Annotated in this window: 47 protein-coding genes and 2 pseudogenes; 33 read left to right on the forward strand and 16 right to left on the reverse strand. The window is 60.6% G+C overall.

Features of this window, described 5'->3' with window-relative positions:
* Positions 1–342 precede the first annotated feature (342 nt).
* The 5 genes from RCH11_RS16230 to RCH11_RS16250 all read left to right on the forward strand — a co-directional run bounded on the left by RCH11_RS16230 (position 343) and on the right by RCH11_RS16250 (position 5,510).
* Positions 343–918, forward strand: a complete 576-nt coding sequence (locus RCH11_RS16230) for a phosphoglycerate transporter (protein ID WP_327058067.1) — start codon at positions 343–345, stop codon at positions 916–918.
* A 467-nt stretch (positions 919–1,385) separates the two neighbouring features.
* On the forward strand, positions 1,386–2,798 hold the full coding sequence (locus tag RCH11_RS16235) for a branched-chain amino acid ABC transporter permease (RefSeq protein WP_327058068.1): 1,413 nt from the start codon (positions 1,386–1,388) through the stop codon (positions 2,796–2,798).
* Positions 2,799–2,808: 10 nt separating this feature from the next.
* The gene (locus RCH11_RS16240; protein ID WP_327058069.1) at positions 2,809–3,783 is read left to right on the forward strand and encodes a branched-chain amino acid ABC transporter permease; all 975 of its coding nucleotides are present in this window, start codon (positions 2,809–2,811) and stop codon (positions 3,781–3,783) included.
* 19 nt (positions 3,784–3,802) lie between these two features.
* Positions 3,803–4,753, forward strand: a complete 951-nt coding sequence (locus RCH11_RS16245; RefSeq protein ID WP_327058070.1) for an ABC transporter ATP-binding protein — start codon at positions 3,803–3,805, stop codon at positions 4,751–4,753.
* Positions 4,743–5,510, forward strand: a complete 768-nt coding sequence (locus RCH11_RS16250; protein WP_327058071.1) for an ABC transporter ATP-binding protein — start codon at positions 4,743–4,745, stop codon at positions 5,508–5,510. The genes RCH11_RS16245 and RCH11_RS16250 overlap by 11 nt, the downstream gene beginning before the upstream one ends.
* 120 nt (positions 5,511–5,630) lie before the next feature.
* Here RCH11_RS16250 and RCH11_RS16255 read toward each other — a convergent pair whose 3' ends face one another.
* Entirely contained in the window at positions 5,631–6,911 is a 1,281-nt protein-coding gene (locus RCH11_RS16255) for an ABC transporter substrate-binding protein (RefSeq protein WP_327058072.1), read from the reverse strand.
* A 549-nt stretch (positions 6,912–7,460) separates the two neighbouring features.
* On the opposite strand from RCH11_RS16255, the gene RCH11_RS16260 reads away from it, so the two are divergent.
* The 11 genes from RCH11_RS16260 (at position 7,461) to RCH11_RS16310 (ending at position 18,654) form a co-directional block, all read left to right on the forward strand.
* Complete coding sequence (locus RCH11_RS16260) at positions 7,461–8,552, forward strand: IS630 family transposase (RefSeq protein ID WP_327058073.1); 1,092 nt, start codon at positions 7,461–7,463, stop codon at positions 8,550–8,552.
* A 382-nt stretch (positions 8,553–8,934) separates the two neighbouring features.
* On the forward strand, positions 8,935–9,765 hold the full coding sequence (locus RCH11_RS16265; protein ID WP_327058074.1) for an amidohydrolase family protein: 831 nt from the start codon (positions 8,935–8,937) through the stop codon (positions 9,763–9,765).
* Positions 9,766–9,826: 61 nt separating this feature from the next.
* Positions 9,827–10,351 (forward strand): MSMEG_0572/Sll0783 family nitrogen starvation response protein, encoded by a 525-nt coding sequence (locus tag RCH11_RS16270; RefSeq protein ID WP_327058075.1) that lies wholly within the window; start codon positions 9,827–9,829, stop codon positions 10,349–10,351.
* A gap of 11 nt (positions 10,352–10,362) precedes the next feature.
* Positions 10,363–11,424: an MSMEG_0568 family radical SAM protein gene (locus RCH11_RS16275; protein ID WP_327058076.1), complete on the forward strand. Its 1,062-nt coding sequence runs from the start codon at positions 10,363–10,365 to the stop codon at positions 11,422–11,424.
* Positions 11,424–12,839 carry an MSMEG_0567/sll0787 family protein gene (locus tag RCH11_RS16280; protein WP_327058077.1) on the forward strand — a complete coding sequence of 472 codons (1,416 nt, stop codon included), beginning with the start codon at positions 11,424–11,426 and terminating at the stop codon, positions 12,837–12,839. The genes RCH11_RS16275 and RCH11_RS16280 overlap by 1 nt, the downstream gene beginning before the upstream one ends.
* A gap of 1 nt (position 12,840) precedes the next feature.
* The gene (locus tag RCH11_RS16285) at positions 12,841–13,707 is read left to right on the forward strand and encodes a carbon-nitrogen hydrolase family protein (protein ID WP_327058078.1); all 867 of its coding nucleotides are present in this window, start codon (positions 12,841–12,843) and stop codon (positions 13,705–13,707) included.
* A complete protein-coding gene (locus tag RCH11_RS16290; RefSeq protein WP_327058079.1) occupies positions 13,700–14,002 on the forward strand; it encodes an MSMEG_0570 family nitrogen starvation response protein in 303 nt (100 codons plus the stop codon). The genes RCH11_RS16285 and RCH11_RS16290 overlap by 8 nt, the downstream gene beginning before the upstream one ends.
* Positions 13,999–15,261 carry an MSMEG_0569 family flavin-dependent oxidoreductase gene (locus RCH11_RS16295; RefSeq protein WP_327058080.1) on the forward strand — a complete coding sequence of 421 codons (1,263 nt, stop codon included), beginning with the start codon at positions 13,999–14,001 and terminating at the stop codon, positions 15,259–15,261. Before RCH11_RS16290 ends, RCH11_RS16295 begins: the two co-directional genes overlap by 4 nt.
* Before the next feature lie 29 nt (positions 15,262–15,290).
* Positions 15,291–16,130: a carbon-nitrogen hydrolase family protein gene (locus RCH11_RS16300; RefSeq protein ID WP_327058081.1), complete on the forward strand. Its 840-nt coding sequence runs from the start codon at positions 15,291–15,293 to the stop codon at positions 16,128–16,130.
* The gene (locus RCH11_RS16305) at positions 16,130–17,209 is read left to right on the forward strand and encodes an MSMEG_0565 family glycosyltransferase (protein ID WP_327058082.1); all 1,080 of its coding nucleotides are present in this window, start codon (positions 16,130–16,132) and stop codon (positions 17,207–17,209) included. The genes RCH11_RS16300 and RCH11_RS16305 overlap by 1 nt, the downstream gene beginning before the upstream one ends.
* A gap of 5 nt (positions 17,210–17,214) precedes the next feature.
* Complete coding sequence (locus RCH11_RS16310; RefSeq protein WP_327058083.1) at positions 17,215–18,654, forward strand: AMP-binding protein; 1,440 nt, start codon at positions 17,215–17,217, stop codon at positions 18,652–18,654.
* Positions 18,655–18,832: 178 nt separating this feature from the next.
* Here the strand turns inward: RCH11_RS16310 and RCH11_RS16315 are convergent.
* Positions 18,833–20,008: pseudogene (locus tag RCH11_RS16315) on the reverse strand (IS30 family transposase).
* A 337-nt stretch (positions 20,009–20,345) separates the two neighbouring features.
* Between RCH11_RS16315 and RCH11_RS16320 the strand changes: the two are divergent.
* The 4 genes from RCH11_RS16320 (at position 20,346) to RCH11_RS16335 (ending at position 22,887) form a co-directional block, all read left to right on the forward strand.
* Positions 20,346–21,071 carry an alpha/beta hydrolase gene (locus tag RCH11_RS16320; protein WP_327058084.1) on the forward strand — a complete coding sequence of 242 codons (726 nt, stop codon included), beginning with the start codon at positions 20,346–20,348 and terminating at the stop codon, positions 21,069–21,071.
* 13 nt (positions 21,072–21,084) lie between these two features.
* A complete protein-coding gene (locus RCH11_RS16325; protein WP_327058085.1) occupies positions 21,085–21,774 on the forward strand; it encodes a class I SAM-dependent DNA methyltransferase in 690 nt (229 codons plus the stop codon).
* Positions 21,775–21,915: 141 nt separating this feature from the next.
* Complete coding sequence (locus RCH11_RS16330) at positions 21,916–22,179, forward strand: DUF1272 domain-containing protein (protein ID WP_327058086.1); 264 nt, start codon at positions 21,916–21,918, stop codon at positions 22,177–22,179.
* A 228-nt stretch (positions 22,180–22,407) separates the two neighbouring features.
* On the forward strand, positions 22,408–22,887 hold the full coding sequence (locus tag RCH11_RS16335) for a GNAT family N-acetyltransferase (RefSeq protein ID WP_327058112.1): 480 nt from the start codon (positions 22,408–22,410) through the stop codon (positions 22,885–22,887).
* Between the two features lie 419 nt (positions 22,888–23,306).
* Here the strand turns inward: RCH11_RS16335 and RCH11_RS16340 are convergent, their stop codons facing one another.
* Positions 23,307–23,657 (reverse strand): hypothetical protein, encoded by a 351-nt coding sequence (locus RCH11_RS16340; RefSeq protein ID WP_327058087.1) that lies wholly within the window; start codon positions 23,655–23,657, stop codon positions 23,307–23,309.
* 85 nt (positions 23,658–23,742) lie between these two features.
* On the opposite strand from RCH11_RS16340, the gene RCH11_RS16345 reads away from it, so the two are divergent.
* The 3 genes from RCH11_RS16345 to RCH11_RS16355 all read left to right on the forward strand — a co-directional run bounded on the left by RCH11_RS16345 (position 23,743) and on the right by RCH11_RS16355 (position 26,050).
* On the forward strand, positions 23,743–24,354 hold the full coding sequence (locus RCH11_RS16345; RefSeq protein ID WP_327058088.1) for a DUF3887 domain-containing protein: 612 nt from the start codon (positions 23,743–23,745) through the stop codon (positions 24,352–24,354).
* Positions 24,351–25,397 carry a CPBP family intramembrane glutamic endopeptidase gene (locus RCH11_RS16350; RefSeq protein WP_327058089.1) on the forward strand — a complete coding sequence of 349 codons (1,047 nt, stop codon included), beginning with the start codon at positions 24,351–24,353 and terminating at the stop codon, positions 25,395–25,397. Before RCH11_RS16345 ends, RCH11_RS16350 begins: the two co-directional genes overlap by 4 nt.
* A 320-nt stretch (positions 25,398–25,717) precedes the next feature.
* Positions 25,718–26,050 (forward strand): SdpI family protein, encoded by a 333-nt coding sequence (locus RCH11_RS16355; protein ID WP_327058090.1) that lies wholly within the window; start codon positions 25,718–25,720, stop codon positions 26,048–26,050.
* A gap of 67 nt (positions 26,051–26,117) precedes the next feature.
* Here RCH11_RS16355 and RCH11_RS16360 read toward each other — a convergent pair whose 3' ends face one another.
* Entirely contained in the window at positions 26,118–26,918 is an 801-nt protein-coding gene (locus tag RCH11_RS16360) for a MerR family transcriptional regulator (protein ID WP_327058091.1), read from the reverse strand.
* A 54-nt stretch (positions 26,919–26,972) separates the two neighbouring features.
* Here RCH11_RS16360 and RCH11_RS16365 point away from each other — a divergent pair, with 54 nt between their 5' ends.
* The 4 genes from RCH11_RS16365 (at position 26,973) to RCH11_RS16380 (ending at position 30,819) form a co-directional block, all read left to right on the forward strand.
* A complete protein-coding gene (locus tag RCH11_RS16365; RefSeq protein ID WP_327058092.1) occupies positions 26,973–28,283 on the forward strand; it encodes an amidohydrolase family protein in 1,311 nt (436 codons plus the stop codon).
* 7 nt (positions 28,284–28,290) lie between these two features.
* Complete coding sequence (locus RCH11_RS16370) at positions 28,291–28,650, forward strand: hypothetical protein (RefSeq protein WP_327058093.1); 360 nt, start codon at positions 28,291–28,293, stop codon at positions 28,648–28,650.
* 138 nt (positions 28,651–28,788) lie between these two features.
* Positions 28,789–29,298 (forward strand): GNAT family N-acetyltransferase, encoded by a 510-nt coding sequence (locus RCH11_RS16375; RefSeq protein WP_327058094.1) that lies wholly within the window; start codon positions 28,789–28,791, stop codon positions 29,296–29,298.
* Positions 29,299–29,568: 270 nt separating this feature from the next.
* Entirely contained in the window at positions 29,569–30,819 is a 1,251-nt protein-coding gene (locus RCH11_RS16380; protein WP_327058095.1) for an MFS transporter, read from the forward strand.
* A gap of 217 nt (positions 30,820–31,036) precedes the next feature.
* Here the strand turns inward: RCH11_RS16380 and srmL are convergent, their stop codons facing one another.
* The gene (srmL, locus tag RCH11_RS16385) at positions 31,037–32,152 is read right to left on the reverse strand and encodes a PheS-related mystery ligase SrmL (protein ID WP_327058096.1); all 1,116 of its coding nucleotides are present in this window, start codon (positions 32,150–32,152) and stop codon (positions 31,037–31,039) included.
* Positions 32,153–32,371: 219 nt separating this feature from the next.
* Between srmL and RCH11_RS16390 the strand changes: the two genes are divergently transcribed.
* Positions 32,372–32,893, forward strand: a complete 522-nt coding sequence (locus tag RCH11_RS16390; protein ID WP_327058097.1) for a GNAT family N-acetyltransferase — start codon at positions 32,372–32,374, stop codon at positions 32,891–32,893.
* A gap of 8 nt (positions 32,894–32,901) precedes the next feature.
* On the opposite strand, the gene RCH11_RS16395 is transcribed toward RCH11_RS16390, so the two are convergent.
* The 9 genes and pseudogenes from RCH11_RS16395 to RCH11_RS16435 form a co-directional block, all read right to left on the reverse strand.
* A complete protein-coding gene (locus RCH11_RS16395) occupies positions 32,902–33,423 on the reverse strand; it encodes a tetratricopeptide repeat protein (RefSeq protein ID WP_327058098.1) in 522 nt (173 codons plus the stop codon).
* A gap of 106 nt (positions 33,424–33,529) precedes the next feature.
* Positions 33,530–34,033, reverse strand: a complete 504-nt coding sequence (locus RCH11_RS16400) for a GNAT family N-acetyltransferase (RefSeq protein ID WP_327058099.1) — start codon at positions 34,031–34,033, stop codon at positions 33,530–33,532.
* A 323-nt stretch (positions 34,034–34,356) separates the two neighbouring features.
* Positions 34,357–35,457 carry a hypothetical protein gene (locus RCH11_RS16405; protein WP_327058100.1) on the reverse strand — a complete coding sequence of 367 codons (1,101 nt, stop codon included), beginning with the start codon at positions 35,455–35,457 and terminating at the stop codon, positions 34,357–34,359.
* Between the two features lie 162 nt (positions 35,458–35,619).
* Positions 35,620–36,393, reverse strand: a complete 774-nt coding sequence (gene istB, locus RCH11_RS16410) for an IS21-like element helper ATPase IstB (RefSeq protein WP_327058101.1) — start codon at positions 36,391–36,393, stop codon at positions 35,620–35,622.
* On the reverse strand, positions 36,390–37,664 hold the full coding sequence (locus RCH11_RS16415) for a Mu transposase domain-containing protein (protein WP_327058102.1): 1,275 nt from the start codon (positions 37,662–37,664) through the stop codon (positions 36,390–36,392). The genes istB and RCH11_RS16415 overlap by 4 nt, the downstream gene beginning before the upstream one ends.
* A 623-nt stretch (positions 37,665–38,287) precedes the next feature.
* A complete protein-coding gene (locus tag RCH11_RS16420) occupies positions 38,288–38,548 on the reverse strand; it encodes a hypothetical protein (RefSeq protein WP_327058103.1) in 261 nt (86 codons plus the stop codon).
* A gap of 187 nt (positions 38,549–38,735) precedes the next feature.
* Positions 38,736–39,068 (reverse strand): hypothetical protein, encoded by a 333-nt coding sequence (locus tag RCH11_RS16425; protein ID WP_327058104.1) that lies wholly within the window; start codon positions 39,066–39,068, stop codon positions 38,736–38,738.
* 706 nt (positions 39,069–39,774) lie between these two features.
* Positions 39,775–39,987, reverse strand: coding sequence for a hypothetical protein (locus RCH11_RS16430; RefSeq protein WP_327058105.1), 213 nt, complete (start codon positions 39,985–39,987; stop codon positions 39,775–39,777).
* Positions 39,988–40,066: 79 nt separating this feature from the next.
* A pseudogene (locus RCH11_RS16435) lies at positions 40,067–40,315 on the reverse strand (transposase); the annotation flags it as partial.
* A gap of 123 nt (positions 40,316–40,438) precedes the next feature.
* On the opposite strand from RCH11_RS16435, the gene RCH11_RS16440 reads away from it, so the two are divergent.
* From RCH11_RS16440 to RCH11_RS16455, 4 genes are all read left to right on the forward strand, one after another.
* On the forward strand, positions 40,439–41,416 hold the full coding sequence (locus RCH11_RS16440; RefSeq protein WP_327058113.1) for an aldo/keto reductase: 978 nt from the start codon (positions 40,439–40,441) through the stop codon (positions 41,414–41,416).
* A 458-nt stretch (positions 41,417–41,874) separates the two neighbouring features.
* Positions 41,875–42,846, forward strand: coding sequence for an NAD-dependent epimerase/dehydratase family protein (locus RCH11_RS16445; protein ID WP_327058106.1), 972 nt, complete (start codon positions 41,875–41,877; stop codon positions 42,844–42,846).
* 86 nt (positions 42,847–42,932) lie between these two features.
* Positions 42,933–43,598, forward strand: coding sequence for an SDR family oxidoreductase (locus RCH11_RS16450; RefSeq protein ID WP_327058107.1), 666 nt, complete (start codon positions 42,933–42,935; stop codon positions 43,596–43,598).
* Between the two features lie 202 nt (positions 43,599–43,800).
* The gene (locus RCH11_RS16455) at positions 43,801–44,259 is read left to right on the forward strand and encodes a hypothetical protein (RefSeq protein WP_327058108.1); all 459 of its coding nucleotides are present in this window, start codon (positions 43,801–43,803) and stop codon (positions 44,257–44,259) included.
* A gap of 170 nt (positions 44,260–44,429) precedes the next feature.
* Here RCH11_RS16455 and RCH11_RS16460 read toward each other — a convergent pair whose 3' ends face one another.
* Together RCH11_RS16460 and RCH11_RS16465 are read right to left on the reverse strand one after the other, a co-directional pair.
* Positions 44,430–44,606 (reverse strand): hypothetical protein, encoded by a 177-nt coding sequence (locus tag RCH11_RS16460; RefSeq protein ID WP_327058109.1) that lies wholly within the window; start codon positions 44,604–44,606, stop codon positions 44,430–44,432.
* A gap of 188 nt (positions 44,607–44,794) precedes the next feature.
* A complete protein-coding gene (locus RCH11_RS16465; protein ID WP_327058110.1) occupies positions 44,795–45,703 on the reverse strand; it encodes a DUF3800 domain-containing protein in 909 nt (302 codons plus the stop codon).
* A 469-nt stretch (positions 45,704–46,172) separates the two neighbouring features.
* On the opposite strand from RCH11_RS16465, the gene RCH11_RS16470 reads away from it, so the two are divergent.
* Complete coding sequence (locus tag RCH11_RS16470; RefSeq protein WP_327058111.1) at positions 46,173–46,604, forward strand: ankyrin repeat domain-containing protein; 432 nt, start codon at positions 46,173–46,175, stop codon at positions 46,602–46,604.
* Positions 46,605–47,686 lie beyond the last annotated feature (1,082 nt).

Genomic DNA, 47,686 nt, shown 5'->3' on the forward strand with positions numbered 1-47,686 from the left:
CCACACTCGCACCTCGACGGCCTGCGAGGGTGGACGGGCCGCTATACCCTGGAAGCCGTTGCCCCCACTCGTAGAGACGCCGGCCGGATTTGCTTCGGCCTAGGGTTGCGAGAGGGTGCCGCCGATGTTCCCTGTGGCGGCTCGTAAGGCCTGAGCCTTCCGGGGTCATGTCCCGCTGAGGAATGCGCGTGACCGGTAGAGGTTCCCATGTGACACAGCATCGGCATGTTCGACGGTTGGGTCGTGTGGCCCCAGATCTGTCGCGCTCACCGTCCGGCTTGCGGGTATGGGCTGACTCGCGTGCTTGTCTGTCCGTGCGATATGGCCTTGTACGATCGAGCGGTGGAGCTACCGGAACTAATTCAGCGGATCGAGACGCGACGTCACGAAGCCGCGCGACCGATTGTGGTTGGAGTATCCGGATACGGCGGTTCCGGAAAATCCACTCTCACTCGTCAACTCGTTGCGCGACTGCCGGGTGCGGTGAGAATACGTGGCGACGATTTTCTCGACCCCACGCGTTCGCATAAACGATCCTCTGATTGGGATGGTGTCGAGCGGCTACGCCTCGTCTCGGAAGTTCTGACGCCGGTGCGAGAAGGTCGTTCGAGCGTGTTCCGGCGCTACGACTGGGGCCGAGGAGAACTTGGTGTTGCCGAGCGACTTCCCTACGCAGAAGTCCTTATCGTGGATCTGATTGGTCTATTTCACCCTGATGCGCTTCCTTCGATCGATCTCTCCATCTGGTGTGACCTTGATCTGGAGACGTCGGCTCAACGCGGGATAGATCGGGACGCAGGGATGGGCCGGATCCATGATCGTCTCTGGCGCGATGTCTGGTTGCCGAATGAGCGCGACTTTGAGGATCAATTTTCTCCTCGAACGCGGGCGGACGTCGTTTACCCGATGTCCGACTGAGGGTCCCCCAGCGACAGAGCGTCGGGAGGCTCGGCAATGACGTCCCCGTGCCAGCTGAACTATCTTTGACTCGAACTCGGGCTAAGGCCTTCACGCTTGGACATGTGATCGAGGTGGAGGATTGCCAACAAGGGTGGTGGAGTTCCGTGACAGTTAGACCTGTGACCTGGATCTAGCGGGGGTCAGATCGACGAAAAACTGTAGTTCAGCGTTTCGATAGCGGATGTCAGGACCGCCCTCGATGCGGTAGTCACGAACATCGAAGAGTGGTTGGGCACCGAAGTCGAGTCACTGAGGATTACTTCTAGTGGTTGGATCGAGCCGCGGGTCTGTATCGGACAAACCGTCAACGAGATAGTTCCAACTGTCGCCTCTCTGAAACACAGGGGACACAATCGATCGGTAACGTCGAGGCGGACGGGTCGGCCTTCACCGTCTCCCCGAAGCTCACACCCCCGGAGGTCCACATGGTGACAGCGCTCAGAAGCAGGCCACGGGTCATCCGAGTCATGATCGTGCTGCTGGCATTGATCTTCGCCGCAACGGCCTTCGCTATCTTCACCACCGATTCAGCCTCCGCGCGGTCGATCGCTCCCGCAGCCGGCCCCACCCCGTCGCCGTCGAACAACACCCCGGCATCCGCGGCCCAGAGCATCGGAATCTGGATCCGGATCGCGATCGACAAGAGTAACGTCCCAAATGCGACAATCACCGTCACCGGCCCGAACGGGTTCAGCGCGACCGTCGTGAGCGGTGCAGACGGTCGTGCGACCGTCCCGGTGGCGAAGACCGGCACCTACAAGGTGCTCCTCGACAAAACGACGATCCCGGCCGGCCTCTCGGTGCTCGGTGACAACCCTCGCGACGTGCAGGTGGATACCGAGAACCAAGGCGTTCCCGCCTACTATCTGCTCGGTGACGGAGCACTAGGCGGAGCAACTCCCACCCCGGGCAAGACCTCATCGCCGAGCACATCGTCCGGCGGTGGGCCGACCTTCGCCGAGGTGGTACTTCCTAGGGTCGCTACCGGCCTCATCTACGGACTGCTGATCGCTCTCGCCTCCGTTGGTGTCTCGCTCATATACGGAACCACCGGCCTCAACAACTTCGCCCACGGCGAGCTGGTGACCTTTGGCGGCCTGGTCGGATACGTCGTCTCCGGGGTGATGCACATGCCGAGCTGGCTCGGCATCCTGAGCGCGCTGGTTCTCGGAGGTATCTTCGGCTATCTGCAGGATCTCGGCCTGTGGAAACCGCTTCGAAAGAGGGGCATCGGGCTGATCCCTCTGATGATCGTCAGCATCGGCCTCTCGCTCGCCCTCCGCTACATCTTCAACTTCATCTTCGGACCGGATCTGCTCGTCACCCCGAGCGACAGTTCGTCATTCCTGACGCTCGGGCCCGTGCACCTGAGATTCTGGGATGTTGTCAGTCCGATCATCTGCAGCGTAGTGCTGCTGCTCGTGGCATTCGCGATGCTCCGCACCCGCATCGGCAAGGCAACACGCGCGGTCGCCGACAACCGTTCGCTCGCCGCCGCGACCGGGATCAATGTCGAGCGGGTCATCCGCATCGTCTGGGTCGCCGGCGGGGCACTCGCCGGTCTCTCGGGTGCCTTGATCGGGTACTACCAGCCGGTCAGTTGGGAGACGGGAGCGAGCATCCTGCTGCTGATTTTCGCCGCGGTCACGCTTGGTGGATTCGGGTCGGCGTTCGGTGCGCTCGTCGGGTCCCTGATCATCGGCCTTCTCATCGACCTGTCGACGAGTTACGGGTTCGTCCCGTCGAATCTGAAACTTGTCGCCGCCCTCGCGGTGATGATCGTCATCCTTCTCTTCCGACCGCAGGGCATCCTCGGCCGCAAAGACCGGATCGGTTAGGGGAACGCTCGTGGACTGGAACTTCATCCCGTTGGCCTTCGGAGAGATCGTCTCACCGCTGACGATCGGCTATGCGCTCGCGGCTCTTGGCCTCGCCGTGCACTTCGGATTCACGGGCCTTCTCAACTTCGGCCAGGCCGGGTTCATGGCCGTCGGAGGCTACGCATTCGCGATTACGACGGTGAAATTCGGATGGCCGCTCGGCTGGGCACTCGTTGCGACGATCCTAGGAGCCGTGCTCTTCGCCCTGCTGCTGGGTATTCCCACATTGAGGCTGCGCGCGGATTATCTGAGCATCGTGACTATCGCTGCCGCTGAGATCGTCAGATATACGGTCAAGACCCCGAGTATCAGCCAGTACACCGGTGGATCCGACGGTATCAACGGCGCTTCCCGTGACTTCTACGCTCTGAACCCGCTGCCCGACATTCAGTACGGATTCGGTGTTCTCACCTACAACAACAACCAGGTCTGGTCGATCCTGGTCGGCTGGGCTGTCGTTATCATCGCAGCGGTGCTCGTCTGGCAGCTGATGCGCAGCCCCTGGGGCCGCGTGATCAAGGGCATCCGTGAAGATGAGGATGCCGTGCGCAGCCTCGGCAAGAACGTCACTTGGTACAAGATGCAGTCTCTGATCCTCGGCGGGGTGCTTGGGGGTCTCGGCACCGTGCTCATCATCATCCCGACATCGCTCCAACCGGACAATTACGGCACCCAGACGACGTTTTTCCTGTACACGATCGTGCTGCTCGGCGGCGCGACAACGGTGCTCGGGCCTATCATCGGGTCCATCATCTTTTGGGTGGTTCTGCAGCTGTCGGACGGCATCCTTACCCTGCTGGTCAACAATCATCTGCTGCCCCTCTCGTCGGTGCAGCAGGGCCCGATCCGGTTCATTATCGTCGGAATCGCGTTGATGCTACTGGTGATTTTCCGACCGCAGGGTATTTTCGGCAAGAAGACAGAGGCACAATTCAGTGGCTGATCCGATGAAAGCTGATTCGATGAAAGCGACGACGGTGCTGCAGGTCGGCGAGTCGGTTCCCGGCGTTCCGAAGGTGGATCCAATCCTGGTTGCGCATGGCGTGCGCCGCACATTCGGCGGCGTCAACGCGGTCGATGTTGACCACGTCGAGATCCCTCGCAACGCCATCACCGCCCTCATCGGACCGAACGGTGCCGGGAAGACGACCTTCTTCAACCTACTCACCGGGTTCGACAAGCCGGACTCCGGCACCTGGGCCCTCGACGGAAAGAGTCTCGCGAAAGTCCCGGCATATAAGGTCGCCCGCCTTGGCATGGTTCGCACCTTCCAGCTGACCAAGGCGCTCAGCCTGCTCAGTGTCATGGAGAACATGCGCCTCGGGGCCGGAGGTCAGAGCGGCGAGCGTTTCCTGACGTCGCTGATCACCCGCCTGTGGCGCAAACGGGAGGACGAGATCACCGCGCAGGCGATGGAGTTGCTCGCGCGTTTCAAGCTGGATACGAAAGCGGATGACTACGCAGCCAGTCTCAGCGGCGGCCAGCGCAAGCTGCTCGAGATGGCTCGCGCGCTGATGTCGAAGCCCGAGCTGGTCATGCTCGACGAGCCGATGGCCGGGGTGAATCCGGCTTTGACCCAGTCGCTGCTTGGTCACATCCTCAATTTGAAGAAGGAGGGTATGACCGTGCTCTTTGTCGAGCACGACATGCACATGGTGCAGACGATCGCCGACTGGGTGATTGTGATGGCGGAGGGCAAGATCGTCGCCGAAGGCTATCCGGATGTCGTCATGCGCGACCAGGCCGTCATCGATGCCTACCTCGGCGCCCACCACGACACTGACCTTGGATCGCTCACTGGGCAACTCGAGGTCGCGAAGGATCTCGGCGACACCTTTCTCATCGCTGAGATCTCGGACGAGATCAGGGATGAAAAATCCGAGAGCACGACGGAGGCCACCAATGGCAAGTGACGAGATCATTCTTGAGACGAAGGACCTCGTCGCCGGTTACATCCCGGGCGTCGACATCCTGAATAGCTGCAACGTCTATGTCGCGAAGGGCGAGCTGGTCGGGATCATCGGCCCGAACGGCGCCGGTAAGTCGACGCTGCTGAAGGCGATCTTCGGTCAGGTGAACATCCGCAGCGGATCGGTGATCCTCGGCGGTGAGCCGATCACGGGCCTCCAGGCCGACAAGCTGGTGTCGAAGGGCGTCGGTATGGTGCCTCAGAATAACAACGTGTTCCCGAGCCTCACGATCGGGGAGAACCTCGAGATGGGTGTTTATCAGCGTCCGAAGAGGTACCGCGAGCGCATCGACTTTGTGACCAGCCTTTTCCCCGAACTCGGTAAGCGTCTCAAGCAGCGGGCCGGCTCGCTGTCGGGTGGCGAACGCCAGATGGTCGCGATGTCTCGGGCCCTGATGATGGATCCGTCGGTGCTGCTGCTGGATGAGCCGAGCGCCGGCCTCTCCCCGGTGCGCCAAGACGAGACCTTTATCAACGTCGCGCAGATCAATCGCGCGGGGGTCTCGGTGTTGATCGTCGAGCAAAACGCCCGGCGCGCGTTGCAGATCTGTGACCGCGGCTACGTACTCGACCAAGGTCGGGATGCCTACACCGGCAGTGGACGTACCCTAATGGGCGATCCGAAGGTCATCGAGCTCTACCTCGGAACTCTCGCGACGGACCACTCGGCGACGAGCAGCGCGCCGGTCGTCGGAGGCTGAGCCCTCCCGCTCGCCAGCTACCCGAAGCTTCCCGCTCCGCCGTTTCTCGTCGCGACGTGTTCCGCCCAATGCAGAATGGCCCCGGTCTGGGGACTGGGGCCATTCGCGTGTGGGGGAAAACTACTTGTTTAGGTCGCCGAATTCCTTCGACACGTACGAGTTCGTGTTACCGGTCGCGTACTTGTAGATGGAGATGTAAGCCTGCGACGGGTCGCCGTTCTTGTCGAACGTGATCGGACCGGAGAGTCCGTCGTAGTTGACCTTCTTGCCGGCGTTGATCAGCTTCGCGCATTCGCCGAAGGTGGTGCACTTGGTGCCCTCCTCTGAGACTGAGCGGAGGTTATCGCGGATCGTCGTTCCGTCGGTCTTCTTGCCCTGCAGGGCGGCGAGAGCGAGTAACACGGTCGCGTCATACGCCTCGGGTGCGTAGCTGAACACCGTCAGCGGCTTGCCACCCTCGCTCTTGACCAGCGCTTGCAACTTGCTCTGGAAGTCGGACGACGCGTTCACTCCAGGGTTGGTGTACTGAGCCCCAGCGGTGTCGACATCCGTATACGCCGGTGTGATTACGCCGTAGTTCCCGTCGGTTCCATAGAACTTCTTGAAGTCGAAATTGTTCTTCTTGAGCTCGGGGGCGATGGCCTTGAGCTGGTCGAAGGAGATCACCACGAGGGCGTCGGGCTTCGTCGAGAGCACCTGGGTAACCTCGGAAGAGAACGTGGTGGCCGCCGGGTCGAATGCGACGTCCTGGCCGACGGTCGCGCCTCCGGCTTTCAGCGACTTCATCACGTTGGTGTTGAGGCCTTGTCCGTAGGAATCGTTCTGATAGAGGATCGAGACGTTGGTCGCGCCGTCTTTTAGGATCTTCTGGCCGAGCACGCGACCCTGCAGAACGTCAGACGGTGCGGTGCGCCAGTAGTAGCCGTCATCCGCGTAGGTCGAGAACGTCGGCGAGGTGTTCGCCGGCGAGATCTGAACGACCTTCGCCTTGGTGACCTGGTCAATGAAGGAGAGCGAGACGCTCGACGACGCCGCACCGACGACAGCACTCACGCCATCGGCGAGCTCAGCCGTTGCCGACTGGGTCGCGATGTTGGTCTTGGTGTCGCCGGAGTCCTTGTCTTCGACGGTGATCTTGATACCGGCATTCGCTGCATTAATGTCTTTCGCCGCGAGATGTACGCCCGCGAACTCGGGCGGGCCGAGGACTGCGAGAGAGCCGGTTTGCGGAAGGATCGTACCGATCTTCAGGTCGAGGGACTTGCTCGGCGTCGTCGCTGCTGGCGTCGATGAACAACCGCTGAGGACGAGGGCTGTGACCCCGACGACGGCAAAGCCGCCGATTACTCCCCTGATGGCCTTCGAGCGTGAGGCCGAAGCGGCCTGTGCATATATTCTCACTGTGCTCCTTATTTGTGGAATGTGTTCACAACACGGCAACCGCTCGGGGGCGGCACCATTGTCACAAGCTATTGCCCGAAGCGGACTGGCACGATACGAGCGTGTTACAGCCACGTAACGCGGCGCAATCGTTACCTCCCGAAGGACTTTGCCCGGCGAAACCCGCGGACACGACTGTCCCACCGCGGGAACAGTCTTCGGGTGAGTCTTACGGCAATATGCTCCGGGCAGGTGATGCGAGGTCAGTAGTCGTCGGGGCGTGCACACGAATCGCCTCAAGGTGATCTCACGTCCAAGTCTTTTAGGGTGGGCGTCGCCCGGCATGCAACTGTTGTGTTAGTCGTAATTCAATAGGCCCGGTGGCAAGTGCTAGGCGTTAGCTGGACCAAGTTGTTTCGCCGCGTTGCGGGCAGACCGCCGCGGTCGTTTGCTCACTTGGGGCCAACGGCCATCCAATTGCTGGCTTGGGCAAGTGCCACGATGTTGGCGAGTTCAATGGCTGCTAGTGTCCTGCGCCTGAAATTCTCTGGTTGAGTTACAGAATGGGGCATGCCGAGAACAGGACGCCCGAAGACCGAACTGACACTGAGCGAGGACGAACGAGAGCAGCTGCTGCGCTGGTCGAGGCGGGCGAAGTCCTCACAGGCGTTAGCGTTGCGATCCCGGATCATCCTCGCCTGCGGCGAGGGCCTGGATAACAAGTCGGTGGCGGAGCGGGCGGGCTGCTCGACGAACACCGTCAGCAAATGGCGTGCCCGTTTCGTGCAGGACCGCCTTGACGGTCTGGTCGACGAACCGCGTCCGGGGCGGCCGCCGACGATCACGGCCGAACGGGTCGAGGAGGTCGTCGTAGCGACGCTGGAGTCGACGCCGAAGAACGCAACCCACTGGTCGAGGGCGAAGATGGCCGACCGTTCTGGCCTGTCGAAGTCCACGATCGGGCGGATCTGGAAGGCATTCGAGCTGAAACCACATCGGGAGGACGGCTTCAAACTCTCCACCGATCCGCAGTTCGTGGAGAAGGGTTACGACGTCATCGGCCTCTACCTGAACCCACCCGAGGCGGCCGTTGTCTACTGTGTGGACGAGAAGTCCCAGGTGCAGGCGTTGGCCCGCTCCCAGCCGGCGTTTCCGATGATGCCCGGCATGCCCGAGAAACGCACCCACGACTATGTGCGCCACGGCACGACCAGCTTGTTTGCCGCGTTCAACACGGCCGACGGCACCGTCATCTCCCGCATCCACCGCAGGTATCGGGCCATCGAGTTCAAGAAGTTCCTGGCCAAGATCGACACCGAGGTCCCCGACGAGCTTGATGTTCACTTGGTCTGCGACAACTACGCCACCCACAAAAGCCCCACGGTGACGAAATGGTTGGACGCGCATCCCCGGTTCCACATGCACTTCACCCCGACATATTCGTCGTGGATCAACCAGGTTGAACGGTTCTTCGCCTACGTCACCGGCGATCTGCTGCAACGCTCAGACCACCGCAGCGTCCAAGCTCTCGAGTCCGACATTCGCAACTGGGTCAAGGGGTGGAACGAAGACCCGAAGCCATTCATCTGGACCAAGCCTGCGGAACAGATCCTCGACAGCCTCAAAAGACTTCTCCAACGAACCACCGGCGCACGACACTAGCGGAACGAAAGGTGCCATAGAAACAGGTCGAGCATGCGGCAGACGGCAATGCTCGTGCAGGCCGTTTGGTCGCGGCTCTGAGGGTAAGAAACTTTCCGGTGGTGCCGTGTCAGGAAGAGGCTCGCCAGGTCTGCTCGCGTCCTTGGAATGGGGAAATAGTGATCTCGAAGACTGAAGTACGGCCATGAGTCGGGCGGCATGGTTGATTCACCAGGCGTTCATCTCGGGTCTGAGGAGTGATATTCGGACTGCTGCCCCGAGGGCATTGTCGGTATGAATTCCGAACCATGCACAGTTTCGCGACGTCAGACTGTTACCGGGGGAAACATGCCCGTCTTCCTGTGGAAACCAACTCGAGACAGCCACCCCGTGTAATCGATACATGGAAGCAACGGTCACCTCGGATTCGCACCGCCACATAGGCGTTTTGCCGGCGTGGCCGTTTTACGGCGGTCCGCCGATCAGTGCGGACACGACAGCGAAATCGACAATAGCCGAACTGATCGCAGATCTCGACGCTGAGGGCACAGAGCGCGCCCTTGTGCTGCCCAATTACGGGGTTCCGATTGCAACGGCGGCGTTCGAGTTGAACAAGCTGGCGGTCGAGGCTGGGCAAAAACATGACCGTATTGCTTCCGGTCTTTGGGTGTCACCCAAACCCGCAGATGCACAACTGAATGAGCAGGCATTGTCGCTGGCTGGGGAGGCAGGCGTACGCGCTCTGAAGACAAGCTTCCTCTTGGGTGGTAACCCGACAGACCCGGAGTGCACCCCGCAGCTCGATGAAATTTTCGGCGCTGCCAAGGCCCACGACCTCGTAGTTCACGTTCACACAAGTCCTGGCGGAGCATCCGATATTGACAATGTCGGCCAATTGGTCGAAAAGTATGGTGATGAAGTAAAAATCCATCTCGTTCATCTGGGCGGCGGTATGAGCGGTCATATGAAGCTCATCGGTGGGCGCCTTTTCGATTGGATCGCCGCCGGTAAAAAGGTCTACACCGACACGAGCTGGACGATCGGCTTCGCACCGCGGTGGCTCGTGCAGGAGATTGAACGCCGCGGCTTCGGCGAAGACCGCATCCTGTTCGCGAGCGACGCTCCGTGGGGCGACCACGAGGGCGAACTGGCCCGCATGAACGCGGCGGTCAAAGACACCGAGCTCGGACGCCTCTTCCTCCGAGACAACTTCGCAGCCCTCTACCACGCTTGAGCACACTGTCCCACGACTGTTTCACCCTGTACCGACCAACCACGAATGCAAGGAGAACCTCATGCCCATGTTCGACGACGAGATCACCGCCAACATCGAGAAAACCCTCTCAGAGATCCCACATCCCTCGCTGCCCGCGGGGAGCAACATTTATGGATCAACCAAAGTCTTCCCCGACTACAAAGCCCAAGACGGCGAAACGTACTTCACGCTGGTTCACGGTATCCCGCATGAGTCTTCGGTCAGCTTTGTGGCCGTGCTCCAGGCCACTCGGGCGTTGCGCAAGGGGTTCGATTCGGCCCTGTACTTCTACGGGCCGGGAACGCTGGCCTGTATGGCGACGCGAGGGTTTCCGACAACCGGAGACGCCGGATTTCCGGGCGAGCTGAACATGAACAACTCAATCGAGACTTTCATCAAGGAAGGTGGAACGGTCTTCTGCTGCCGGTTCGGCCTCGCGCTCCACGGGCTCCGTGAAGAAGACCTGATCGAGGGTGTTATCCCCTGCCATCCCCTGGACGTTCAGGATGCGATCATCCACTACGCCCGTAAAGGCGCCATCATCAACTCCACCTACAACCTCTAGGTCCGGTCGCCGTGAGCAACGTTCTGTCTACTCGCGTTGATATCGCCCTGCTGGGCATACGCGTCGACGCCGAGGTGAAGCGGGTGGGAGGCGCTGGTCCGTCAGACGATGGTCATGTGCTCTTTCAGGGCCAGGGTGCGGCGATACCGCTGAATCCGGAGAGCCCCTACGTCGTCACGAACGGGCGCCTGTTGCTCGACGGCGCGGATCTGGGTCTCGAGGTCGAACCGGTGCGCCGGCCGAAATTTTATGATCTCGAGACCGCTGACGGCATCAATTACGAAAAGATCGCCAAGCTGCACGGATCGAACGTGCTCGCCACCACGGTCGTGCAGACGTGCGTTCGCTACGACGAGAGTGAACGATGCAGGTTCTGCTCAATCGAAGCGTCGCTCAACGCTGGTTTGACCATTGCGGTCAAGACCCCGGCGATGCTCGCCGAAGTTGCCGAGGCCGCCTACCGGCTCGACGACGTTACCCAGATGATCATGACGACCGGCACGTCGAATGGTCGCGACCGAGGGGCGACGCACCTGGCGCGGTGCGTCAGGGCGGTGAAAGCCGCTGTGCCAGAGCTTGAGATTCAGGTGCAGTGCGAGCCGCCGGCGAACCTTCGGACGATCACCGATCTCTATGATGCTGGTGCCCGATCGATCGGCATTCACGTGGAGTCGATGGACGACGCGGTGCGAAAAAAGTGGATGCCCGGTAAGTCGACCGTCTCACTGGACGAGTACCGCGCCGCCTGGCGCGAGGCGGTTCGCGTCTTCGGTCACAACCAGGTATCGACGTACCTGCTCGTCGGTCTGGGCGAAGATCCCGACGAGATGGTCGCAGGAGCGGAGGAGCTCATCGAGATGGGCGTATACCCCTTCATTGTGCCCTTTCGTCCGCTCAAGGGAACCCTGGCGACCGATGTCGACCATGCGCCTGCACCGCACCGGGATGCGTTGTACGACATCACCTCTCGTGTCGGGCTGAGTTTGCAACGAGCAGGTATGTACGGTGCCGACCAGAAGGCTGGCTGTGCCGCTTGCGGGGCATGCAGCATGCTCAAGACGGCAGGTGCCTGATGGAGGTTCCCATGCTCATGGGAGCGCCACCGGTCCCGCCATCCACCGGGTCGTGGACGATCATGGAGGCTGACCGGGTTCAACGGCGCGCCTACCGCAAGCTGCGTTGCGACGTCTTCGTCGATGAGCAACGGCTCTTCGACGGCTCGGATCGAGACGCCACAGACGACGACTACCGAGCCATCGTGCTCGTCGCCGTCGACTCGCTCGGGGGCGCCGTCATCGGGGGTGTGCGGCTCGCTCCCGCCGTTACGGGCCGAGACATCGGCTGGTGGACAGGGGGAAGACTGGTAGTGGCGAGGGCCGCCCGGAACAACAGTGGCATTGGACGGGCCCTTGTTCGTACTGCCTGCGCCCGAGCGCTCGAAGAAGGGGTTCTACGGTTCGAGGCGACTGTGCAACGAGCAAGTGTCTTGCTCTTCGAGCAACTCGGTTGGAACTCCCTGGGGGCCACCCTGATCAACGGCGTTGATCATGAACTGATGCGCTGGCCGATCGACCGGATCGCGTCGCTGGTCGAGTCCACGAAGTCCTTCCTCGCGACGCTCCTGGATCCCGACGACTCCTGGCGCGACAGTCCGGCGGAGTCGCTCGGCGGCACCGGCTTCGTCGGCGACGACGGTGCCCCCGTTCCGGGAACAGACGTCATCGTCGCGACCGACGCCATTCTTCCTCGGCTGATCGATCGCGACCCGGAATGGGCCGGCTGGTGTTCCGTTTTGGTGAACATCAACGATCTTGCGGCAATGGGAGCGAACCCGGTCGGGCTCATGAACTCGATCGGTGCTCGAGATATCTCGTTCGCACGCCGCATCATGAACGGGCTCCGAAGCGGTGCACAGGCGTGGGGCGTACCAGTGCTCGGTGGCCACACCCAAGTCGACGTGACGTCGTCGTTGTCGGTCACTGCGCTGGGACGGGCGGAACGCCCTGTTCCCGGCGGGGGCGGGCGGGCGGGACAGGCCCTCAGCATTACCGCCGACCTCAATGGCGGGTGGCGGCGCGGGTTCGACGGCACTCAATGGGATTCCTCATCAAGCCGATCTGCTGCGGAGCTGCAGGCGCTCACTCGAATGGTGCGCGACGCGCAGCCCGCGGCTGCCAAAGACATCAGCATGGCGGGCATTGTCGGAACCGTCGGCATGCTGGCCGAAGCAAGCGGCTGCGGTGCGATCGTCACCGTCGAGCGTATTCCTGCACCAGCCAGGGTCTCGGCAGGGGACTGGCTCACATGTTTTCCCGGATTCGGCATGGTGACAGCCGATGATGTGAGCCGAAGCCGAATGGATTCGCAACTCACGAGCACTGCCGAAGTGGGTGAACTCGTCGTGCAGCGCGGAGTGAGTCTGCGCTGGCCTGATGGTGTCATCACTGAAGCCGTACAAGACAGCGTCACTGGATTGGGAAGAGCCTGAAATGAACGTCACACTAGCTGCTGCCGCCGCCAATTTCGGCCGAGATCTCGAGGAGAACTACGCGACAATCGCGCGCCTGCTCGCCGATGCCCGAACGCAAGGGGCTGCCCTTCTGGCGTTGCCCGAAGCCACTCTTGGAGGCTATCTGTCGAGCCTCGGCGGCGTCGGTGATCCTCGAAAGCCGAAATCTTTGCCGCCCGCTCTTCGCCTGGACGGACCAGAGCTTGCGCGGGTGATCTCAATGGCCGGTGAGATGATCATCGTGCTCGGCATTTGCGAAGCTTACGGACCGGAAAACAAGCTCGTCCGCTACAACACAGCGGTCGCTCTCGACGGGACCGGCATCCTCGGCCTACACCGCAAGGTTCATCAGCCCCTCGGCGAGAACATGTCGTATGACCCCGGCACCGAGTTCGCGGCATTCGAGTCGCCGATCGGCCGGATGGGATTGCTCATCTGCCAAGACAAAGCATTCCCCGAAGCTGCGCGGTCATTGGCGCTCGATGATGCAGCGGTGATCGTCTGTATTTCTGCCTGGCCAGGATCGCGCACCGGATCTACAGCAGACCTGCAGGAAGACCGCTGGACCAAGAGGTTCACAATCTTCGATCAGGCCCGCGCCCTCGAGAACCAGGTCGTTTGGGTCGCGTCGAACCAGTCAGGAACCTTCGGCACGTTGCGCTATGTCGGCAACGCAAAAATCGTATCGCCTGGGGGCGAGATCCTCGCGACTACCGGTGTCGACGAAGGGCTGGCTGTGGCGTCGGTCGATGTCGCCGGATCACTCGCGACAGCCAGACGGGCCATGTTTTATCTTGGCGATCGCCGGCCGGAGCTTTATCGGGTGAAGTCGGTCGCTCATGCCTGAAATGACGTTCACCGTGCGGTGGCCAGACGGAACTGAGGCAGACCTGTATTCGCCCTCTCTCATCATGCACGACCACCTAACCGTCGGGGGCAAGTACCCCGTCGAAGAATTCGTATATAAAACATCGACAGCGCTGGACGAGGCGAGCGAGCGCGTCAAAGCCAGATACGGCTTCGAATGCACCTCGGCCCAAGCGCAGAAGTCGCAAATCGTCCTGACGTCGGAGCAGTACCGCGCCGACGAGCCCGTCACCGTATTAGATATGCAACCGCCTCTACCGAAAGATGTGCCATGACTTCGACTCCCGTTACTGTGCTGATTGTCGGAGCAGGCCAAGCCGGCCTTGCGCTGAGTTGGCACCTCACTAAGCGCGGCGTCGATCACGTGCTCATCGAACGCGACACAATCGGCCACGAATGGCGAGACGGCAGGTGGAACAACTTCACCCTCGTGACACCGAACTGGCAATGCCAGCTTCCCGGGTTCAGTTACGACGGTGGAGAGCCAAACGGCTTCATGAAACGCAACGAGGTGCTGGCCTTCCTGCGGAGGTACGCCGCAACCTTCGCCCCGCCCGTTCGTGAAGGGGTCGAAGTCATTTCGCTGATGCAACGCGACACCGGCGGCTACCTCGTTGCAACCACCGACGGGAACTATGAAGCATCAAGTGTCGTGATAGCGACAGGCGGCTACCATCACCCCGTAATACCAGCATTGGCTGCACAAATTCCGGAGAGCATCTTGCAATTGCATTCGTCTGAGTATCGAGAGGCTGCAGACTTGCCCGACGGCGCTGTACTGGTGGTTGGTTCGGGGCAGTCGGGAGCGCAGATTGCGGAAGATCTCTTTCTGGACGGCCGCGACGTGCATCTGGCTATTGGCGGAGCTCCGCGCGTTGCCCGTTTCTACCGCGGTCGAGACTGTGTCGCGTGGCTACACGACATGGGCACCTACGACGTTCCAGTCAGCCAGCAGGCAGGAGGGCAATCGAAGCGAGAGTCAACCAACCACTACGTCACCGGTCGAGATGGCGGACGTGACATCGATCTGCGGCAGTTCGCTGTTGACGGCATGCACCTCTATGGGCGACTGACGGGGATCGACGGCTGGAAGCTCTCGTTCGCGCCGACCCTCGAGGCGTCGCTGGATTCCGCGGATGCTGTCAATGAGTCGATCAAAAACGACATCGACGGCTATATCGAGCGCTCGGGAATCAATGCTCCTGCTGAACTACGCATCGGCCCGATCTGGCGGCCCGCAGCTGAACCCGAGGCGCTCGACTTGGCTGCGACCGTGGTTTCTACCGTGATTTGGTCGATCGGCTATAGAGCCGACTACCGTTGGGTGAAGGTCGGCGTCTTCGATGGTGCCGGGCACCCAACGCATCATCGCGGCGTGACCTCCGCTGACGGGCTCTACTTTCTGGGCTTGCCGTGGCTGCACACCTGGGGCTCGGGCAGGTTTGCCTCAATCGCCCGCGACTCGGAATACCTGGCTGATGTGATCGAGCAGGCTGTCCTGGTCGCCGATTCTCAGACGCAGGCGAATGTCTGAGGGAGCAACCAACTCCTAAACTGATGCGCATGTCAGAGATCACCATCGCAGCTGTCGCGGCGCACTTCGGCCGCGACATCCAGCGTGCCATGCCGAAAATCGCCGGTATCATCGGCGACGCTCGGGCGGCTGGCGCGTCGCTGCTGGTCTTTCCTGACGCGACACTCGGTGGGTACATCACCGACCTGCGCGACCCTGACTTGGCCGAGCTGCCTCCGGCGCTCACACTTGACAGCCCGGAGATCGAGGCCATCCGCGCTCTGGCCGACGATATGGTCGTGTGCATCGGGTTCACAGAGGCCCGAAACGGACTTCTGTACAACACGGCCGTGTGCCTGTCGACGTCAGGAATCTGGGGAGTTCACCGGAAGGTTCACCGACCACTCAACGAAGCGCGGGTTTACGCGCGCGGCGATTCGTTCGCTGCCTTCGACACTCCCATCGGCCGAGTCGGGATGCTCATCGACTATGACAAGACTTTTCCGGAGGGAGCACGGGCACTCGCGGACGGCGGAGCGCACATCATCATCTGTCTGGCCGCCTGGCCGGCGAGCACGACCGACCGGGTCGAGAACCTCGCACTCGACCGGCAGTCGAGACTGTTCGACCTGTATGACGGTGCCCGGGCTGCTGAGAACCAAGTCGTGCTCGTCTCCTCCAACCAGACCGGCGTTACCGGCGGTTTACGCTTTCTAGGCCAGGCGAAGATCGTCGGGCCTGGCGGTGATGTCCTGGCACGAACCGGAGCGAAGGGTGCTCTCGCCGTCGCCACCCTTGACACCGAGTATGAAGTGAGCCGCGCGCGGCGGGTGCTTTACCACCTCGAAGAGCGTGTTTTCGACGCCTACGTCACAAGGACGCCTGTCTGATGCGCGTCGCGCTGCTGACATACTCGACAAAGCCGCGGGGCGGGGTGGTGCACACGCTCGCTCTTGCGGAGGCGTTGGTCGTGGCGGGCGCCGAGGTCACTGTCGTGACCTTGGGGCGCGGCGGGGACACGGCTTTCTTCCGGTCGGTCGATCCAGCGGTGCATCTGCACATCGTGCCTTTCGCTTCACAAGACGGCGAGTCAGTGGGGGAGCGGATTCTCCGTTCCATAGGGACGCTTCGAGCGGGTTTTGACCCGTCGTCGTTCGACATCGTGCACGCCGAAGACTGCATTTCCGCTAACGCGGTCGACCGAGTCATTCGTACTGTGCATCACATCGACACCTTCACCACTCCAGAGCTCATCCGCTGCCACGACCGGGCCATCGTGGAACCGGTTGCCCTGGTCACAGTCTCTGGTTCTGTCGCCACAGAGGTGCTCAGCGGCTGGAACCGCACCGCGACGGTGATTCCGAATGGAGTCGACAGCGCCGCTTTCGAGAGCGCGGCAAGTCTTGGCGGCGAGCCAGGCCGATCTCGGTGGCGTGCCGAACTCGGCGAGTATGTGCTTGCCGTCGGCGGAATCGAACCCCGAAAAGGCACAATCGACCTCCTCGAGGCATTCGCTCTTCTCCGTGAGCACCACCCACAGCTCTCCCTTGTCATCGCCGGCGGTGAGACTCTTTTTGACTACAGCAGCTACCGAGAAGCATTCGACTCCAGGGCCTCCGAACTTGGTGTGGCCGTGCGAGTGCTCGGCACCGTCGAGCAGAACCGGATGCCGACGCTCCTGGCCGCGGCCTCCGCCTTCTCATTTGTGTCGACCAAAGAGGGCTTTGGCCTCGCCGCAATGGAAGCGCTCGCTGCCGGCACCCCTGTCGTCGCACGGGACCTGCCAGTGCTGCGAGAGGTCTTCGGCGATGCTGTGGTGTACGCGTCGGAGCCGGGTTCCATCGCCGTGCGGCTCGAGGAAGCGTTGACGCGCGATGCAACAGAACAAGGCCAGGAGCTCGCCCGGTCATTTACTTGGGCCGCCGCCGCCGCCGCCCATCTCGACCTGTACCGGTCGGTGTCAGCGTGACCAAAATGCCCATTGGCGAAGCCCTCCGCTGGCTGGCGGACCAAGACCCGCACGCGCCAGCTGTGCGCGACCGGCAGATGTCGCTCACCCGCGCCGAGTTCGTCGAGGCAATGGAACGATACGCAGAAGTGTTGCTTGCTGAAGGTGTGCGGGTCGACGACCTCGTAACCATCCGACTCCCGAACACCGTGGAATTTGTCATCGTGTGCGCCGCCATCTGGCTCGTGGGCGCGACTCCCCAGCCGCTTAATTCTCGGCTCCCGCCTACAGAGCAGCGCGACGTCGTCGAACGCGCTGATGCCCGAGTAGTCATCGGCGCCACGCAGGATGAGTTCCCCGGGCGGCGAGTGGTGGCCGCATCTGGAGTGGGCGGGGTGTCGCGGTATAGCGGGCCGGCACTCGTGGCTCGAAGCTGGAAAGCACCCACCTCTAGTGGTAGTACGGGCACGCCAAAGATCGTTCTGGCGGGATCATCCGCTCGATTCGATCCGACCGCCCGGGTCGCAGCGTTCATTCCGCGCGAGGCCACTCAACTTGTCGTAGCGCCCTTAGCCCATTCGGCGCCTTTCACCTACGCGATGCGGGGTCTTATGACGGGCCATTCCCTCGTCATCGAACCGCGCTTCGACCCGCGAGACACCCTGCGCGCAATTGTCCGAGAACACATCACATGGGTGATGCTCGTGCCGACGATGATGCACCGAATGCTTCGCCTGCCCGCGGAGGAGCGCGCCACCTTCGACCTCACGAGCCTCGATTCGATCCTGCACATCGGCGCCCCATGTGCACCTCACACGAAACGTGGCTGGATCGAATGGATCGGGGCCGAGAAGGTCACCGAGGTCTACGCGGGCAGCGAATCAGCCGGTCTCACAATGATCCGCGGCGACGAATGGCTCCAGCGCCCCGGATCTGTCGGGCGACCCATTGGTGGATCGCAGATGCGGGTGGTCTCCACCACAACGGGCGCCGAACTTACAGCGGGCGAAGTGGGGCTGGTGCAAATGCGGCGTAAAGGGCCCCGAACCTACCGATACGTCGGCACTGAGACGTCGGTGGTTGACGGTTGGCACACCCTCGGCGATCTCGGAAAGACCGACAGTGATGGGTTCCTCTGGATCCTCGACCGTGCCGATGACCTGATCGTGCGCGGCGGGGAGAAGATCGCTCCGATCACGATAGAACAGGCCCTTGAAGCGCACCCCGCAGTGCGATCGGCGGTCGCGTTCGGCCAGGCAGATGACGACCTCGGCCAACGTGTCGTCGCCATCGCCGACATCGCAAACGCCAGTGTTGGTGCGACCGAGCTGATGGCCTGGGCACGCGGCATACTGGGGCCGAACTTACCCGACGAGATACGCAGCAGTACCGAACCGCTCCGGGACGACGCGGGCAAAGTCAGGCGCCAGACGTTCACAACGGGGGGCCATACGCCTGCGATCTAGTCATGATTTACCGCCGCGTCGGGAGCAAGGCCTGGCTGCTCGACGATCCGGGGTCTGATTATTGAAGGAATAAAGACGTTCTCGAAGGGCTTTTTTAGTCCCGGATTTTTTGCCGCGTTCGTTCTGGTAAAAAAACAGAATTCAGGCCGAGAAAGCGCCCGGTGAGGGAACGGCGGATTCAAGCGGTCGTTGCAACGATGGGTTTTTCTGGGTTTGACAGTAGTCGTTGCATGGCTTGGGCGGGGGTGATCCCGCCGAGTGTTTTGCGGGGCCGATTGTTGAGTTCGGTTGCGACTTCGAGCAGCCGTTCGGGTGAATGGATGGAGAGGTCGGTGCCCTTCGGAAAGTATTGGCGCAGCAACCCGTTCGTATTCTCGTTGGTGCCTCGTTGCCAGGGCGAGTGTGGGTCGCAGAAATAGATCGCCATCTTGGTCGCCAGGGTGATCTGCCGGTGCTGGGCCAGCTCGGTTCCCTGATCCCAGGTCAGGGACTTGGCCAGCCGTTCGGGAAGGGTTTTGATGGTTGCCAGTAGGCCATCACGAACGGTGATCGCGTTGTGGTCGCCGGGAAGGTGGACCAGCATGGTGAACCGGGTCTGACGTTCCACCAAAGTTGCAATCGCGGACCGGCAGTTCGACCCCAGGATCAGATCCCCCTCCTAATGACCGGGAACAGCACGGTCGGCCACTTCCGCAGGCCGCTGGCTGATCATGATCATGTCCGGGATCTTGCCCGAGTTTTTTGCGGCAGGTCGTCTTGGACGTCTGATCGCGCGGCCGGTGCGCAAGTGTTGATGCAGGTCAGCCCGCAGGTGGCCACGGCCTTGAACATAGAGTGCTTGGTAGATCGTCTCGGGACTCACCCGCATCTCCTGCCGGTCCGGAAATACCACTGCCAGGTGATCACTGATCTGTTCCGGACTCCATTTCACACACAACTTCGCCTGCACCAAGGATGCCAGTTCCGGGTGGTCGAACTTACTCCCCTTGGGGCGGCGGCCCCGATGCTCGGCCTGTTTCTGCGCAGCATACGGGGCATACCGGGTTCGTGCTCGCGGGCTGGTCTTGGATCCACCTCGGGCCAGCTCCCGACTGATTGTGCCGGCCGAGCGGCCCACTTCGACAGCGATCATCCGCATACTGGTCCCCGTCAGGTGCAGGTCAGCGATCTGCACCCGCTCCTCCACAGACAGGTAACGCCCCGATAGCTTCGGCTTCGGCAACGGAACCCGACCTCCTGTCGGTTGCCGCCAACGCCGTCCAGTTCGTCGATTCACCCCCACAGCATCACATGCTGCAGACGACGTCGAACCTCCGGCAACTAACACCCAGAACTGTTCCCGCTTCTGAACCAACGCATCCTTCGACCACACAGACAACACCTCACTGACAAACGAGTGTTGCAACGACCGGCTGAACCCGCCGTTCGCCTTGCGGACAGCGAGCCGAATGGGCATTGGTGGCCACAATGTCTGTCCCGGCACCATCCGGTTACATATTGTTGCTGGTCCTAGGGTGGGACGTGTGATCGCGGACCGAGAGTTGGAACGATGGATTGGCGAGATTCGACGGGAACCCGATGCTCCTCTTTCCGTCGAAGGATTGCGCGCTCCCCGACTCCGGCCGAAAGGCCCCGAGGTTGCTGCGGTCACGGATCTCGTCGTCGGAACAGCCCTACAGTGCCCGGGCCGGTTGTATTCCATCGGGATAGTCGGCGCACCATTTGTCGTTTATGTTCACGGCGGTGGGTTCGTTTTTGGGGACCTCAAGTCGCATGATCGCGCGTGCAGACGTCTTGCCGTTGAGGGGGAGATCAATGTTTTCGCCGTTGATTACAGATGCGCCCCTGAGTCTCCGGCCCCCGCAGCCGTTGATGACGTCGAAGCGGCGCTCGACTGGTTGATTGAGCATCACGCGGGGGCACAAATAGGTCTCGCTGGGGACAGTGCCGGCGGCCTCATCGGTTTTCTCGCCGCGCGTCGAATGGTCGACAAGGGGCTCACGCTTGCTGGCCAACTGTTACTCAACCCGAATGCCGATCTGACCTTGAGCAGTCCGAGCGTTCAAAGTAAGGGGCGCGGCTGGGGATTGAGTGCCGTTGCTCTTCACTGGTTCGTGGCGCAATGGCTACCGGGGGCGACAGCTTCACAACTTGCGGAGTTCAGTCCGGTTGTCCATAGCGCTGTCGGTATGCCGCCGACCCTTCTGGTCACGAGTGAACACGATCCTTTGAGAGATGAGGGTTTCGAACTAGTTGAGGTTTTGCGTGTCGGAGGCGCTCTAGCTGAGCACAGGCATCTCGACGGTATGGTGCACGGCTTTGTGAATCTTGACCTCGTGTCACCGACGGCGAAGTTCGAAGGCGACCGAATATTCCGCGACTTCGGGGCGATTCTGCGAGTACAGAAAGGTTCGTAGGCCTCTCGTCCCAATGAACGGTCCGCGTGGGGGCGTGTTCGATATGGTCGTCTCCGTGAACGAAGAACTGCGCGAGCAAACTCGATCGGCATACGATGCGGTGGCTTCTGACTATGCGACGATAATTCCCGACACAGGCTTCGAGGCGCCGCTTGACCTAGCGATGGTCAATGAATTCGTAAGCGAGGTTGCCAAGCGTCCTGCTTCGAAGGTCTTGGACGCTGGATGCGGGGCCGGCCGGATGGTGACCTACCTCCAGTCGCAATCCCCGTCACTTGATGTAGTCGGCATCGATCTGTCAGCGGAGATGATCGCGCTCGCGCAGTCTGCGCACCCGACCGCCAAATTCCGCCAGACAGATCTTTCGGATACTCGATTTCCGGAAGGTGAGTTCGACGGCATTCTTGCCTGGTATTCGATCATTCACACCGAGCCGGATCAGCTCGCCGAGATCGTTGCTGAATTCGCTCGAATTCTCCGATCTGAGGGGCTAGTGCTGTTTGGCTACCAGGTCGGTGCCGGAGAACGCCAGTTGAACAGGCCGTACGGACACGACGTCGAGCTGCGGGCATTCCTGCACCGAACCGACGACGTCATCGCGACTCTCACCAACGGTGGTTTCGACCTCATCGCGAAGCTGGATCGTACGCCGCGCACGTCGGAGCGACATGCTCAGGGTTTTGTACTCGCGCGACGCCAGTAACTGTCGCAGTCACCGTTCCGCGAACAGGACAAGGATGCTACCTTCCCATTTGATCCGCGCCCACATTGGGGTACCGTGCGGGTCGAAGCGGACGCCGCAACACCGTCGCAGCTGGGCCATTGCGGCCTGTCATACTCGGTCATGCTTCAAATACGCCCTAGCTGCGAATGTTGTGATCGAGATCTCGCCGTCGACGCGGACGACGTATGGATCTGCACCTTTGAATGCACCTGGTGTGCCGATTGCGTGGATACGTTTCCTGGCCGGGCTTGCCCTAATTATGGTGGAAACCTTGAACGCCGACCCGTGCGTCCGGCACAAGCTCTCATTAGGAATCCTGCGTCGACGACCAAGGTCACAGCAACCCACTGCGTGGAACGTATGACAGCCCACGCCTCTGTGTGAGTCGCCTTCTCACCGCGAACGTACTAGATGGTGTGCGGGCCAGCCGTGTCCCATTCGAGGTTCCCCTTACGGGCGGCCGATCGGGTCGAAAAGTGGTCTCCGGCGGGCCGCAGTGATAGCGGAAAAAGTAGCCCGCTGATCGTCCGGCTTGCCGGCAGCATGTGCATTTCGGTCGGTGGGGTGTCGTTGCGACCGGCCTTGCTCCTGCCCGGTGGTTAGTCTGTGACCATGGTCGCTACTGTGAAAAGAGCCTCTCTGGATGATGTGGAAGACGTAGGTCGTGTCCACTACGAGGCTCACGTCGAGACCTACTCGGGCAAGTTTCCTGGCGGAGTGATCGAGAGCTTTCCCGCCAGTTCACGGGCCAAGATGTGGACCCGGTTTCTGAACGAGGACCTCGGCGAGTTGTGGGTGGCCGAGTGGGAAGGGCGCATCGTAGGTTTCGCCTCCACAAGTTCTCCGCGTGAAGAATCGCCGTGTAGGGATCTGGAGCTGGGCAGCATCTACTTGCTCGCCTCTCACCACGGTTCAGGGCTTGGCCAGGATCTCCTCGATGTTGCTCTCAGCGGCCGACAGGCGTCCCTGTGGGTATTGGACGACAATCCGAGGGCACACGCGTTTTATGCTCGGAATGGTTTTTCGCCCGACGGAATGAACAAAGTAGACGAGAACTTCGGCGGTGTTCCCGAAATCAGAATGATTCGGTGAGAGTCGACCAAAGGTACCCCTGCGGGCACCCCTCTTTGGTCGAAATCCGGTTTCGAGCCCACTCTCGCGATGGCGCAGAAACCCGCCCGCTGGTCGTTCCGCTTGCACGCGGGCCTGCGGGATTTCTGGCGGGGCTCTGGCCACGATTGTGTCCGCCCACGCGATCACGCCGCGAAAGCGGTGACGCCATCGCGCCATAGCCGCTGGAAGTGGGACGCGATCAGTGACGTCGTCCGATGAGCAGGTACGTCAGTGAGCCGGCAGTGTTCAGCGCGCTGGCGACACGCCACACGCGTTTGTTTCCTCGTACCTGCGTGACTGGCCGTTGGCGAAGGTCGCGCCAGGTTAAGGCAGTGATGATCACGTGGGTGCCGAGTGCCAAAGGCAGGAGGAGTGCGGAGCGCTTGGGCAGTGTCATCTCAACGGGACACCGCGAGACTGGCGGCGAGCGTTTCGGGGTTGTCGCAACCGACTACCAGCTCGTCGTAATCTGCGCCGTCCAGGCGGACCAAGACGCCGCGTGAATGGCCGTGGTGAACGACGACGAATGCTTTCTTGCTTTCATGCCGGATGGTCCCCACAACGAGAACTCCAGGAATTCCGGTGCCGGTGCGGATGCCGTGCACCACATCCAAGGCATCATCTACCACCTCAACACTCCGAACGGATGCGACCGGTACCCGGATATCGCGGGCATGAACGGCCTCGAGCTTCTCCATCTCATTGAGTGAGAGAACCAGCTCGTCGCCTTGCACCGTCAAATCAGCCACTTCAACATCCTCTTTCACTCCTATGGGGGACCCTTGTTATTGGTCTACTTGACATTAATATGATTTGTCAATTTATAATTTACGTATGTCTGATGCTTTCTCCGCGGCTGCGGCCCGTCTTCACCGCGAAATCGGCGCGATTCTTGCAGCACCCGTCTTGAGCAGTGAGGCGATGCCGTTGGGCCCACTGCGGGCTTCGATTGAGGTGCAAGCGCAGGCCGCCCTATTGGTTGCCGCAGCCGCGGAAAAGGCGCGCGACGCCGGTTGTACTTGGCAAGAGATCGGCGATGTTCTGGGTGTCTCACGCCAGGCAGCCTTTCAACGATTCGGCAAACCGATCGACCCTAGAACAGGAGAAACAATGGACACCACACCGTCACCTGAAGCCATCACATTGGCTGAGGCCGTCGTCGATGCTCTTTCCCGCGGGGCCTGGGAGGAGGTCACTGATCGGTTCGATGCGCAGATGCGTGACGGCCTGACCGGCGAGGGTCTGGCAGCGGCCTGGGCGCAAATTATCGGAATGGCCGGTGCCTTCCAAAGGCGAGGTGAGACTAAGGCCGCACGTGCGGCCGATATCACGATCACGAACACGCCGCTCGTGTTCGAAGCCGGCGAATTCACCGCGCGTATCTCTTTCCGCGACGACCACACGATCGCAGGGTTGTACATCCTGCCTCAAGGCGAATCCCGATGAGTCAATATGGACAGCCCAACCACACGCAAGGCCATCCGGTTGCGATCGAGGCCGATCCGCCAGCGCTGCCTACCCTTGCCGTCGTGCCATGGCGTGGCGTGATCATGTTCGTGATCCTCGCTTGTGCGCTGGCATGGCTGGTTGCGCTGCCGTTGTGGTTGGGTGGCACCGGACTACGCAGTCCGCTGACCGGGCTGCTGCTGCCGGTGATGATGTTTACACCTCTGGTATCTGTACTGATGGTCGTCTTCTTCGTGCAGAAGCCGCGACCGCGGCCACTTCCCGCCTACCTGGGCATCTGGCCGCTCCGGCCGCTCAAACGCACCATCTGGATGTGCGTCTTCGCCATCTTCGGGAGCGCACTGATAGTCATCGCGGGTGTGTTCCTGGCCGCCGCGTTCGGGCTTGTCCATCTGGATCTGGCCCACTTTTCCGGGTTTGCCGCCACCCTGCAGGCCGCGATAACACACGCAGGCGTTAAGGTCGGGCCTCTGCCGACCGGACTGATCGTGTTAGTTCAACTGTTGTTGATTCCGTTCGCCGCACTGATTAACGGGTTTGTGACCATCGGAGAAGAGCTCGGCTGGCGTGGCTACCTCCTGCCTAGCCTGCGACCATTGGGAACATGCCCGGCCCTGCTGATCTCTGGTGCTGTCTGGGGGTTCTGGCACAGCCCGATCATCCTGCTCGGCTACAACTTCAACCAACCCAACCTGTTCGGTGTCGCAATGATGATGGGAGGCTGCATCCTTTACGGGGTGCTGCTGGGCTGGCTGCGGCTACGCACCGCATCCGTGTGGCCGTCGGTCTTCGCACACGGGGCCTTCAACGCCACCGCAGGATTCCTCGCGCTGGTAATCGCCGCCAACACCAGCGCCAATCCGGTAGCCACCGGCCCGTTGGGTTGGGCTACGTGGATTGTGATGGCCGGCGTCATCATCGTGCTGCTGGCAAACAGACAATTCTCAGTGCAACCGCGCCTGCAACGCCGCCCACCACGGGCCGCCGTTCTTCGCCAGACCACCAGCAGTCAGCCTGGGTAACCGACAACCGGGCGCGGACGTTCACAGCGGTACACCAACACGGCAGTAACCCGCAGCCGGTGGACCTCGCTGAGCTATCCAGGAGCCTCCACACAGATGTATAAGACGTTCCGCTTACTGGCGGGCGATCCGGGTGAAAAGTGGGTTCGGGCGTGGTCTCGCGATGGTCGGAAATGCCGCCCGGTGGTCGTTCCGCTTGCAGGCCGGGACTTGTTTCCATATTGAGGGTGCGTTGCGTATCCGTCTGGCTGCCCTGCACGGTGACTACCTCTTGGTTATGCAACATTGGCTCAAGTTGTGCGGTGTCGATACCCTGAGGCATGACTTACCAAGCAAATTTTGCCGGCTACACGATTGCTGCCGCAATGCTCGTCGTCGTCGTCGTGACGCAGCTGGCCGCGTCGGGAAGGATCCGCCGAAATGGCTTCATTGGACTCAGGATTCCGCCAACGATGGCCAGTGACGCTGCGTGGGTTGCAGGTCATCGGGCCGCTTTGGTGCCGTCATGGATTGGCTTCGTTGTCGTAGCGATCGCTGCAGGGGCAGCCCAGTTCACCCCGGGAGCCATGACTGCTTGCATCGTGCTCTTGTTTCTTTTCCTGGGATGGTCTGTCGTGGCTGCGTGGCGAGGAGCGAGAGCAGCAACGCGCTGAAACAAGATGTGAGCAGGCCGCCAGATCTAGTGATCTGGCGAGATTCACTCGTGCGTAAGGGGTTCGTCTATCGGGACGAACCTTCGGAAGAAGCTTGTCTCTTGGTTGAGAGAGCCTTCTCAGCGAAATCTTTCATGGCAGCAGCTAGCCATTCCGGCAAGTTCGGATCGATGTCAGCCACAAGGTCGCGCTGAAACCCCGGCTCGAGGTACAGGTCCGCGAGGCCTGCGTAGGCCTCTTTTCCCGGAGTCCAGGTCTCGCTGATGAGGTCATAGTGGCTTTGGACCAGAGAGGCAGCTTCTGATGATTGAGGTGCATACCCTTGCCTCATCGTGTCAGTCAGCTCTTCGTACAGGGCTTTGCCTCTTTGGGCGGCTGCTTCGTAGTCTCGTTCATCCCATTCGGCGGTGATTGTCTCGTGGGAAGTAAACGCGGAGTCAATTTGTGGACCGAACCGTTCGAGGAGGTCCTTCCGAAGGGCTCCTCGCGTTGTCCGTAGGCCTTCAAAGAAGTTCTGTTCACCGATCTGGCTGCCGCCGGCCATCTCTTTCAGGGTGCGATCTAGAGTGGAAAGCAGATCCGTTAGGCGGTCGCGCTCTTCTGCGACAAGTGCCCGATGCGCGGTGAGAGCCTCATGTTCCTCTGCTGCATCGTTCCGCGACAGAATGTCTTTGATCGCTGGCAATGACAGCCCGTAATCCCTCAGCAAGAGGATGCGTTGGAGTCGGAAAAGTTGCTCGCGTTCGTACCAGCGATATCCGTTAACGCTGACCCTGCTCGGGTGCAGCAGGCCAAGTTTGTCGTAATGGCGCAGCATCCGTGCGCTAATCCCGGCGAGATTGGCAACCTGGCTGATGGAAAGTGACATGCCAACAGTTTATGGACTTGACCTTGACACAGTGTCAACTTCTATGGTGATCAGATGAACAGCTTTTCCGTAATGAACGCCAAGATCTTCGACGGACGCAGATCCATCCCGGCAAGGACGATCAGGGTCGAAAACGGGCACATCGCCGAGGTTGGATCCCTGGGAATGAGAGAGTCGGATCCTGGCGTCATCGATGCTCGGGGCGGCACGATTCTGCCCGGACTCATTGATGCGCACGTGCACTTGCTCCCCGGTTCGCTTCGTCAAGCGGCGACGTTCGGGGTCACGACGCTCATCGATCAGTTCAGCAAGCCTGACCTCACGGCATCGGAGGCAACCTTTCGTGCACAGCCGGGATACGCCGACTTTCGGACTTCCAGCATCGGAGCAACAGCGCCCGGGGGCCACCCCACTATGGCCTACTCTCCGTTCCCCTATCTCGAAGGACCGAGCGGCGCAGACCAGTTTGTAGCGGAACGGGTTTCTGAAGGTGCCACACACATCAAGGTGCTCTACGAAGATGGATCAACGAGCCCCCACGCGACGCCGGCTTTGAACTTGGACACGATTCGGTCTCTGGTTCGCGCGGCTCACGAGGCGAATCTCATCGTGGTGGCACATGCGACCACTTCGAAGGCAGCGATCGACGTTGTCCGCTGCGGCGTCGATGTCCTTGCTCATGCTCCCTTCGACGAGATTGCTCCAGTGCAGCTTTCCGAGATCGCCCGTAGCGGCGTGAAGGTGATCACAACAATGTCAATCGCTGACGGGTTCCCTGGCGCGAACCGGAAGTTGCCGATCCTGGGGCACCCCGAACTCGCACGGAGGCTCGGGGCAGCCTGGACGAAAGTTATCGAGCAGCAAAGTCAACGATGGCTCCCCGACCCATTGCCGGACTTCTCCATAATCGCGGTGAATGTTCGCAACCTCCGGGCCGTCGGCGTATCACTCCTTGCCGGAACCGACGCCCCGAATCCGGGAATCATCCACGGCGCCAGCATGCACCGAGAGCTACAGCATCTTGTCTCGGCCGGGCTCACACCCACCGCAGCACTCACCGCAGCAACGGGCTCGACAGCAGAGGCATTCAACCTTCACGACCGCGGCACGATCGCCGTGGGCCAACGTGCAGATCTTCTCCTTGTCACCGGTGACCCAACAGTACGAATCACCGACACACAAAACATCCGTCACGTGTGGGTTCGAGGACACCCAGTCGACCTACACGGCTATGTCTTAAGCGATGACGAAGCGTCAAGCATCGCCTCACTTCACGCAACAACCGCGAAAATTATGACGGCCATTATCCAACTCTGGCCAGAATTCCCTGCCAGCGGCACCCGTCACACTCCCTCGACCGAATGAGTGAACAATGATTCCTCCAACCTGGACCGCGGTCCACAGAGACGCCGACAACGAACTCCTCGGCTACCTCGCGCCCACAGCCGACGACGGAACTCATGTAGTCCCAACTACAGTCTTCGGCTATCACCTTGCCGACCCATGTCAGGTGTCGGAGGCGGTCGAAGTTCTCGAATCCACAGGTTTGAGCTATCTAGCGGACCGGTGGGAGCTGACCATCGACTCGCACCCCGAACCGATCGCCGTTCGAATTGTCGAGGCAAGTCCTGGCCACGTGACCGTTCAGAGCATCGACTACGGCTACGCAGGCGGATACGGAACTCGCTTCACGTTGGAGACACCGACCGATGACTGCCTCCAGCGACGCTAACGATTCGATTTCGGGTTGCTGATCGTGGTCCGCCGCAACCCCGTCCTGTAGGGGGTTCGGCTTGCGGCCATACCGGCTAACCATTCCGCATTTATCGGGCGTGCGGGCGCCTCAACCCCGCGAGATAGGCTCTCGGTGGTGAGCACACATGCGTTTTCGATCCGACGAACGGTTGAGTCCGACTGGCGTCAGATCCATGATCTGCGCGTAGAGATGATCCGCGATACCCCGACGGCTTACGCCGAAACACTCGAGGAAGCACTCGGCCATGACGAGGCCGAGTGGAGAATGCGCGGGAACCGCGGCACCGGCGAACACGGCATCGCGATCGTGGGGATAGCCGACTCTGGACTCTGGATTGGAACGATGGCTGGATTCGTGCCCGATCCCGACACGGGACCACTTCTCGTGGGCGTGTATGTAGCTCCGGAGTTTCGTGGCAGCCAGATGGGTCTGACCGATGCGCTATTGGCGACAGTAGAAGAATGGGCCCGCACCGAGAGCAGCCGGTTGACCCTTCATGTACACGAAGACAACGCTCGCGCATGGAAGGCCTACGAACACCGAGGCTTCGTGGCCACGGGCCAGACGGCCCCGTACAACCTCGACCCCAGCAAGAGCGAACTAGAAATGGTCAAGCAGCTCTAACATTTAACGCGCACGCCTTGGAGGTCGTTCGCGACGCTCGCCCGACTCATGTCGCGTTCGAGGTTCCCGTAGGACCTCCCGCCTGCGGGCTGCATCGATAGCTTGGGTGACCACCGCTGGTGGGGTGTGCAGTCGATTGCGGTTGTGCGCTGATCCAGGGCACGAAACAGGTGACTTCAGTTCTGACCGAGAGGCGACTGCGGTGGCCTGACTCGCGTCGGCGGGGGTATTTGTTCTGCATGATGACTCTGACCCCTTAGAGTCGAGGCAATGTCTGCTCTTACTCTGCTGCGTGAGCCACAGTTTCGGCGGATCTTTCTCGCGCAGTCGGTAAGCACCCTTGGTGACCAGATTGCGCCGATCGCTGTCGCGTTCGCTGTGCTGGCGACAACCCATTCCGCTACCGCGCTCGGGTTGGTGCTCGCCGGTCGAACTGTTCCGCTGGTCGTTTTTGTGTTGCTGGGTGGCGCGTGGGCTGACCGATTGCCGCGTAAGAGCCTCATGGTTACCAGCGATTTGGTGCGGTTATGCACTCAGGGTGCGTTTGCGCTGATCCTGACGCAGCATTCCCCGGCGCTGTGGGCGATGGTCCTGCTGCAGGCGGGAAATGGTGCGGCGAGTGCTTTCTTCCGGCCCGCATCCACGGGACTGGTGCAGGAGGCTGTTCCCGCCGCCGAGCGGCAAAGTGCGAACGGGTTACTGTCGGCGACGAGTAACATCTCCGCCATCGCAGGCCCGGTGATCGCCGCCATACTCATCGCCCTCGTCGGCAATGCTTGGGCAGTCGGGGCGGATGCGATCTCTTTCGGTATCAGCGCAATATTCCTGGCCCAAGTGGTCGTACCGCCACGTGTGCTCAAGGAACGTATCGGCATCGTGCGGGAGATCGCGGAAGGGTTCCGTGCGATCATCGCAACTCGGTGGATCGGACTGATGATCCTGGAATTTTCGATCTTCCAACTCTTTGTGCTCGGAACATACAGCGTGCTAGGCCCCGTCATCGCGCAAAGTCACTACCAAGGGGCGACAACGTGGGCTGTCATCGCCGCAGTAACCGGTGTTGGCGCGTTGGTGGGAGATGCGATCTCCCTGCGGATCAGGCCGAAACATCCGCTCCTCGTGGCCAATAGCTTCAGTCTGGGCTGCATGGCCCTGCTCGTGGCCCTCGCCCTCAACGCACCGCTGCCCGTCCTTATCGCGTGCGCTGTATTATTCGGCCTCGGATTCAGCATCCCGAACACGTTGTGGTTCACGGCACTGCAAGACAACGTTCCTGCCCATCTGATTGCCCGGGTCTCATCGTTCGACTGGATGGGTTCGACAGCGCTTCGACCAATTGGACTTGCGATAGTCGCCCCGATTGCTGCAGTGTTCGGGCCCGCGGTCGTGTTGCTGGTTGCTGCCGGTGTCACAGCCGCGACGCTCGTCGGCGTCACCGCACACCCCAGCGTGAGGGGGCTTCGCACGAGCATCCTGCCGAACGCAGATGAGTCGCAAGCAACAACCGCTGAGCTCAAGTAACCCCATCCAGCACCCTGCACCCTGCGCTCTGCGCCCTGTGACCTGCGCCTGTTACCCCACGGCGTTTGCGACGGCGGGATCCACCTTCCGCTTACGGGCAGCGAATCGATCGAAAAGTGCTCTCAGGAGTGCTTTCGCGAGTGCACGAAATCGCGTCCGTTGATCGTCCGGCTCGCGGGCTTGAAACCCCGGCGCTGTGCCTGCAAGCCGGACTTTGCTAGCTGATTAGTTCCAAAGTGGAACCTTCGTGCAGGGCGAGGTAGACGGTATTGCGTATCTCGTTTGCCTCGCTGTCGGTGAGTGTGGTCGACAAGGGACGAAGAGTAATTCTTACTAGCGCGTTGATCTGGTGTGGGCTGAGCGCGAGACGATCTCTCGCCTGCTCTGGCAAATCTACATACGAAGTCACGTTGAGGACTTCGACTGACTCGAGGTCGTCAACGCGGGCCCCCAAAGCTGTCCGGATGGTATCGCCGAGAGTTTCCTCGTCTGTGTTCTCATCAATGACGATGGAAAGATCCCGCCGGATTAGGGGCATCACGGACACAGGCATCCACGGCGTGAGGTCTAACATCTGCGAGGCGATTCTTGGATCCGTTGCCCGTAACAGCCGTATGTCGTCAAGGCCTTTGCGGAGCATCAGCGCACGGTCGAGGCCCATCCCTAACGCCAGTCCGCACCATTGGGCGGAGTCCAGGCCGGCTCTGTCGAATAGGTGTGGGGCGATCAGTCCGCATTCGGCGAGCTCGAGCCATTCGTCGTTGATCAGGACATCGATCTGCCGGCCCATTGTCGTGTAAGGGTGGGTGGCTGGAATTGTTCTCCAAATCGTTTCGGGCAGCACGGAATTGACTATTGTTGCGATCATTTTTTCGAGATCGTTTTCGTCAAGGCCGGGTTGTGAGCAGATTCGCCACAGATCTACCTGGTGGGGTGCTCCAACGTGGGTGCGGTCGATGGCATCCCGTCGATACACCAGCCCGGGCATCGCGACGAACTGATCAACATTCGCCTGTCCGGCGAGACTGGAAAGCAGCCATGGTACTGATGCAGAGGTATGGCTTCGGAGCATCACCGTTGGGCTTATATAGCGGGAGTATCGCTGGTCGCGAGTGACTGCGTTCGGATCGAAGCCGAGCCTGTCGTAGTTGTCTTCAACCGCGACTAAGGGGCTATGTCGCAGGGTTTCGTGCGGGATGCTCCAGGCGGAGGTGAGATCGGTGATGACGTTGGCCAAAATAATTTGCATGGCGTGAGCGCCTTGGTTCGGGTCGCTCAGGTCGCGAAGGGTGAGATTGTCGCCGAGCTCTGCAGGCGTGATGTATGAGGTCATGGGTAGGTCCTTTGTCGAAGTGGGGAGAGATGCGGAATCCCTCGACCCAATCCGACGCGTGGTACCTAGGCGCGTGCGACTAAGCCCTGGCGACCGGTATTCGGTCGAGGGCTGATAAATCGCAGCACAATGCGCATACCGGCAGCATAAGGCAGCAGCACCCGACGTCGTGGTTACCGTCCCCATTACGGCAATCTTCGTCACGCTACTCTCGGATTCATGGTGAAGGCTTTTATTCGACAAGCGACGGCCGACGATCTGGAGTTTCTTGAAGCGATCGAGAATGAAGCCGACGCGCTGTTCGCGACCGTGTTCTCGATAGTCGGCTGGCGGCCTGCTCCTTCTTATGCGGAGCCCTCACAGCAGAGTGGCTTCATCCTCGTAGCCAGCGACAGTCCGGGATCGGACCCGATCGGGTTTGCCCACGTCCTTGAAGTCTCTGGCAGCAGTCATCTCGAGCAGCTGTCGGTCAAGCCGTCGGCAGCGCATCGCGGACATGGGCGTGCTCTCGTCGAGGCAATCAAGAGCGAATCGAGAGAGCGCGGATGCAAACGGGTCACCCTGCGAACATTCGCGGACGTTCCATGGAACGTCCCCTTCTACTCGAGCTGTGGTTTTATCGAGCGTGATCCCGATTCTGATTTTCTTCGAGATCTACTGGCTGCAGAGCAACAGCGAGGACTTGGGTACGGCCGGCGTATTCAAATGAACTTCGACCTGACTGATGAGCTGCCCCAATAAAGGTTCGGCTATCGGGCGCTTTCGGAATTGGCCGAAGAGTCGAGCGATGTCAGGTACTCGACGTTGCCCCGCAGTGCGGGCTTGTACCGTTCAATCTCTTCCGAATGCACATTGTCGGCAAGCAGAGAGAGAAGGCTGCCGAGAGCGGTGTTGACCTGGCCGGCCGCATGCAGGCTCAAAGATTCGAATGCGCCGAGGGCGACCGAGTCCGGGAACTCCCTGCGCGCTTGCGCGAACACTGTCAGCGACTCGTCTAGGCGACCAAGGTTGCGGAGGGTGCTCCCGTATTGGAGGTAGCACCGGCGACGCACATCCCCTTCGAGCCCCTCGGTCATCGCTCGCTCGTAGAACCCCAGGGCGGTCGTCTCCTCGCCCGCGGTGTCGTACGCGCCGCCCACTTCGTAGAGAACTCGGGGGTCGAGCGGGTGCCGCTCATAGACATGGAGAAGGGCGGCAATCGTTGGGCCCATATTGTCTCGGTTGCGAGCCGCGAAGATGCGGTCCAACTCGATGTGCAGTTCGGTACTCATTGGTGAGTGACTCCTAGACTCGTGCCGGCCGCGCAGACGGGCGTGCTCAGGCTAACTGCCGGACTTGACTCATTTTGCTGTTGGTGGCTCGGACTTGAGCTTTGTGTCAGCGGATCTCCGGTACCGGGTATTTGAATCCGACGTGCGACGCTGTGAAGCCAAGTCGTTCATAGAACCGGTGTGCGTCGACGCGTGCGGCGTCGGAGGTGAGTTGAACGAGTTGGGCACCATAAGACGGGGCGTTGTCCACAGCCCAACGGATCATTGCTCCGCCAATGCCTCGGCTCCTGTGGTCGGCGCGAACTCGGACAGCCTCGATCTGTAATCGGGAGGACCCGACCCGGGCAAGTCCTGGAATGACCGTGAGTTGCATCGTGCCAATCACTTCGCCTTCGGTCGACGTCGCCACAAGCAGCTGTTGGGCTGGATCTTTATCGATTGCGGCGAAGGCGCGCTCGTACGCGGGACGGTCCTCCGCTCGATCGGCGTCGCCGCGGGACGCACTGATCGGATCATCGGCGAGAAGCCCCAGAATTGCCGGCAAGTCGTTTCGCGTAGCGCGCCGGAGTGCGGCCGAGCCAGTGAACAGGGTGAGAGTGACTTCGACCATCCATCGAGTATCCCAAACGCTCAGTTCCCCGACGGATCGTTCTCGCGGCGAACGTGTACCGCAGAGCGTTCCCATCTGAAAAAAATCTGGTGACGTCGGCCGGCTCTCGGAATCGCTCCAATTTCGTCCCGCTGGGCATCCGGTTTGCGGGCTACATGTCCGAAGACAATCGGCGCGATGCCTGGCCGGCTCGATTGGTTCAGTCGGCGCACAAGTCTTGAACCTGAGACGTCTGCAACGACGACAGTTTCATCTTGTGGGTGTCGGCGAATTGAATGAAGATCACTATCGAATCATCGCAGGGTGGGCAGATCTCAGCCTGATCAGGAGATATCAACGGTTGCGCCGGGCGGGAGGACTACAAATCGCGATTCAAGGGAGCCCGGTCGACCGGACTCTGACCGTGCCCCGTTGATTGCCCCAGGGGCGTTGCGCTCTATTCGCTCATGCACCCATCGTTGGGCTTCGTCGGGTTCATTGCCCCAGGGCATGTCCGCCGGGGCAATGTGCGCAACCAAATCGTTGCCATTCACAATCAGCTTCACGCGCGCGCCGAACTCATCTCCGGCGCTCCAAATCTGCCAGCGCACGAGTGGGCCGCATATTCGATCCACATACTCCTCAACCGCACTGACCCCCGTGTTGTCGATCCCAGCCAGGGCGCCAGGGAGGCCGGCACGAATTTGATCAGGACGTTCCAGACTCCTGTCAACGATGTCCATCCGCTTACCGCTGAAGCTCGTGGAGACCCATTGCCGAGCAACGAGGTCCGCGTTGGGAAATGAGTAGCCGACGACGGCCAACGTCGAAGCTGAAGCCAGATAAGTTGCTGCTCTTCGCCATTGCGCCTTCAGTGCGAGATTGGAGTAGTACGGCCCTTTCGTAAGAGTCGGAGGGATGATCAGTGGCACTACATCGTCGAACCGTGACATGTATCGGGGTGGAACAGGGTCCTCGGGATCCTTGCGACCGTGCCAGGTGAGTCGATCCGCGGTAAGCACGATTCGGTCACTCGGAGAGGAATCCAACCCGCTGAACGCCCAACTTGTCGACCCGTGAAGCTTAAACATTCGAAGCAGAGGCGCAAGAGGGGAGAAAACTGAGAACATGGCCCCACCGTCGCCAGGAGTGCTGCGCGAGGATAGTGAGGTTGCGTAGAGATCGCCCCATGTCCCCAGCCGACCAAGCTGCGTGACCGCCCTCTCGACAAGCGTGTCGTAGTTGAAACTGAACACATTCGTTTCACTGTCGCACCAGGTCCAAGCAAGACGCAGTAGCCAGTCCGGCATCGGTTCGAGAACGACTTTCCCCTCCGCATTCAGAATGCAAGAGTTGACCGCGCCGCTGACGTCAGCGAAGAGTGCCCGATTTGTGCGGTTCTGCGAAGGTGTGAGCCACGGCTGATCCACGGAAAGGTAGGACATCCATTGCTCAAGGTCGCCCTAAAATGGGTCAAGCCGATTAGGGTTCAGCGACAATTGGCTCAAAACTTCGCCGCTGAGCTCCACCATCGTCGGCATGTGTTAACGCCGACTGAAAACAGGGCCACTAATGCCATCTGAAAACAGGGCCACTGTTGTGTGGTTCTAGTGTGCCTCAGTCGAGGTGGGTCCGTGGTTTTTGAGTCGGTAGCTGGTGCCTTTGAGGTTGATGACGTCGGCGTGGTGGACGATGCGGTCGATCATCGCGGAGGCGATGGTGAGGTCTCCGAAGACGTCGCCCCAGCGGGCGAATGGCAGGTTGCTGGTCATGATCAGTGAGGCGTGTTCGTAGCGGGATGAGACGAGTTGGAAGAACAGATTGGCGGCGTCTTGGTCGAAGGGGATGTAGCCGACCTCGTCGACGATCAGCAGGCTGTAACGGCGTAACCGTGCCAGTTCGGCGGGGAGTTTCCCGCGGGAGTGGGCTTCCTGGAGTCGTGCCACCCAGCCGGTCGCGGTGTCGAATAGGACCCGGTGGCCGGCCTTCGCCGCCTTGATCCCGATGCCGACGGCGAGATGGGTTTTCCCGGTCCCGGGTGGGCCGAGGAGGACCACATTTTTGCCTTCGGTGAGGAACACGCTGGTGCCCAGGTGGGCGATCAAATTCCGGTCGGCAGAAGGTTGGTGGTCGAAGTTGAAGTCCTCGAGCGCCTTGTATCCGGGGAACCGGGCAGCTTTGATCCGCAGGTTGGCGCCGGAGGCTTCCCGTTCGGAGACCTCTTTCGACAAGACCGCGGCAAGGTATTCCTCATGCGACCAGCCAGCGTCGCGGGCCTGGTCACCGAGGCGACGGAACGCATCACTGATGCGGGGTGCGCGCAGGGCGCGGGCGTAGTACTCGATCTGCGATGCCGCTTCACCCGTCGTCGGCCCGGTCACGACGCGACCGCAAGCACCGTCGGCACCGCGACGAGCGATGGGAGGGCCGTGTCGCGGTCGAGTGCGGGATCGACGCCGAACAGCTCGTCGTAGTGCGCCAGCGATGCCAGCTCGACGACCGCGGTGACCGGCGGTCGTCGCCGGTGTTGGGCCTGGAACTGGGACCGCAGCGCAGCTGCCCGGGTCACATGGGTGTGGTCGGTGACCGTCAGCTGCCTCGCCCACCTTCTGCGGTGCTCGGCGATCAGCACCCCATCATGGTGGACGGTCACCGTGTCCAGGCTCGCGGTCACGTCGGCGAGACGACCGATCATGGTCGGATCGACGGAGTAGTCGTTGCTGAACGCGCGGACGTAGTAATCCCGCGGCAAACGGACGCTATTGCGGAACATCACCTCCGGGGCCACCGGCGGCAGGGACCGCATCATCGCCCGGTCTGCGGCCACCAGCTCGTTGGGCCGGCCGCGGCGGCTGCGTGATAGGCGGGCATTTGCGACCGGTAACCACGCCTGAAGCTGGTCGTTGAAATCATCCGGGGACGCGAAGGCGCGGCCGGGTATGAACCGGCTGCGGAAGAACCGGTTCATCCGCTCGACCCCGCCCTTCGATTCCGGATCGCGGGCTTTGAGCAGTTTGATCTCGGTGCCCAGCGTTCCGGCGAACGCGGCGGCAGGGTCGGTGAGACGTCCGCGACCGATGCCGGTCTCGTTGTCCCACGTCAATCGGGCTGGCACCGCCCCCGCTTCCTCGATCAGGGACCACATTCCGCCGAGGAGATCCGGTGTTGTCCGCGACGGCAACATCCGCGCCTGCAGAAACCCGGAACAGGTCGATGTCATCACCAGCACCGGCGGCGCAGCCCGCTGGTCATCGCCCAGCGGGAGGTCTTCGTGCGGGAACCAGAGGTCGCACTGGATTTGGAAACCGGGCGGATGCACAAGCCGGTCGGCGGGGTCTGGCACCGCATAATCGGGTCGGATGCCGGCGACTTTGGCCCGGAACAGCGACTCCGATCCGGACCAACCCACACGCTCGGCAATCGTCGCGGCGGGCATCGTCGGCGTTGCCGCCAACAGCACCCGCACACCAGCAGCATGCACGTCAAAGCTTGAGCCAGATGCTGCTCGTTGATAGCCGGGTTGCCGGTCTTCAGCCAGAGCCCGATCGACGGTTCCCCGGGAAACTCCCACAAGTTGCGCGATGGCGCGTTTGGAGTGTTTGCCGGTGGAAAACAGGTGGCGTATTTCTGCCCAATCATCCAATTTGATCACCTTCCATGGTGGTTGGTGGCCCTGTTTTCAGTTGGCGTTTTTGGCCCTATTTTGAGTTGGCGTTAACAGCATGTGGTTGCTGATCGCGCGCGAGAATCCGGAGCCCAAGATGACGCACCGCTCACCGACAGTTTCAGGGACTTCGATGGGGGCGACCACATGCTGAGGCTACTGGTCAGAGGTGCCAGCAGGTCATCCAACACCTCTTCCCTCATAAAACAGCGGCGTTCATTGAGAAAAGGCGACGAGGTCGACGGTGAGCTCGATCCGCCTGCATGCGTGGCAAGCTTTTACTCTTTGACGCCAGTACGGGAGGAAACCTGTTCGGGTCCCCATGTGACACGAAGCCGGTGACGTCGGCCGACACTCGGACTCGCTCCAATTCCGTCCCGCTGGACGTTCGGCTATGGACCGATTGCGGGTACGGGGGGTTTCGCGCGTTTCTTCTGTGACCAAAGCTCGGGGTGTCGCCGAAGCCTGAATGAGGAGTTGAAATACCCGAACGAAATGATGAGGAAGACCAGCACGTTCATGATGACCGCAGGCAGGTCAGGAGTGAGCCCCCGGTGCGGCCAGAAGTCTCGAATGGCGCCACACCCCGCAAGCAGGTTGAGGGAGCCCAGTCAGTATCCGGCCTGTGGTCTGCCCGTCCACCGCCACCACGGCCGGGGTGGTGCAGCCGGTTCGAGGTGGCCGCGGAAGGTGCGGACTGCGAGCAATGTGTAGCTGAGGTTGATGAGGACGCCGATCGCGGCGTAGGGCCAGGATCGCCCGTCCAGTAGCCATGTCCTCAGTGCGAGAAAGAACAGCGCTATCGTCGCAGACCCAAGAACGATGTACAGCACCTTGTGCCGGACTGTGGTGATTCGCCAGTTCAGCTGCATGTGGTGAGCATAGTGGTGGGCGATCCCTTGGCCTGCCGGGCTCAAACCGAGTCGACCCACGTGCAACCCTGAAGCGTTGTCCGTTCGACCTTGAGCTTGCGGGCATCCTCCTTTGATCATGGTCATGTTCGGTGGTGAACTCATCATCGTCTTGAGTATTGTGAGCGGCGGGGTTCGGTTGCCGAGGTTACTCCCCGATGCGGGCGGGGTTCTCTCCGGAGTGTGTCGAGCGAATCTGTCGCAGTCGTTCACGGAACATCGCTGGTGTCAGGGACGCAGCTCCTGCAGGGCGAAGCAAATATCCGGTCTTCCCATCGACAAGATCCAACGCTAACTGCACATCAAAGGGTGGTCGATTTGCTAAGGACGTGACATAGCCGCTCTGGAACTCCGCGCGCGCTTTCAGTGACGCCACACCCGCGAGCACCGCGCCGGCCGCTATCTGCAGCGCGGCGACTGCCCAGCCGCTAATCGATACCCCGGCGGAAGGAAAGTTTCCAAACCCACCGAGAGTGGCCATGCCCGTCATTATTGCAAGGCCCAAAAGTGTCGGGACTAAGGCCCGCAGCCTCCATGTCCGGGCTGTTTCTCCGGGGAGGATAAGTCGCCGGATGTCCGGCGACCACGCACGAATGGCAGTCGCACCGTCTTCGCCTGGCGGTCGTGGTTCAAGTCCTAGGCGCCATATATCGAATCCTGCGACAGAGTGCATCGCATCGCTGACCCCGATCGCTGTAACTCCGACGTACCCTCGCCGCAGAGTGAGGAACGCGTTCGTAGCTGCCACCGATCTAGTTGTTGCGGCGGTGACGAACATTGCTACACCTACGCACCCAGAGAGCATCGTGGCGATACCGATTGCGCCCAGAAGCCCTATCGAGGGATCCCTTGGCGCGTTGAGCACAAACTGCAACCACCCGACGCCGACGCCGACGAGAGTTCCCAGAAGAAACCCGATCCCTGCAGCCTGTTGCCGTCTGCGCGATCGGAGCTGCGTTGCCGCGAAATCGCCTACCCGTGAAGCCCACAAATCCGGGGTATTCGTCATAGGCCAATCCAACCGCATCACGAGCGGAGGCCAGCCGGTAGCCACACGCCGAAGCCGGACAAATCGAGGACGCAACTGGCACGCGACGCGCGCACCACACGGGGCCAAACGCCGCGGCAGGTGAGAATTGCGACCGCACCCGTCTGAAATCCCACTGAAGGTACCGCTTACGACGCCTTTAGGCTACTGGCGTCGTGGGGGTGTATTCGATGGCGGCAAGAATCGCGGTGGTGCCCAAAAGCGAACTCATCCAGTTCGTCTTCTGCGTCAGTGCGATGATTCGCGCATCCGAGTATGGGAGTAACGCTTGCCGAAGGCTTTCGCTGGCTCGACCAAGATCGTTCCCTCGGACGGTGACAGTAACAAGGGCTTGTGTGTGCGTTAGTGCCATGCGCTGAGAGTAGCGGTTGAGGTTCGGCTTGCGGGTGATCTACGGCGTTGGCCTGTCTCGTAACCAAAACGTGGCGAATTCAGGTGGTGGTCGCAACACCGGCTTGATTTGACTGGTTCGAGAGTATCTCGGTCAGGACTTCTGCGGGGGTGCGGTAGCCGTGACGTTTCCGGGGCCTTGCGTTGAGTTCTGCGGCGACATTGTCGAGGATCCCGGGTCCGTGGAGGGAGAGGTCGATGTTCTTCGGAAAATATTGCCGCAGCAGCCCATTTGTGTTCTCGTTGCTGCCGCGTTGCCAGGGCGAGTGTGGGTCGCAGAAGCCCACAGACCCAGTCGTGGATCTTTGTCTTCCGCTTTCGCCCGCAGCTGCCTCTTCCCGCCCATGGCTACTATCGGAAGGGTCGCCACCGACTTGATGATGGTGGCCCGATCCGGAGAGGACACCCACCAGATGAAGCACATCACCCTCGGCACCAACGGACTTGAGGTTTCGCGCATTGGCCTTGGCTGCATGGGCATGTCAGCTTTCTACAGCGGCGCAGGCCGAGACGACGCCGGCGCAATCGCCACAATCCATCGCGCAATCGACCTTGGCGTAACTTTTTTTGACACCGCAGAAATATACGGGCCTTACACGAACGAATCGTTGCTCGGGCAGGCCCTTGCCGGTCGGCGCGAGAAAGTAGTGATCGCCACCAAGTTCGGCACCATCCTGCACCGCGGCGACAGTACTCGCGGCCTAGATGGCAGTGCAGAAAACATTCGACTCTCAGTCGACGGCTCGCTGTCTCGACTCGACACTGACTACATCGATCTGTACTACCAACACCGCATGGATCCAGGCACACCGATCGAGGACACCGTCGGCACGCTGGCCGAACTCATTGCAGAAGGGAAAATCCGCGGCTACGGTCTGTCCGAAGCCGCCCCAACTACTCTTCGTCGCGCTCACGCTGTGCACCCGGTCACCGCACTGCAAACCGAGTACTCACTCTGGTCCCGGGATGTCGAGGCCGAAATTCTCCCGGTCGTCCGCGAACTCGGTATCGGCTTCGTACCCTACGCCCCACTCGGCCGCGGATTCCTCACCGGCACCATCCGCTCCCTCAATCAGCTGGAAGACTCCGACTTCCGTAAATCCAATCCACGATTCCTGGGCGATAACCTAGAGGCGAATATCCGTATCGTCGAGCAAGTGGATGCTGTAGCGGCGGACCTGGGAGCCAAGCCCGGGCAAGTCGCTCTCGCCTGGCTACTGGCCCAAGGAGACGACATCGCACCAATCCCCGGCACAAAACAAATCCACTACCTGGAGGAGAACGTCGCCTCCGATACCCTGATCCTGTCAACAGCGCAACTCGCAACCCTGGATAGCCTCGCAACCGCGTCAGGCGACCGTTACGCCGACATGAGCCCCCTCAACCTCTAAAGGAATCCGCCACGAAGGGCCATTGCAGAATAAACGGCCGGGGACTCAGGAAAAGGTACAGGAGATCGCGAGATCGCGAGATCGCTGTGATCCTCGGCGGCAAGTTGCCCTTCCATGCAGCTGACAGACAAAAGCTCGCCATCGCTCAATCCGTTCAGGTCTGTCAAACATGTAGCTGCACGCAACGCCCCAATCGAGTCACCCCGCTACACGGTTAATGGAGGTCCAGCGAGTCGCCGCGGGGTGAAGCGTGAATCGTCCCGGATTTTCTGCCGCGTTCTTCTTGGTGAAAAGACAGGACTCAGGCCGAGAAAGTGCCCGGTCGAGGTTCGGCTTGCGGGCAAGTCCCGTGTCGCAGAATTGCTGCCATCTCGCACCATGACAGTCGCGGACACCTTCTGCGCTCAGGGCGAACCGTTCGTTTTTTGATTCGCTATTGCGATTGACTGAGCGTCATCATGCGCACACTCATTCTTGGCGGGACGGCATGGCTCGGTCGCGAGATAGCCGAGCAGTTGGTTGCCAGAGGCGAAGACGTGACATGCCTTGCTCGCGGCGAGTCGGGAGCAGTTCCACCCGGCGTGACATCTGTGCGCACTGACAGGCGAGATCCTGGTGCCTACGACTCGGTCAAAGGAAGCGACTGGGACGAAATCATCGAACTCACTTATGAGGCCGACCTCGTCACCGGTGCGCTTGAGGCCTTGGCCGACAACACGCAACACTGGACGCTGGTTTCGTCCGTCTCCGTATACGCAAGCAACAGCGAACCGGGTGCTGATGAAGAAGCCGCCCTCGTCGAGCCGACCGACCTCGATAATTACGCGCACGCTAAAGTCGCCGCCGAACGGGCCACGACAGAGGCAATCGGCGCTCGCCTACTCATCGCGAGACCGGGTCTTATCGCTGGGCCGGGCGATACCAGCGACCGTTTCAGCTACTGGGTATCGCGCCTGGCACTCGCTCCGCACGAATCCGTTCTCGTGCCCGATGTGCATGATCGTGCCGTGCAGTTCATTGACGTTCGAGATCTCGCTGGGTGGCTCATCGATGTCGGCCGCCGAGGTCTCACCGGCGTTTACAACGCCGTCGGCAGCGAACGCGACCTTTCAACTGTCCTGCGTGCTGCCGCGCAGGTCGCGGGCCATGCCGGCGCACTCATCTCGGCCGACGATGACTGGCTGACTGCACAGAATGTCAACTATTGGGCTGGTCTACACTCCCTGCCGCTCTGGCTTCCCCGCAGCGACGCCGGCTTTGCCCGACGCAGCCGCAGCAGGTACCTCGCCGCTGGCGGCACCGAGCGAAGCCTGAAGCAGACGCTCGAGGACGTGCTCGCGGAAGAACGAACACGCGGACTCGACAGGCAACGACGATCAGGCCTCACCCGAGAAGAAGAAAACCTTCTCCTCGACAAAATCAGCGAGTAGGCAACGCAAGGAACCGAGCTGTCCCGCAGGAGGTTCGGCTTGCGGACTGCTGGCCTGTTTGTGTTGCAACTCGATAGTGTCGTTTCATGCCTCTCGCGTTAGTAACCGGCTCTGCACGGGAGAACAGCATTGCCGCAGGGGTTGTGCCACGTCTTCGTGCGGACGGATGGCATGTGGTGACCTGTGATCTGGAAAACGCTGACTATCTGTTCGATCTTTCGACCGCGGCCGGTCCTGCGGCTTTGATCGAGGCAGTAATGCGAGACGAAGGTCCGATCAGCGCACTCGTTCTTAGCCATGCTCACGATGTCGAGTCGGGGGTTCTCGACACGACCGCCGAGAGTTTTGACCACCACATCGCGGTCAACGCGCGAGCGAGCCTCCTGCTCATCGCAGCGTTTGCCCGCCAGATCCCTGAGGCAGGCGGAGCAGTTGTCGCACTCACCAGCGATGCCACCACCGGGAACCTCCCGTACGGGGCCTCGAAAGGCGCGTTAGACCGCATCGTCATATCGGCTGCGCGGGAGCTTGGGCCAATGAGAATCTCCGCCAATGTTCTCAACCCCGGTCCGATCGATACGGGGTGGATGGATGAAAGCACTCGACAGGAGCTCACGCCCCGGCACCCGTCGGGGCGCCTCGGCCAGCCCGCCGACATCGCAAGCGTCGTCGCTTTTCTGGTCTCTAGTGAGGGTCGTTGGATCTCGGGGCAGCTGCTCAACGCAGACGGCGGATTCTCTGCGCGGTTCTGAATCCGGATCGATGACCGTTTGAGGTTCCGCTTGCGGGCTGGGTTTCGATGGTAACGACCCGTCCTTTTTTTTCTGCATAGTCTGCGTCGTTTTATTCGCCGCAGCGCTTCCGCCGACTGTCGCTTGGGTTGCGGGTTTCGCGCGTGTATGTGATCGATCGGCTTGTACCGTCCACCGCATGCTACTGAGATATGTTCGCTCTATGGATGAGCTTCATAGGTTGAACTCCACATCGGACTCCGTCGATGAACCGTTTGGATCCCCCCGTCAGCGACCCGCGCGCCGGGAGAGGTTGGGGGTGCGGCGGGTTTATGGCTCAAACGTATTGTTGGTTGATCTGGTCGCGTCGGTAGTTCTCACCGTGGTGCAGGCTGTCGCCAGCGGGTTCTTGATCTTCGGGAACATGTTCCTCGGGTTCGCATTCGATGCGTGTGGTGCTCCGAACCCTGCATGCAACTTCGCCCTGGGGACCGGTGCCTTTTTTGTTGTTCCCGTGGTTGCGCTGGGCGTCTTTGCATCCACGGTTGCATTGGTCGTCAAAAATCGAAGTACGTCACGACTGAGTTGGTGGATTCCGGTCGCTGGAATTGGGGTGACGGTGGTCTCGCTCGTTGTTGCCATGACGGTGATGAGTATCGCGGTGGGCCGGCCGATATCCTGAAAAGCCGGGCATGTCTCGGGCTTGCCCGGTCGTTGAGATATCACTTAAGGTTCCCCTATCGGCCGCGGCTTGTCCTACACCGACGAGCCAATTCAGAGGGCTGGCGGCAAACGGGGCGCACGGTGTGGAGCCAAAAAATGACAGCAGCCCCATGCCGTCGATTTCTACTGTCAGCGCTTCCGTTTCAGCTTGCGCTTCCGATTCGGTTGCGGTGTGCCCGCGGATTTGACCGGCTCGTGCAGGACGGTCGGGTCTCCGTTCCCGCCTCCAAGGCTAGCGACGATTGACTGCGCAATATCGACGGTAAAAGCGGCAAGTCGATTAAGCACAGGTTTGAGATTGCTCATGCGATTATCCTACGGAGGCGGGTACGCGGGACGCGACCCAGCCAAGCTGCAACACGTCCGAATCTCACACAGACTTGACGAACTTGACCGCCGCGAGAATAGGCCAAGTAGCTGTCGCGTTGGTGGTCCGGCTTGCGCGCGGTGAGCGAAGGCATCGACGGTGATCCGCTCCGTATTGCGTGAGCCATCTACTTACGATTGTGCGGATTTTGTGCTGCGCCGTAGATCCGACGCAGCACGGCGGGGTCGACGCTGGCAGACACGCGCTGGCCGGCAACGGAAGGGAACAGTCGGCGCTTGTTCGAAAACAACTCGGTCGAGTTGATATCCGGTATGGCTCGCTGATGAAGATGCAGCTTGGATTCGTATGTGAATCCATGCCCGTTGCGAAGCGGCGCGAGTTCAGAGGTCACCCACTCGTACACAGAGGATTCGATGAGCTGATAGTCGATTGCTCGAGTGGCAGCCGCTGCGATCCAATCGGCGAACTGGATGTTTGCACTCAGAATGCTATCGACGTGCATTGGCGGTTCGATGATTCGCTTCATCTCTTGGCGTTCCGCGGTGCGGCTGAGAATATGGCCGTACATATTCGGAAGCCGCTTTGCTCGCTGAGACTCATTAATTTGGTCGAGGAGAACCATCAGGTTCTTGTCCTGAACTTCGGCATGCCGACAGAGCCTGTTCAGAGATTCGCGCATCGCCGCGCTCTCCCGTTCTTCGACGTTGAGATCCGTCTGCTTGGGGGTCCCTATCGGCTTCTCGTCGGCGTAGTAAAAGACGCGACCACCGAGAGCAATGAGGCGTTTGACCAGAGCATTGAAAACGCGGATCTGTTGAGGGTACTTCTGGTGCGTGGTTGGCCGGAAAATATCGGCTCCCTTGCGCTCCCACTGGCCGGGATTATCTTCGCCCGCCAGATCGGTAGCGAAAAGAGCTCGCTTCTCTCGTGTAAAGATCGCGCCGAATGCTCTTGCGCTGTCTTCTGGGAGGACGAGGCCCGCGTAGCCAAAGGCGGAGCTGGTGTTGTACCGAACATCAGTTTTAGCGACCAACGCGCCAGTTTCGCCGATTTCGTCGATGTACGCCAGGAGCATGATTGATTATCGCCTTAACGCAGAAACCCACGCTAAGCGTGGGTTTCTCGAATTGGCGCTCTGAGAACTATTTCATCCCCGCTACCAGATATGACACTAGCACTTAGCGCTGTGTGATCATCAACTAGATAATCTGATGTTCTCCCCAGAATTTCGGGAGAGCCGTGCTGACTAGCTCGTGCAGTGGAATCAATGTCTCTATTTTACCAGCGACGGTAGTGACCGGGTCATGATCCGTTTTCCGCATCCGAGACGCCGACGAGGCAGATAGGTCGATTTCGACCTAGTCGGCGAATGCTCACTGTGGGATCCGCTTGAGGTCGCTGTCACGGTGAGCGTTCCCCTTACGCGCATCTCAGTGCAGACGTCGGCAGGGTTGGCTTCACGCGATTCGGTCCCGCTGAGCGTCCCGCATCCGGACGCTGAATCCCGAAGTTGACATAAGTAACGAAAGGGTCATATTTGTTTTATGAATGAGTTCAACGAGAGTCTCGATGCAAATGTGAGTAGTACCGATCGTGAACATCGGACCGCTCTGCACTATGCAGCGATGGACGGGGATGTGGAAGCTGTCGATGGACTCCTAGAGGCGGGATCCAACGTGAACGCGGCAGACGACGGCGGCTATACCCCGCTACATTTTGCAGCCCAGTATTTGCGCTCCGAAGTAATCACGTTGCTGATTGCACACGGCGCTTCTCTGGAAGCCGAAGACCGTTGGGGGAACACCCCACTTTGGCGTGCAACGTTTTCTACAACCGAAGACGGTGCCGCGGTGATGATCCTGCTGCAGGCTGGTGCCGATCCTTTGCACGCGAACCGATCCGGTAATTCGCCAATCTCCCTAGCTAGGAAAATTGCCAACTATCCGACGGCACGTTTGTTCGCCCACTTGCCTTGAAGCTGTATGAGAACGAGGGGATTGGCGCTCAGGCGGCACGGTCTACCAATTTGGTGATGAGATGTACACGGTCATCGAGCCTCCAGCCTGGTGGCGCAATGCTTACTCGTGGTGTCGAAGCGCTGGCCTGCTGCATCTGGGCTCTTGTTGGCGATTTCACGGTTCTATTCGCCCCGGATGAATCGAGTTTTACCGCCAGCGACGCGTTTGTATGCGAGATGTGATCACCAGACTGAGGCTACCCGACCACATGGCATTCTGCGTCGTCGGGGAATACAGAGGTTCACAAGTGGGATTTTGCCTCTGTCGAAATCATCAGATATGGCGAAGCAGAGCCTGGTGCGCTTCGGAATTCTCCGGTCAGACCACGGACGGGTTCGGGACATGAGACGGCAGAGTCGGAGCCTATTGACGACCTGACTCCGAGCGACGACCTCGGCCAGAAACCGTTTTTGCTGATTGCTGGATCTCTGCCTGCAGCATCCGGTAAAGGTCCGGCTTATGGGCGGCCTAAATCTATCTCGCGGTGCCGTCGACCAGCGGTCCGATGATCGTCCTGGATCGTGCGCCGTTGCGGTGTGGATTGGGCCGTTTGGGGGAGTGGCTGGGGAACGACCTGTCTGTTAGAAAGTGAATACATTTTTACTGCACCTATCGATTCTCATTAGGGCATATGGCTGTTCGGTCTGAGGTGAGAGGGCCTTCACTTCGTCGTATCTGAATCACCGTTTTTAGGGGGAAATTGTGCTGGTCGCTCCAACCGATACCCCGATACAAGGTGGTCAGAAATTCTTGAAGGGACCTCGTGGGCTCCAGAATTAGGAGTTCCGCCAGTCCTACCGCTACCACCGTGATCCGCTCTTCCCACCGAGCGCAGCGATCGCATCGGGTGGGGCCGCCTTCTCAGCTCCTGAACAACATCTCAACGTGATTCAAGGCATGGGCCAAACTATGGTCCGCGATTGTCAAACCGGTGCGCCGGTCGCGGCAGACATCGAGCTTGTTCGGATTGTGAACGGCCGCGCCGGTGGCAACAACTACAACTGTGTCCCGTGAGGATTCCCATGAATAAGCGTATTGGC

It is taken from the genome of Glaciihabitans sp. GrIS 2.15, from assembly GCF_035984695.1.
Classification (GTDB): Bacteria; Actinomycetota; Actinomycetes; order Actinomycetales; family Microbacteriaceae; genus Lacisediminihabitans.

Excerpts from the sequence above, each read along its gene's own strand:
- RCH11_RS16325 (WP_327058085.1), top strand. The coding sequence starts at position 21,085 with ATGAACGGTCCGCGTGGGGGCGTGTTCGATATGGTCGTCTCCGTGAAC.
- RCH11_RS16470 (WP_327058111.1), top strand. The coding sequence starts at position 46,173 with ATGAATGAGTTCAACGAGAGTCTCGATGCAAATGTGAGTAGTACCGAT.
- RCH11_RS16265 (WP_327058074.1), top strand. The coding sequence starts at position 8,935 with ATGGAAGCAACGGTCACCTCGGATTCGCACCGCCACATAGGCGTTTTG.
- RCH11_RS16400 (WP_327058099.1), bottom strand. The coding sequence starts at position 34,033 with ATGGTCGAAGTCACTCTCACCCTGTTCACTGGCTCGGCCGCACTCCGG.
- RCH11_RS16380 (WP_327058095.1), top strand. The coding sequence starts at position 29,569 with ATGTCTGCTCTTACTCTGCTGCGTGAGCCACAGTTTCGGCGGATCTTT.
- RCH11_RS16295 (WP_327058080.1), top strand. The coding sequence starts at position 13,999 with ATGACTTCGACTCCCGTTACTGTGCTGATTGTCGGAGCAGGCCAAGCC.
- RCH11_RS16425 (WP_327058104.1), bottom strand. The coding sequence starts at position 39,068 with ATGGCCACTCTCGGTGGGTTTGGAAACTTTCCTTCCGCCGGGGTATCG.
- RCH11_RS16300 (WP_327058081.1), top strand. The coding sequence starts at position 15,291 with ATGTCAGAGATCACCATCGCAGCTGTCGCGGCGCACTTCGGCCGCGAC.
- srmL (WP_327058096.1), bottom strand. The coding sequence starts at position 32,152 with ATGACCTCATACATCACGCCTGCAGAGCTCGGCGACAATCTCACCCTT.
- RCH11_RS16250 (WP_327058071.1), top strand. The coding sequence starts at position 4,743 with ATGGCAAGTGACGAGATCATTCTTGAGACGAAGGACCTCGTCGCCGGT.
- RCH11_RS16460 (WP_327058109.1), bottom strand. The coding sequence starts at position 44,606 with ATGAGCAATCTCAAACCTGTGCTTAATCGACTTGCCGCTTTTACCGTC.
- RCH11_RS16260 (WP_327058073.1), top strand. The coding sequence starts at position 7,461 with ATGCCGAGAACAGGACGCCCGAAGACCGAACTGACACTGAGCGAGGAC.
- RCH11_RS16280 (WP_327058077.1), top strand. The coding sequence starts at position 11,424 with ATGGAGGTTCCCATGCTCATGGGAGCGCCACCGGTCCCGCCATCCACC.
- RCH11_RS16395 (WP_327058098.1), bottom strand. The coding sequence starts at position 33,423 with ATGAGTACCGAACTGCACATCGAGTTGGACCGCATCTTCGCGGCTCGC.
- RCH11_RS16270 (WP_327058075.1), top strand. The coding sequence starts at position 9,827 with ATGCCCATGTTCGACGACGAGATCACCGCCAACATCGAGAAAACCCTC.
- RCH11_RS16350 (WP_327058089.1), top strand. The coding sequence starts at position 24,351 with ATGAGTCAATATGGACAGCCCAACCACACGCAAGGCCATCCGGTTGCG.
- RCH11_RS16290 (WP_327058079.1), top strand. The coding sequence starts at position 13,700 with ATGCCTGAAATGACGTTCACCGTGCGGTGGCCAGACGGAACTGAGGCA.
- RCH11_RS16305 (WP_327058082.1), top strand. The coding sequence starts at position 16,130 with ATGCGCGTCGCGCTGCTGACATACTCGACAAAGCCGCGGGGCGGGGTG.
- RCH11_RS16465 (WP_327058110.1), bottom strand. The coding sequence starts at position 45,703 with ATGCTCCTGGCGTACATCGACGAAATCGGCGAAACTGGCGCGTTGGTC.
- RCH11_RS16445 (WP_327058106.1), top strand. The coding sequence starts at position 41,875 with ATGCGCACACTCATTCTTGGCGGGACGGCATGGCTCGGTCGCGAGATA.
- RCH11_RS16405 (WP_327058100.1), bottom strand. The coding sequence starts at position 35,457 with ATGTCCTACCTTTCCGTGGATCAGCCGTGGCTCACACCTTCGCAGAAC.
- RCH11_RS16345 (WP_327058088.1), top strand. The coding sequence starts at position 23,743 with ATGTCTGATGCTTTCTCCGCGGCTGCGGCCCGTCTTCACCGCGAAATC.
- RCH11_RS16355 (WP_327058090.1), top strand. The coding sequence starts at position 25,718 with ATGACTTACCAAGCAAATTTTGCCGGCTACACGATTGCTGCCGCAATG.
- RCH11_RS16455 (WP_327058108.1), top strand. The coding sequence starts at position 43,801 with ATGGATGAGCTTCATAGGTTGAACTCCACATCGGACTCCGTCGATGAA.
- RCH11_RS16330 (WP_327058086.1), top strand. The coding sequence starts at position 21,916 with ATGCTTCAAATACGCCCTAGCTGCGAATGTTGTGATCGAGATCTCGCC.
- RCH11_RS16390 (WP_327058097.1), top strand. The coding sequence starts at position 32,372 with ATGGTGAAGGCTTTTATTCGACAAGCGACGGCCGACGATCTGGAGTTT.
- RCH11_RS16420 (WP_327058103.1), bottom strand. The coding sequence starts at position 38,548 with ATGCAGCTGAACTGGCGAATCACCACAGTCCGGCACAAGGTGCTGTAC.
- RCH11_RS16235 (WP_327058068.1), top strand. The coding sequence starts at position 1,386 with ATGGTGACAGCGCTCAGAAGCAGGCCACGGGTCATCCGAGTCATGATC.
- RCH11_RS16285 (WP_327058078.1), top strand. The coding sequence starts at position 12,841 with ATGAACGTCACACTAGCTGCTGCCGCCGCCAATTTCGGCCGAGATCTC.
- RCH11_RS16450 (WP_327058107.1), top strand. The coding sequence starts at position 42,933 with ATGCCTCTCGCGTTAGTAACCGGCTCTGCACGGGAGAACAGCATTGCC.
- RCH11_RS16440 (WP_327058113.1), top strand. The coding sequence starts at position 40,439 with ATGAAGCACATCACCCTCGGCACCAACGGACTTGAGGTTTCGCGCATT.
- RCH11_RS16335 (WP_327058112.1), top strand. The coding sequence starts at position 22,408 with ATGGTCGCTACTGTGAAAAGAGCCTCTCTGGATGATGTGGAAGACGTA.
- RCH11_RS16310 (WP_327058083.1), top strand. The coding sequence starts at position 17,215 with ATGCCCATTGGCGAAGCCCTCCGCTGGCTGGCGGACCAAGACCCGCAC.
- RCH11_RS16430 (WP_327058105.1), bottom strand. The coding sequence starts at position 39,987 with ATGGCACTAACGCACACACAAGCCCTTGTTACTGTCACCGTCCGAGGG.
- RCH11_RS16360 (WP_327058091.1), bottom strand. The coding sequence starts at position 26,918 with ATGTCACTTTCCATCAGCCAGGTTGCCAATCTCGCCGGGATTAGCGCA.
- RCH11_RS16370 (WP_327058093.1), top strand. The coding sequence starts at position 28,291 with ATGATTCCTCCAACCTGGACCGCGGTCCACAGAGACGCCGACAACGAA.
- RCH11_RS16245 (WP_327058070.1), top strand. The coding sequence starts at position 3,803 with ATGAAAGCGACGACGGTGCTGCAGGTCGGCGAGTCGGTTCCCGGCGTT.
- RCH11_RS16365 (WP_327058092.1), top strand. The coding sequence starts at position 26,973 with ATGAACAGCTTTTCCGTAATGAACGCCAAGATCTTCGACGGACGCAGA.